Origin of the sequence: Methylomonas sp. Kb3, assembly GCF_002834115.1 — a bacterium.
GTDB classification, from domain to species: Bacteria; Pseudomonadota; Gammaproteobacteria; order Methylococcales; family Methylomonadaceae; genus Methylomonas; species Methylomonas defluvii.
In genome coordinates this window covers 1-54,423 of the sequence record NZ_PIZT01000025.1, presented here as the reverse complement: position 1 = coordinate 54,423, position 54,423 = coordinate 1, and the positions used below count along the sequence as shown (strand labels likewise).

The window sequence follows — 54,423 nt, the reverse complement described above, 5'->3', positions numbered from 1 at the left end:
AGGTCCGCGGTGCGCAATTACGAAATACTATCGCTAACTTACGGAATTAAGCACTAGCGGCGTGTTAGCTATTTCGTTGGGATTTTCATTATTTAACGCCGGAAAATGCTGTTGCAATTGCGTCGTTATAAGGGCAATCCCCTCGATCACGCCTAATTCGAATCGGCCTGCCCTCAACTGCGCTTCCATCTGTTCGCAAATCCGGGCCCAAACCGCTTCGCCAACTCTGGCATGTATACCGCGATCAGCGACAATCTCCACATCACGATCAGCAAACAGCAAATAAATCAGCACGCCGGTATTGTGTTCCGTATCCCAGATTCGGCATTGTGAAAATACCTCAAGCGCGCGTTGTCTCGGCGTAACACCCTGCAATAACTCGCCTATCTCCAGCGCACTTTCCACCACAAAACGAATTTCACCCAAGTGCGATGCTTCGCTATCAGCAATCGCCGCTTCGATGGCTTGCAAGCTGCGCTTGGAAAACGCCAGACGCACACGCCAAGGACCACTAAAAATATGCTTTAGAAATCTGATCACTTGCATGGTCTACCATCTCCCCGACGCACCGCCGCCGCCAAAACCGCCGCCTCCGCCGGAGAATCCGCCTCCCGACCCGCCGCCAAAATCGTCATCGTCGTAAAAATTGTCGTTTTGCCGGCCGCGAAACGCACGTCTGCCATTGCTAAGCGAAACCATGAACGCAAACAATGCCGCAAGGCATACAACCAGCCAACCCGCGTTCAATAGCCAAGCGATAATACCAACCACGCTGCCGTTGATTATCCCGCCGAGAAAGCTTCCAAACAGAGTCCGTAAAATCCAAGCGCCGGCCACCGCTAGAAACACCAAGAGGGGCAGTAAACGTTGCACCCGCCCATCGACAAACGATGCTTGAGGGGCAGGCAGAGGCACACCATCAAATATTCCGATCAGGCTATCCACGCCGGCATTAATACCTTCCGCATAGTCGCCCTGCCGAAAATACGGAATCATGATTTCGTCAATAATCCGCTTAGCCAATACGTCCGGCACCACGCCTTCCAAGCCGTAACCCACTTCGATGCGCGTGACGCGGTCGTCCTTGGCCAGCAACATCAATATGCCGTCATCGACACCCTTGCGGCCCAGACGCCATTGTTCGACCACGCGAATAGCATATTGCGCAATGTCTTCCGGCTGGGTAGTGGCAACGATCAATACCGCAATCTGGCTGCCTTTTTGTTGTTCAAACGCCTGTAAGCGTTGTTCCAGCTCGGTTCTTTGCTGTGCGGAGAAGGTGCCGGTCATATCGGTGACACGCTGTTCAAGATTGGGCACTACTTGCTCGGCATTTACGGCCGCCGCAAACAGACAAACCGCCAGGAATCGGGCGACCCAAAACCCTGAAAAGCCAGCTGTCTTCCGCATCTTATTTACCAAAATCAACCACTGGTGCAGTCGAAATGGCTTTCTCATTTTCAACGGTAAACGATGGCTTGGTTTTGTAGCCAAACAGCATCGCAGTCAGATTGCTGGGAAACGAGCGCACGGTGATGTTGTACTCCTTGATCGCGGCGATATAACGATTGCGTGCCACGGTGATACGGTTTTCGGTACCTTCCAATTGCGCTTGCAGATCGCGGAAATTGGCGTCAGCCTTCAGTTGCGGGTAATTTTCCGACACCACCATCAACCGCGACAAAGCCGAACTCAGTTCGCCCTGCGCCGCTTGAAACTTGGCAAAAGCCTGTTCGTCGTTCACCAATTCCGGCGTCACTTGCATGCTGCCGACTTTGGCGCGCGATGCTGTCACCGCTTCCAATACGTCCTTTTCATGTCCGGCGTAGCCTTTCACCGTATTCACCAGATTCGGTACCAAATCCGCGCGGCGCTGATATTGATTCAACACTTCCGCCCAACCGGCATTGATTTGTTCGTCTTGCGTTTGAAAGGTGTTGTAACCGCAACCGGGCAGCATCAATGTCGCGATTAGAAGAAAAACCTTTACTATGTTTTGCATCGTCCACTCCGTGAATAGAAAAATTTTTAATTGTTCACAGCAGCATAACACGTAGCCACTTAGCTCAGGCCAAGGGTCAGACTGTGGTCCTTATGCCCGCTTCCGCAACACCAATAGCCGGTTATTGGCCGGCATGGCGTGGTCGGCCTGTAAGGTCAAACCGATGTGTTCGGCCAAGGCCATGATCGCCTCGAAATCCTTGATACCGCTGCGCACGTCCCGTTCTTTCAGCCATAGGTCGAAACGGGCGTTGCTTTCGCTGGTATATGCACCGGCATAATTAAACGGGCCGTAGATACACATCGTCGCTTCGGCACCCAAATAGATCGCCAACCGCGCGAATAAGAGCCTCACTTCATCGCTGCTCATGATGTGCAAAGTATTCGCGGTAAATACCGCATCGATTTGTGCGCACGGCCATTGCAAATCCGCCACGTCCAAACTAAGCGGCGGCAGTAGATTTACCAGCTGTGCCTCGTCCCGCCATAACTGGATCCCCGGCAGATTCTCCGGCCTATCGGTAGGCTGCCATGTCAGATGCGGCAGGTTCTCGGCAAAATGACAGGCATGCTGGCCTGTGCCGCTGCCGATTTCCCAGACTGTCATGGGTTGGTCAAAGACCGTTTTGAGAATCTGTAAAATAGGTTCCTTGTTGTTCTCGCAGGCTTGAGAAAACGGCTTCTCTGTCGTCATGGGCAATGATTTGATGGTATGTTGGGGCTTTAACTCTACTAACATTAAAAATGGAAGTAAAACAAATCGCCAGCATGGCGCAAATCGAAGCCACGGCATGGAATCGACTGTGCGGACCCGACTATCCTTTTTTACGCCACGAATTTTTAGCCGCACTGGAACAAAGCGCCGCCGTTTGCCCGCAGACCGGCTGGGAAACCGCGCATTTATTGGTTTTCGACAATAAAAAATTGTTGGCAGCATTGCCGCTGTATTTAAAAACCCATTCCTGGGGCGAGTATGTGTTCGATCAGCAATGGGCTCAAGCTTACCAGCAGCATGGTCTGGCCTATTACCCGAAATTAATCAGCGCGATCCCGTTTACCCCTTGCCAGGGACAGCGACTGCTATTCGCACCGGATGCGGACCAAACGGCAATCTGCGCTTTGTTATTCAGTTTTATCCAACAACTTGCCGAACGACAGGGTATTTCCTCGTGGCATTGTTTATTTCCCGAACCTTCCCAGCTTGAGCTGCTGAGATCTTTAGGTTTAAGCGTCCGCGAGGGCGTGCAGTTTCAGTGGTTTAATCGTGGCTACGCGACTTTTACGGACTTTTTACAAACCCTAAGCGCCGACAAACGCAAGATGATTAAGCGTGAACGACGCCGGGTAGCGGAACAAGGTATTGAGCTATTGCGTGTTCCGGGGACGGAGGTTGCCGAGACCCAATGGCAGGTGTTTTTCCGCTTTTACGCACTGACCTACTTAAAACGCAGTTCCGAACCTTATCTCAATCTGGCGTTTTTCAAACAAATTGCGCGAACAATGCCTGAGCAATTATTGCTGGTTCTGGCAATGAAAGACGATGTGTACGTCGGCGCGGCCTTGAGTTTTATCGGCGCGGATACCTTGTACGGCCGATATTGGGGATGCGATGCGGAGTACAACGCGCTGCATTTCGAAGCCTGCTATTACCAGGGCTTGGACTACTGTATAGAACACGGCTTGGCGCGTTTTGATTCCGGCGCGCAAGGCGAGCACAAAATCTCCCGCGGCTTCGAGCCGGTCACTACCTACTCCACGCATTGGTTAAAGGATGCCGGTTTTGCCAAGGCCGTGGCGCAATTTGTAGCCCGGGAAAAACAGGCGATTGCGCATTACAAGCAAGACGCGGCGAATTACCTGCCGTTTAAACGAGCCCAATAAAACAGTACTGCGTCAGCTTTTTTCCAGCTCGGTTTGACAAGGCAAACAATACTGGCAGGCAATCGCCTGACGCCGTGCTTCCGGAATCGGCTCCCCACATTCCTGGCAATGGCTGGCCGATTCGCCCGTATAGATAGCTTTACGTGTCTCGGCAACGAACAGCTCGGTCATCTTGTCCATTCTTTCCAGAATAGCGTCGGTACCACCCGCCCAGGCTGTGGACATTATTGGGGCTCCTGAATCTGCATAGTTTTGTGTTTAACGATGGGCTTCCACCCACGCACCAAAAGCCTCAAACGGCATCGGCTTGCTGAACAAGTAACCCTGCGCCAAGTCGCACCGGTAAGTGCTGAGTTTTTCGATGATTTCCTGAGTTTCCACACCTTCGGCAGTCACCTGCAATCCTAAGTTGTGCGCCAAGTTGATGGTGGCTTTAACGATGACTGCATCGTTTTCGCTGTGCAACAAATCGACGACAAAGGATTTATCGATTTTTAATTCCGTTAACGGCATGCGTTTTAAGTAAGCCAGTGACGAATAACCCGTACCAAAGTCGTCGATAGACAATTTGTAGCCCATTTCATTCAGGCGCTGAATCACTTCCATGGCCCGCTCCGGATCGGTCATGATGGAACTCTCGGTAATCTCCAACATCATCCAGCCGGGTTTGATATTGGCCGCCGCCGCCACACCGGCCATCACATCCGGCAGCTCAGGATCGTGTAAATCCTTGGCGGACAGATTGACGGAGATAATCAGTTCCCAGCCGCGCTTGCGCCATTCCGCACAGTGTTTGAACGATTGTTTCAGCATCCAGGCAGTCAAATGCTTGATCACCCGGGTTCTTTCGGCCATGGGTATAAATTCATCCGGCGCGATAAAACCATGCTTAGGGTGTTGCCAACGTACTAAAGCCTCCGCACCGTAAACCTGCCCGGTTTGCACCGACACCTTGGGTTGGTAATAAACATGTAATTGCTCTTTTTCGATAGCCTGGCGCAGCTCGCTCATCAGCGTTAAACGGCGCGGGCTGTGATCGTCGTAAGACGGCGCGTAAGTGGTGTAGCCTTCGTGCGATTGGCCGGCTACGAATAATGCCACGCCGGCTTTTTGCACCAAGGTATCGACATCGTCGCCATGCTCGGGGAAATTGACGATGCCGATATTACTGTGAATCACCAAACTCAGACGCTCGACTTTAAAAGCCGGATCCAGGGCCGCCTGGATATTTTTGGCCAATGTCAGGCCGGCAGTTTCGTTATCCACCGCCGACAACAACACGCTGAAAATATTGCCGTCGATACGGGCGACACTATCAGTACCCAACACCACGCTTTGCAGGCGCGTGGCTATCTGTTTCAAAATCAAGTCGCTGCTGTTACGACCCAGTGTGTCGTAAACTTCCTTAAAATTGGCGACTTCCACCAACAAGATAGACAGCATTTTGTTTTGATTGCCGGCGGCTAACATCGCTTGCTCCACCCGGTCGTAGAACAATACCCGGTTAGGTAGGTCCGTTACCGAGTCGTGGGTGGTGGAATAACTGACTTGTTTTTCCAATGATTCGGCGCGAGAGCGCAGTTCCTGGGTCTGGTCCAAAATCATCGCCCCGGCTTGATAAGCGATGACCGAGCTGGAATATTGGCCCCAAAATCCAAAAATGAACGGTAGCGCTTCAAGCATCCACAGACCGTAATTTTCGGTTTGGGCTTTAATGATGCCGTTTAAGGAAATTTCGCCGACGTAGTAATAACTCAACGCCAACAGCGCACTGAGAATGCTGGCAATGGCGATAGCCACGCCTTGATATGTGGTTTTAGATACCTCGCTTTTCAGCACGCGAACATTTTCGTTCAGTATGTTTTTGGCGGGTATCATCTGTTTCTCGGCGTCTGTTTCATGAATTTGCTATCGTCGTTTAGCTTCTGCCGACCAAGCTTTGCAAGCTGGGGACCTCGACAAAATTCACTAAATATAGTTAGCCAAAACGTTAATTACAAACCTAAGCCTCTTAAACCACCATCTCGGCTTGCAGCAATTTAATCTGATCCCTGATCCGCGCGGCATCTTCAAATTCCAGATTTTTGGCGTGCTGATACATTTTTTCTTCCAGTTGTTTTAACGCCTTCGCAGCCTGTTTGGGTGTCATGGCCTTGTAATTACCGGCCGGTTCGGCGACTTTCGCCCTGGCGTTGGAAATGGAACCGCCGGAACCGGGTATCGATAACTCCAAAATATCGGTAACCGATTTGAATATGGTTTTCGGCTGGATATTGTGCTGTTTATTAAACGCTTCCTGCTTATCGCGGCGGCGCTCGGTTTCTTCAATAGCCAGTTGCATCGAACGAGTAATCTTGTCCCCGTAAAGGATTACCTTGCCATTGGCATTGCGCGCGGCACGGCCTATGGTTTGGATTAACGAGGTCAGCGAACGCAGGAAACCTTCCTTATCCGCATCCAAAATCGCTACCAGCGAGACTTCCGGTATATCCAAACCTTCCCGTAACAAGTTGATCCCGACTAGCACATCGAACACACCCAGCCGCAAGTCGCGGATGATTTCCACCCGCTCCACCGTTTCGATGTCCGAATGCAGATAACGCACCTTGACGCCATGTTCCATCAAATAATCGGTCAAATCCTCCGACATGCGTTTGGTCAGGGTGGTAACCAACACCCTTTCCTGCACCGCAGTACGTTTGGTGATTTCTGACAACAAATCGTCCACCTGACTGGTCGCCGGCCGCACTTCGACGATGGGGTCGACTAAGCCGGTCGGGCGCACCACCTGCTCGACCACCGCGCCGGAGTGTTCTTTTTCGTAAGTACTCGGCGTGGCAGACACATAGATACGCTGGCCGCAGATTTGTTCGAACTCTTCGAAGCGCAAAGGCCGGTTATCCAGGGCTGAAGGCAAGCGAAAGCCATACTCCACCAAGGTTTCCTTACGCGACCGGTCGCCCTTATACATCGCACCGATCTGCGGCACGGTGACATGGCTTTCGTCGATGATCACCAAGGCATCCTTGGGTAAATAATCGAACATCGTCGGCGGTGACTCACCGTCTGCGCGATTGGACAGATGCCGGGAATAGTTCACGATGCCGGAGCAGTAGCCCACCTCCATAATCATTTCAATGTCGAACAGCGTGCGCTGCTCCAGTCGTTGCGCTTCCACCAGTTTATGGTTGTCGCGCAATTGCTCCAAACGTTCGGCCAGTTCGATTTTGATTTTTTCCACAGCGGTCAGCAACTGATCGCGCGGCGTCACGTAATGGCTTTTCGGATAAAGCGTAAAGCGGGCCAGACGCTGCGTCACTTCGCCGGTCATCGGGTCGAACATCGACAACCTTTCGATCTCGTCGTCAAACAACTCGATACGCAGGGCTTGTTCTTCCGACTCGGCTGGAAACACGTCGATCACCTCGCCGCGCACCCGATATGTCGCCCGGCGCAATTCAGTGTCGTTGCGGGTATATTGCATTTCCGCCAAACGCCGCAATATGTCGCGTTGCTTGATCATATCGCCGCGCACCAAATGCAAGACCATCTGGAAATAAGATTCGGGTTCCCCCAAGCCGTAAATCGCCGATACCGTGGCGACCACGATGGTATCGCGCCGTTCGAGCAAAGCTTTGGTAGCCGACAAGCGCATTTGCTCGATGTGCTCGTTCAGCGAGGCGTCCTTGTCGATGAAGGTATCGGAGGCCGGAATATAGGCCTCGGGTTGGTAGTAGTCGTAATAAGACACAAAATCCTCGACGCTGTTTTCCGGAAAAAACTCCTTCATTTCGCCGTACAGCTGGGCCGCCAAGGTTTTGTTGGGTGCCATGATCATCGCCGGCCGCTGGGTTTGCTGTATCACATTGGCAACGGTAAAGGTCTTGCCGGAGCCGGTCACGCCCAGCAAGGTTTGATGGACCTCACCATCGTTGATACCTTCCACCAGCGCCGCGATGGCGGTGGGCTGATCGCCGGCCGGTTGATAGCGGCTTTGTATTTTGAACGGTTTATGCACCGGCCCCTTTTTTTGCGGCCGCGCTTCTTCCACGCCCAGAACACCCGTGATCGCCGACTGGCTAATCTCCATGCGCCGTTTATCGCTCATGCCCTACCCTCTGAAATTTGGTTCAACACCGGCTTATTTACAAGCCGTTTCCGGCTGGTCGTATCCCAGGGTATCCAGCTCGGTCTTCGGATGCAAAAATCCTTCGACCGGCGCCACGCTAACTAAAGATCGCGGTGCAGCCAATAATACCGGTTGCCGCAATTGACCGTCCCAAGGGCGGAACGACAGGGGCACGCCTTTGTAACCCTGCAACGCAAACGCTTCGGAGAAGACATAATCCTTAATCGCCTGAGTTTGATTGGATTTGCTGCGGACGCTGGCCTCACCTATCGCCCGCACCGCCAGATAAGCCGCGTAATCTTGTTCTTCCATCCAGCGGCCGGCGGTGTCCTTGAAGCGATTTTGCAATTGCACCGCGCCCCATTGTTCATGAGTTCTATGCCAAGCGGTGGCGATCAAACCCTGAGTACCGATCACCGGCCGCGGTTTCCAGGTCCGGTAATCCAGATATTCGCCAAACAAGCCCTGTTCGTCGGCAACAACCAACACATCGTAATCGTCCACTTGCGTGAACACCGGCACGTCGGATTGCGCGCTACGGCGGGCGTCGTAATCGTTGGTCCAGGCTTTTTCCGCGACCAGTTTGATACCAAACTTCTTGGCCGCGCGTTTAATGGCCGCTGCGTATAACTTGTCTTCCGGCGTGGGACCTATCACCAAAAACCAGTTTTGCCAGCGCTTCTTTAACATGTATTGCGCCAGCGCATCGGCGCGCATGGCCCGGCTGGGCAATATGTGCAAAACCTGATGGCGGCAATCCGTGTTGCGCAACTCGTCGTCGCTGGTAGAAGCATCGAACAGCAATTTGTTTTTCGCCGCCGGCAAATCGGCGAGCTTGTTTAATTGGTCTGGCTGCACGTTCAACACCACCAAACCAACATCCTCGCCTAATTGATTGAAGGCCTGCTGCAAATCGCCGCCCACCGGCACCAGAACCTGCTTTAACTCGTAGTGCTGGCCGGTAAATTGCCCGGTGGTATTGTTATCGGCAACCGCCAATTCGGCGCCGATCTGGCCTTTGTTCTGGATAAACGGATCAAGATTGGATAAGGCAGCCGGGGCGGCTCTTTCCTGACTAAAATAGCCGATTTTGACTATCTGCTTGGCAGGCTCGGCGGGTTTGCTGATCTGCGGTTTGGCGGGTGCGGCTTTCTTGGCAGGCGCGGCAACTGCGCTGCTGATAGGCAACGCGGCGAGCCAACAATAACAAAATGAAACAATCGCTATTTTTTTCATAATCCGGTTCGGAACGATATAAAAGCCATATTTTAACGGATTCGTTTTGGCTGGGCTTGGTCAATAATCGTCACGCTCTATTGAATTTTAACGGTTTAACATCAATACTTAGCCACCTTTACATTTGCCGCGCTTGCCATGTCTGAGCCAGATTTCTCTTTAGATTTTCTCGATCAAGAGGTCACGATTGATAGCTCATGGTCTAACAAGCGCAGTGCGGTTCGTTATCGACGCAACGACATCCGTGCTGCCGTCAAAGTCAAAAGTATCTGGTTTCCACGCCTGTTTCCGGTCGTGTTGCGGGATGTGAGTAGCCGCGGCGCGGCGATATTCAGCGAAAAAAAACTCGGCAAGAATCAGCGGATATTCCTGTATTTATTGTTCGCCGACGGCAAGCGTTTCGATATACCCGCGCTTGTTGTACATTGCGACCGGGAAAACGGCCGTTACGGCATCAAGTTCGACAACATTGAAAAACATTTGGCAGAGCATTTACTGCACACCCAAACCGATCTGCTATTCAGCTAAGCGCAAAACAATATGCCAATACTCAGTGAAATTTATATATACCCAGTCAAATCGCTGGCCGGCATTCGCGTAGAACACTGGCCGGTCGACCACAAAGGCTTGCTGTACGACCGAAAATGGATGCTGATAGACGGCGATAGACAGTTCCTCAGCCAACGCCGTTTACCAAAAATGGCCTTGATTCAAACCCGCATTGCAGATCAACAGTTAATTTTGTCGGCGCCCAATCAAGCGGACCTAACACTGCCTTTGCAATCCGAAGACGGCGACGACATTGAAGTGGTAGTCTGGCACGACGTTTGTGTCGCCAAAACCTGTGGCGCTGTTGCCGATGCCTGGCTGAGCGATTTTTTACAAACCGAGTGCCGGCTGGTCTACCAAAGTGATGACGATATTCGTCAGGTCGATCCTAACTATGCTTTAGAAAGCGATCAAACGTCGTTTTCCGACGGCTTTCCGTTTTTGATTGTGTCGGAAAATTCATTAAACGCTCTCAACCAAGCCATGCCGTTGGCAATTGACATGATTCGCTTTCGGCCAAATCTGGTCGTCAGCGATTGCGACAGCTACGCCGAAGACACTTGGCGACGACTTAGCATCAACGATATTGGTTTTAGATTGCCCAAACCCTGCTCGCGCTGCTCGGTGCCCACCATAGACCCGCTCACCGCCGAAACCGGCAAAGAACCGTTGACGACGCTGAATCGTCTGCGCAAATGGCAAAACAAAGTCTATTTTGGGCAAAACGCCTTGCACGATAAACCCGGCAGCTTGGCAGTCGGTCAGACCGTGCTGATCCATGAAATCGGCGAACCGCAGCCTCCGCTATCCCCAACTTAGAAAATCCCGCACTTTCATTACTCCTCGTTCGGCGATTGCCGGTTCGCGAGTCACGCCATCAATGGTGGTATCCGCGCATTTGGGTGCTTCCCATGTAGATGCTTTGTTTACCTGTTTGTTGAAGCTGTTCGCCTGGCTAATCGGGGCTTTTGCAGTTTCACATCAGTTTGACAAAGCCTTCCTCTGCTTATTTAGTAATGGGTATTTCCAAGCTAAAAAGCCTACTTTCAATTACCCGCTCTATCGAGCCAAGCAATAAATCAAACCCCGCCCCGACATAGAAACGATATTTCGTACTTCATGCGACATATCGTGCCAAAACGCTTCCACACCAATTTTGCATGCTGCCCCCTCCTGCCAAGCACAGCCATAAATTATCTTTAAAAACATAAAGATAAATTATTTTCCCGCACAAAATTAATAACTGGCATAAGAATTGGCTATTAATTCCCGTAATACAATTTTTTTGAATAAAACAGAAACCAGTTAATTCAATTTATATGGCAATTTAGCAGTATGAGAAATTATTTTAAGCAACTGCATTTAAATACTTACTAGACGTCTGTATTTTGCACGCAACCAGTCATTAATATAAATATATTACCGCCAAATCTAATCAAATATAGAGGTATCAAGATGGAATCAATTAAATTTAAAAAGAGCATCGGTAGCGATTTTAAGAAGCTACCTACAAACCACGGTTGCCGGATTCGCAATGTCGCATTGGCTATCACATTGCTGCTCGGCGCCCATTCCGGATCGGTATCGGCTGCGGCTTTTGACAGCAATATTGTAATCCGCGGTTCGGCCGAGTTTGATAGCCTCGGTTCCCCGGCTGAGCCGATAAACGCCATCCAGACAGGCTCGCTGACCAGCATTATCGCCGGCTCTACTTCCACCACCACGCTGGTGGGGTCCACGGTCACAGGTCCTGACCCCTTGTCAGGCACCTTAAGCCAGATCGGCGATGGTTTTGGTATCAATTTAAACGCTAGCGGCACTGGCGGCGCCGAGCCCTCAAGCATCAGCCCGCTGTTCGGCGACTATACCTTTTCGATTGAGAACAAGTCTGCCGTGGATAGTTTTGTGGTGAACTTGCAATTCCAATACAGCCATCAAGTCGAAGCCACCGACACACCGCCACTAAACAATGACGGCGAATTCGCACAGTCCATAATTGGCTTTTACAAAGCCGATGGCAAGGAACTGGCGTTTTCTAAAATTATTTCGGATCCCGTTCGCGGTAACGAAAAATTCATACCCAGTAATCCGAATACCAATATCGCTACCGGTAAAGGCGGCCTGGTATCCGACGTCGGCACTCTGCTGCTGTCGTTTCTATTAAACCCTGGCGACTTAATCAACTTTGGCGATAGCAACCCCGATCTATTCATATTCGGCGGCGCGGACTCCGGCAGATTTTCGATAAATGCGTCCAGCCTGATTACAGTCGATTCGGTCACCAAGCAAACCAACAACACGGTACCGGAGCCGGAAACCCTGTGGTTGCTGGCTATCGGCTTGATCTCAGTCCTTACCAGCAAACGCCGTCACTACGCTTTCAATTAATTTCAACTCAATTTAAAGGTACTCAACATGTCAAAAGCATTCAATAAACCACTCTTGAAACTCGCCATGATCGCTATCACCGGCTTACCAGTATCAGCCTCGGCTTGCGGTTCCGACCCCTTTCTCGGCGAGATTTGCACATTTAGCTTTAACTTTTGCCCGCGCGGTTATCTGGAGGCCGCCGGACAGACGCTGAGCATTGCGCAAAACACAGCCTTGTTTTCATTATTGGGTACGCAGTATGGCGGTGATGGACAAACAACATTTATGCTACCGGATCTGCGCGGCCGTTCGCCAATCGGGGTCGGACAAGGTCCGGGGCTATCGCCAATATCGATTGGCCAAGAAATCGGCATAGACTTTGTAACCCTACAACCAAGCCAAATGCCTTTACACTCCCATGGTGCGCAAACTTTTTTAGATAACGTTTCCGCTACGATTGACGCAGTAAGTACAGCCGGCAATAAGAGTACGCCCTCCGGCAATGTATTGGCGGCCTCGACATCGAGAGATAATATCTATTCAAGCGATGCCCCCAACGCTTCCCTAAAGGCAAACATCATAAAATTTACGGGTAGGCCAACCACTTCCGTTCAGCCTGCGGGACAAAGCCTGCCTTTTGATAACCGTTCACCTGCTTTGGGTATCACTTACTGTGTAGCCACACAAGGTATTTTTCCTGGCCGAAATTAACGGCTGGAATCTTATAAATCTGCCCTGTTAATCGCAAATAGTCTGAAGTGATATTCACGACACATAGTGCCCACGCAAAAAAGTGGGCACTATGTAGCTAGGCAAAACACGCTGCTGACTGAGCCACATGATCAACCCTTAGCCGGGTAAGCAAAAACCGGTTTACCCGAGTTTAAATCCCACAAAAAAACCGCCTGCACCGCTAACACCCCGGCTGGTAAACACCGCCAGCCGATCCAGCAAGAAACTGCCGGATTCCTTGGCAGCCTCTGCGGCTGAGCTAGCCGCATTTTCCAACGCCATATTGTTGATGTTGATAAGATCGTAATATTCGGCAACGAACAATATCGACACAATCGCCCCACCGACAAACAAGGCCGTGCGCAGCATTTTTTTGGCGAAATAGCCAATCGCCATTCCCAAAATAAACGGTGCGCCTAAATTACCCAGCAAAAAGGCTTCGGAAAAAATATCGTTGGATGCGTGTGTTTCAATGGCGTTATTCATAAAATCCAGTCGTAAAATGTTTAAAAATTTTCGACGATTTTATAACGAATCCGGCAACATAGAGCATTTACTGCGCAGCAACATCTAAGCCGCCTGCGACGCATAACACGGGCCGGCAAGCGCATCTGCCGCTATGGCTTGTAAGTCAATCACCCTATCCACCGAGGCGATAGTCTCCGGGCGATGGGCGATGATGATGCGGGTCAATTTCAGTTGCTGCACCGCACCGTTCACCAGTTTTTCGCGGGCCACATCCAAGTGGCTGGTGGCTTCGTCCAACACCAGAATTTTTGGGCGTTTGTATAAAGCGCGGGCCAGCAGCACCCGTTGTTTTTGGCCGCCGGACAACACCGTGCCCATATCACCGATCAGTGTGTTGTAAGCCATCGGCATGGTCATCACATCCTGATGCACCGCCGCCAGTTGCGCGCAGGTTTCGATCCAGGCTTGATCCGGCTCCGGGTCAAAAAAACAGATGTTGTCGGCAATAGAGCCGGCAAACAATTGATCTTCCTGCATCACCGCCGCCACCATATTGCGGTAATCGTGGCTGTCGATGCGGTTTAGGCGCACACCGCCGATCAGGATTTCGCCGGCACTGGGCTGCAATAAACCCAAGATTAATTTGGCCAGCGTGGTTTTGCCGTAACCGGACGGACCAATGATCGCCACCGACTCGCCTTCGGCAAAATCCAGATTCAGGTTCTTCAGCACCGGCGGCTCGGACGGCGCATAACTGAAATCCAGATTGCGGATTTGGATCGATGCCGCCAGTTGCTCGTGACGGGCACCACTAACATGCTCATCTTCGGCTTCCGCCAACGCAATATCGGCGACCCGTTCGGTGTGTAAGCCCAGCATTTTGAATTCGATGCCTTTTTCGATGAAGCTGCCCACCCGATGAGTGAACTGGTCTTTAAAGGACATAAACGCAAACAGCATCCCCACCGAAAAGCCGCCGTCCAGAATAAACAAGGCGCCTAGCCAGATCACCGCGATGTTTTCCACCCCAAACAACAAGCTGTTCAGGGCGCGGTAAATGATATTGAGCTTTTGCACGCGGATGCCGGCGTTGAAATGATCGACCATCAAATTTTGATACCCGTGCCGGCGTTGCAACTGGCGATTAAATAACTTCACGCTTTGCATGCCACGCACAGTTTCCAGCAGATTGGTTTGCTGCTTGGCGGCGCGCAGGATTTGCTCTTCGCTGGCTGCGCGTAATGGGGCGAACGACAACAAGCGCAATACTCCGTAAAGCAGCGCGGCCAAGCTGACGATAGCCGCAAGCTTCCAGCTGTACACCAGCATCATACCCAGTGTCACCAACGCCATCACGCCGTCAATAATCGCTTCCAGAAAGCTGGTGGTCAGGGTGCGTTGAATCACGTTTAAGGATTCGAAGCGCGAGACGATGTCGCCCAGATGCCGCTTCTCGAAGAAATTCATCGGCAGCTGCAATAAGTGTCCGAACAGATTGCTCATCATCTGCAAACTCACCGACGTACTGAGTACCAGCACCACCCACGAACGCAGCGCGGTAATGCCTATCTGAATCAAGGCCAGCAATAGAAATCCCAATCCCAATACCGTCAATAAATTGGTATCCCGGGCCACCACCGCGTTATCCACCACCAGTTGCATAAAAAAAGGCGCTACGATTGCAAACACTTCGATGGCTGCCGCCAATAAAATGATTTGCAAGGTAGCGCTGGAGGCACCGTTCAATCGGCCGATGAGGCGGGAAAGTTTGATTTGTTGACGTTCGGTTTTGGCGGTAAAAGCTTGGGTGGGCTGCAACTCCAAAGCAATACCGGTGAAATGTTTGGAGACCTCGGTATAGGGCAAATGCACGGTACCTTTGGCCGGATCGTGTATCGTCGCCACGCCGCGTTTGACCTGGGTCAAAACTACGAAATGATTGAAATCCCAATGCAAAATAGCCGGCAGGCTTAGTCTGCTCAGTTCGTTCAAATCCACCCGTACCGGCCGCGAACCCAGATGCAATTGGTTGGCGATCTGGATCAGATGATTCAAGGTCGAGCCTTTCAAAGACAGGGAAAACTTTTGTCTTAAACTGGCCAGATCCACCCGGTGCCCATGAAAATTGGCCACCATCGCCAGGCAAGCCAGACCGCATTCGGCTGCTTCGGTTTGCAGGATCAGCGGGGTCTTCCTGCGGCCGGAAAAGTCGAGGATATGTTGCATAGTCATGATTAAACCCGTCCTAGAATGCTGTAAAGAGGATCGAACACCCATTCGATCAGGCGGCGATGATCCAACCAAATATCCGCATCCAGCAGCATGCCGGATTGCAGCGGAATATCCTGGCGATAGGCTTGCACCGCTTGTTTATCGATCTCGACAGTGACCCGGTACACCGGCTCTTGCAAAGCCACCGGCAAATCGGCTTCCTTGGGGGTAATCAAGGTTTTGGCGATTTCGACGATAACGGCCTTGATGACTACCGAAGCGTTGATAGGGAAAGGCTTGATAACGCACCGACACGGTCTGCCCCTGCTCGACAAAGCCCACCGCGCTGGACGGTACCAATAACTGGGCTTGCAATTTGGCACCTTGCGGCAGGATGGACAGCAAGGGATTGGCGGTCGTGGCATTTTGTCCCTGCTCCGCCAGGATGGTGGTGACGGTGCCGTCGTGCGGCGCGGTGATTACAATATTGCGGCGCGATTCGGATTCGGTGATGTTTTGCGCCAAACTCGAAATATTGCGTTCGATGGCCGCGCGCTGGTTTTTAAATTTCATTTGGCTACTGTCCGCTTCCAACTGCGCGGAGCGGATGTCGCGTTGTAAGGTCATCTGTACCCGTTGCAGGGCTTGCAGCTTGGCTTGGTGATCCAACCATTCATCTTGTTTTTGTTGGGCTTGCACGGCCGAAACGAATTTTGTGCTTAGCAACTGCTGATAGCGTTGCGAAGTTGCCGCGGCACCGGCCAAACGCTGTTGCTGGGTGTCTATTTCATTATTGACTTGTTGCAATTCGCGTTGCATGCCATGCAGTCTATCCAACACCGAACGGTATTGAATCTGATCGATTTGCTCTTGCTTCACCAGTTCGGTCTCCAGACTTTCCCGGCGTTGTTTCAGTTGTTCAATCGCCGCGGCCTGAGCTTGCGGGGTTTCCCGTGAACTACTTTCGGTGGATAACACGAACAACGTATCGCCGGCTTTCACGGCTTGCCCCTCACGCACGTGTTTTTCGATCAAGGTGCCGGCCTGCGGCGCATACACTTTGATTAATCCCATGCTCGGCGACAAATAACCATTCACATGCGATTTGCGGGTGTACTCGCCCCAAAAGGCAAAGGCGACCAGCAGCAAAGCGCTGCTGACGGCTAAAGCGGTGAGAAAGGCAAACGACAAGGATTCCACGTGAATAACCTCCCCTAAGGGCTTGTCTTTTTTAAAGTCCAAGGCTTGTTGTCGAAATAACTCATGTTTCATAGCGCCGTTTCCTTCTCACCCTTTTTGACATTGCGACCAAAACCCTCAGAGAACGCCGTAGTCGGCTGCCCGCCGCATGTCTTCGGTCGGCTTGAGGTTATTGGTCACCACTTGCGGACATCTAAAACACGCCGAGCGGCCTTCCTGTAGCCACCAACGACAGTCGGCACGAATCGCGCACACCGGCAATTGCTCGGTGACCGTCGGCGTAAAACGCACGACTTTTTCAGCCAGCCGGCATTTGGACTCCGCTTCCGCGTAGTGACCGCAACCGGTGCAGGCGCACGGCGCGGAAAAGCGGAACACTTCCGCCGGACTGACCGGGCCCGCCAATTCGAGCAATTGCTCGGTCACCGGTTGCGGGGCTTGCAGATAAGCCATTTCCGGCTGATCCGCAGTGCCAGTCATCACCCCGATGACCTGGGCACCTTCCCATTCCGGCTGCGCGCTGGGACATAACACTGGGTTCTCCGAGGTCATGGCCTTATCAACCCAGCTGGGTTGCTCCTTGCAGGCCGCCCGCTAAGCCACCGGCCAAACCGCCGGCACCCTGATTGGTAATCACATTATTTAATCCTCTAAACTGATCGAACCAGGGGCCGCCGGCGATAATGCCTTTATTCAGCACCAAGCTTAACGAGGCGCCGCCGCTAACTTGATCCAGTTGCGCCTGATTCAATTCCACGCCGGCAGCCTCGCGGGCTTGCAAAGCGCGTTCTATACCTTGCGCGGCAAAGGCGGATAATTCATCGGCAGAAATTCGAGTGGTTTTGTTTGACATGACAGCTCTCCAAAAAATAAAAGATGACTTCAGGGAAGTGATTTAGCGCACAACCAAGCCAGCATTGGCTTTAATCACGAACGACCCTGGATTGATGACCGGCCAGAATTTACGGGGAAACTGACTTAAATCAGTGCCGACATCGACTAAACCGCCGGAAACTTGGCTGATTTCCTCAGGTTGCAACACCTTCAGAGCTTGATCTAATTTGGATTTTTGAGACATTGTCTTTCTCCTTAAAAAAGTGATGAGGCCGGCTCATAGCTGGCCCAACGACTGCGATACCGGCAGCATTGCTTACCGAACCACATCCCCATCTACCGGTTTGTGAACTTGAGCGGGTATTGATACTTTAGGTGTTCGCCACCCTGGAAAGCTGTGAAAAATTCCACTGCGAATGGCGGTAGTTTTTCATTCGACAAGGATTCGTGCCGCTATGGCGGCTACGCTAAAAGCGGAGCTTGGCTGGATGCGTAATTTGCGAAACTTTTTTACCGGCTAAATTTAAAGATCGTCTTCAGCATCTACAATTATTATCGCGGCCCTAAAATACCGCTGGCCTAAATGCCTTTGGGGTAAAGGCTCTATCGAAGGCTTAAACCGTTTCAGGCTTCGACGAATGCAGCCCAAACGGGGCAGCAGCGATAAATTGGGCCGATTTGCATGACAATGTCTTTGATACAAATGACGGCATTTATAGAATTTGGCGATTTTCGAGAACCAAACTGATCGGGAGCTGCCGCTTACGCAATTGCCCGAACTCGACACGATTCCAGCTTTGCAGCGTACTGCCCAAGATGCGCTAACAAGATCACTTCACAGCGATAGCCATTGACCAAACAACCATGAATAACGCGCCTTCACCCGCGAAACAGACAACGTTATCCGAAACAGTTGCTCCTTCATTTACCCGAGTTTTAATTTCCAATATCGTGGGTTTGGTGATGTTGCTTGGTCTGGCGCTGTTAATAGGCATGACTTGGCAAAGCGTCGCCAGCACCGAAGAAACCACCCGGCGGGAGGTGAAAGAAACCCTGGACCGCGCGACCGAGCGCCTGCAGATTTTGATTCGCGCGGCGGAGATGACAGCCGAATCCGCTGAACGTGCCGCGATAGCCCCGGAGGTAACGGGCGCCACTTTACAATCGACACTGGAATATTCGCTGGCGGCATTCGAACAACGCCCGGAATTAAGTTATCTGGGCATTTCCTTGGCAGCTTCAGGCGAATACGGCGCGTTGGAACGAACTGCAAATGGCGAGATTTTACTTTGGCTATTTCCGGGTGACCGCACGGAAGGCCCGCCTGCGCGAAAGTTCATATTGACCGAGCAGGGATTCGTGCTCCATCAACAGCTGTTTAACCAACACTACGATCCCCGCAGCGATGCGTTCTACGCAGCCGCTTTGCGCAGCCCGAGCGGCGACACCTGGGTTCCGGCTTACCGCTGGGCGGCGCCATTTACAGGCAACGAGCCTTTGTGGGGCTTCAGCTACGGCAAAGTGCTGAAAGATGCGGGCGGACGTTTGATCGGCGTTCTGGATGCTGACTTCGACATCCCGGCATTGAATAGCTTTCTAAGCGCCATAGGTACGGAATATCACTCCCGGTTTCAGGTCCTGGAGTTGGGAGCCGCTCCCCGCCTAATCGGCGATCCGTTGCAAGTAGGCCGAGCGCCGTTGCCCTTGCCTGCCGATTTGAGCCCTTTGCTGAATTTCACCGGCGAATTATTCCTAGACCGCATGCTATTGGAAGGCGAGCAACGCTGGGTTGCCGCCCGCCGCATGCCGCTGAAAGGCGGCATGTCTTGGTTGGTCATTACTTCGCGAAAAGTATCGTTTATCGAAGACATGCTGCGTCGCCAGTTGTATCAGGTGGGCGGTATGGGCGTGGCAATTACCGCAGGACTGGTGCTGGTCTCAATGCGCATGGCCCGGCGCTTCGGCAAACCGCTGGCGGCGCTGGAGCGCCGGGTCGCCGGCATCGGTCATACCGAACTGGAACCCCCGGCGGCCGCCACTTTCGCCACGAACGAGTTCCGGGAAACCCAAATTCTGGGGGAAGCCCTCGACCACATGGCCGTGGCCGTTAAACAACTGCTGGAAGCCAAGGAACAGCAAGCCGCTTCTCTGGCCTTAAAAGGCGCAATTTTCGACTCCACTCACACCGCAATCTTTAGCCTGGATCACCAATTGACCGTTATAGAATGGAACGCCGCCGCAGAACGTTTGTTTGGCCTGGCGCGTGAATTCATTCTGGGTAAGGCCATCACCGATGCTGTGCTTGCGCCCGACGGCCACGCTGATTGGGCCGAGATTCTCAGCACCACCGATTCCGGCGCGTTTCAATTTGTCGGCACCCAAGGCGTGTTCGACGCGGAATTGCGAGTGGCGGCTTTTACACGCAACGGTTTGGAAGTCCGCACGCTGTTTCTAAACGACATCTCGGAACGACAACGCGCGGATGCCGCATTGCGGGAAAGCTTGGCCCGCTTCCACGCCGCCACCCGTGCGACCGGCGATGTCGTGTGGGACTGGGACTTCGCCAGCAACAACATCTGGTGGAGCGAGAACTTTCAAATTGTGTTCGGCTACACCACTGACGAAATTTTGCCTTCATTCGACTTCTGGGCCCGCCGCATCCACCCCGACGACCGCGACCGCGTGGTTGCACACCTTCAAGCCACCGTAGCCGGCAGCGAGAACACCTGGTCCGAGGAATACCGTTTTCGACGCAAGGACGGCAGCTATGCCGACTTGTTTGATCGCGGCCAATTGCTCTGTGACGACACGGGACGCGGCGTGCGGATGATAGGTGCCATTCAGGACATCACCGCGCGCAAACAGGCCGAGCTGCAGATTCGCTATCTGGCCACCTACGACGGCCTCACCGGCCTGCCCAACCGCGACCTGATCCAGGACCGCATTGCCCAAGCCATCGCCCACGCGCGCCGCGCCGGCAATCAGCTGGCACTGCTCTATCTCGATCTGGATCGCTTCAAGATAGTCAACGACGGCTACGGCCATCCATTCGGCGACGCGGTGCTGAAGGTCGCCGCCGAGCGGCTAGGCAGCCTGGTCAGGGACGGTGATACCGTGTCTCGCCTGGGTGGTGACGAATTTCTAATTTTGCTGACTGATTTAAATAAAGATAGCGATGCCTATTTCCTCGCCCAAAAAGTGGTCAGGCATCTTGATTGTCCGCTTCTGGTTCAGGGGCGTAATATCCATTTGTCCGTGAGCATTGGCGTCAGCGTATTCCCGCAGGACGGCGAAACCGCCGAGGCGCTGATCGACAACGCTGACGTGGCGATGTACCGCGCCAAGGACCTAGGCCGCAACACCTGTCAATTCTTCACCCGCGAGATGAGCGAGGAAACCCTGCGCCGCGTCAATATAGAGACGCGCTTGCGGGAAGCGTTGGCATTGGGACAGTTTCAGCTGGCCTATCAACCCAAGGTCAACTTGAAAAACGGCCAAATTTCCGGCTGCGAAGCCTTATTGCGCTGGCAACATCCCGAGATGGGTGCGGTATCTCCCGCTCAGTTCATTCCAATTGCCGAGGACTCCGGGCTTATCGTGCCCATTGGCGATTGGGTGCTGCGCGCAGCTTGCGCTCAGGCAAAAGCCTGGACAGACGCCGGTTTGCCGCCGGTCTGTGTGGCGGTGAACATATCCGCGCGCCAGTTTCTACAGCAGGATGTGATCAGTTGGGTGATGAATACGCTCGAAGACACCGGTCTACCGGCCGCTCAACTCGAACTGGAACTGACCGAGAGTTTGATCGCTCAGGATGTGGAGAAGGTCATCGCCACTTTTAGTCAGCTCCGGACCGCCGGGGTGAAGCTGTCCATAGACGATTTCGGTACCGGCTATTCCAGCCTCAGCTACTTGAAACGATTTCGCGTAGATACCCTGAAAATTGATCAATCCTTCGTGCGCGACATGCTCACCGATCCGGAAGATGCCACTATTGTATTGGCGGTGATTGCACTGGCGCACAACCTGGCGTTCAAGGTGATCGCCGAAGGCGTGGAAACCGAACAACACTGCCAGTTTCTGCGCGAACACCAGTGTGACGAGATACAGGGCTATTACTTCAGCAAGCCATTACCGGCATCAGCATTCGAGGTCTTGCTGCGTACCGGCAAAAGCTGGGTATAAACGGCTGGCGCTTGGCGGGATAGCTTTTGCAAAGTTGAAGTTCGCCAATGCGCCGAGCTCTATTCCCGCTGCCGCCGTAAAAGGGGTATGTCTGTGATTTAATTGGCCGACAATCTGTGAAATACTTCACTATCATGACGCAAACTTAGTAAGCTAGGCGTCACATACAAACCAGACCGTTATCAAAAGCGGCACTCTACTAAACCAAGCGGTTATAGCCTCATCATGCAAGCAGAAGTCATCGCCAGTCTGAACCACATCCCCTTTCTCGCCGATCTGCCCGAGGAGGCTTTGGAAGCTTTGGCATCCAGGGCCAAGGTCATTAAATTTCCGAAAAAGGCCATGATCATCGCCGAGGGCGACCAGACCAGTTCGCTGTACATTATTTTGTCCGGCAAGGTGCGGGTGTTTGGCAGTAACGACAAAGACAAGGAGGTCACCTTATTGATTCAGGAGGCCGGCTCTTATTTCGGCGAACTGGCCTTGCTTAGCGACGAACCGCGTTCCGCCGCGGTGGAAGCCCAGGAAAAAACCGTGTGCGCGGTCATCGCCAAAACCGATTTCATCCACTGGTTGAAACTACACCCCGATGCGGCGATTGCCTTACTTAAAGTATTGTCGGAAAAAGTCAGATTCCTCACCGAGAAAGTCAAACAAATGGCCTTGTCGAATGTTTACGAACGTACCATTAAGGTGCTGCAAGACATGGCGGAAAAGGACGGCGATGTCTATGTCATTCATAACCGCCCGACCCAGCAAGAGCTGGCGACGATGGTAGGTTCGTCTCGGGAAATGATTAACAAAGTAATGAAAGAACTGACCAAAGGCGGTTACATCAGCGTCGACGAAAAAACCCTCAGAATCGAAACCACCCCACCAGCCTCATGGTGAGCTGAGTATAGCGATTATCGACAATGCATTCTCGCAACTGCACATTGGGCCAATTGACAAAAATAGAAAAATCCAGGGCAAAGTTAATTATTACCTTGATCAGTTAGGGTTTCAGACTTTATCATCCGAAAAAAAAACATCTTTCGGAGAAAAAATGCGCTGCCTTGTGATTTGCTTCATGGTTTTATTTGCGCCAATGTGTTTGGCGGAAACCGATGCGACCGCGACAAGCTGTAGCGTGGAAAAAGCCGCCAAACTGGTTTCGCTGCAAGGCACCTTGTTTTACGATGCCGGCGCCAAGGGACAATGGCAACCGGCGCAACTCGAGCAAAGCCTTTGCGAAGGCAGCCGGGTTCGAGTCGAAGCCTACAGCCGCGCATCCTTATTGCTACCCAATGGCATTACCCTCCGTCTTGCCGAGGGCACTGTACTGACTTTAAACGGCATCGCCCCCAACCAAGCCACCTTAGTGGATTTGCTGAAAGGCTTTGTCCATTTCATCAGCCGCACACCTAAGCAGTTACAAATCACCACTCCGATTGCTAACGCCGGCCCGGAAGGTACCGAGTTTGCGTTACGCGCCGACGATAGCAGTGCCGAATTATGGGTTTACGAAGGCGCCGTGCGCTTTTTCAATACCTACGGCGACATTCACCTAAAGGCCGGAGAAGCCGGGCAAACCTTATTGGGCCAGGCCCCACGTGCGCAAATCGACCTCAAACCCGCCGATGCGGTGAACTGGGCCTTGTATTACCCGCCACTATTGCCTTATTCCGCGTCGGATCCCGCTATAGCCCCTGCTCTACGCGCCGCGATACAGAATTATCGGCAAGGCCGGATCGATTTGGCGCTAACAACTCTGGACCGGACACCGCCGGCTGAACAGTCTTCAGAGTTTTTGAAAACCCGCGCGGCAATCAGACTAACAGCCGGGCAAAGCCAGTTGGCGATACAGGACATTCAAGCCTTACGCGCCGGCAATACGAATGACGCGGACGCTTTAGCACTGGAAAGCATTCTGGCGCTGACCCAAAACCGCAAAGCCGACGCACTGAATCTGGCCGAGCGCGCGGTGACGGCAAATCCGCAATCGGCTACTGCTTATTCAGCTTTATCGTATAGCCAACAAGCCGGATTCGAACTGGAAAAAGCCTTAGTAGCGGCACAGCATGCCAGTCAGCTAGCAGCTAACGATGCGATGACTTGGGCGCGACTGTCCGAACTGCAATTGGCCGTGGGCTTACGCTCGGAAAGTGCAGAATCGGCAACCAAGGCATTTATGCTAGACCCCAATCTGGAAAGAACTCAAACCGTGCAGGGCTTTTCGCAATTATTCAGAGTGGATACTGCCCTAGCCTTACGGCATTTCGAAGCAGCCGTGCAGCTGGATTCTACCGCGCCACTACCGAGACTGGGTTTGGGTCTAACGAAAATCCGCAGCGGCGACCTGGAAGCCGGACGCCGCGACCTGGAAATTGCCGCTATTCTCGACCCGAATAATTCCTTGCTGCGTAGTTATTTGGGCAAAGCCTATTACGAAGAAAAACGCCCGGCGCTGGCCGGCGATCAATTCGACCTGGCGAAACAACAAGATCCGAAAGACCCCACACCTTATTTTTACGATGCACTGCGCAAGCAATCCTTAAATCGCCCGGTCGAAGCGCTGCGCGACATGCAGCAGTCCATAGAACTGAACGAAAATCGTGGCGTATACCGTTCGAAACTGCTGCTGGACGAAGACGCCGCGGCCCGCACCGCCAATCTGGCACGTATATATAACGATCTGGGTTTTGGCCGGGTGGCGTTAAAAGAAGCCTGGAAGTCCTTGGGTCACGATGCCACCGACCCGTCGGCGCATCGTTTTCTCTCTGATGCTTACGTCGGTCAACCGCGCTACCGCGTTGCCCGCGCCAGCGAACTGTTGCAGGCGCAGTTGCTACAACCGATTAATATCACCCCGGTGCAACCACAGCTAACCGGGGAAAATATCGGCATTCTGAATAATACCGGGCCGGGCAGCTTATCGGTCAACGAGTACGATTCCTTGTACACCGGCAACGGCGCGCATATGGTTCTGAACGGCGCCTACGGCAGCAATAACACCAAAACCGATAACGCCATAGTCTCCGGCGTGTACGACAAACTATCGATGAGTCTGGGCCAGTTCCATTACCGAACCGACGGCTTTCGGCAAAACGACGATTATCAGCAAAATATCTACGACGCCTTTGCACAATACGCCTTCACGCCGGATTTTAGCCTGCAAGTCGAGTTGAAATCGGAAAACGTCAGAGCTGGCGACGTCCCGATGCGTTTGAACGGATTTCACGATGAAACGCTTAGACAGACTATCAAGCAAGACACGGCAAGAATTGGCGGCCACTATAAAATCGATCCTGAACAGGATGTGATCGGTTCATTTTTTTATACCAGGAGAAAGGAACTCACCCATAATAACTTCCTACATGCCTTCGCCGACGATCCTGACTTCGACAACCTTGACGATACATCCAGGTTAAACAAAAACGAAGGCTATCAAACAGAAATACAATATCTTTACCGCCCGCACTCCTTTGAATTAATAACCGGGTTGGGCCATCTGGAGTTAAGGAACGATATAAACTTTGATAATACAAATGTCTTTATCAATGGCGACCCAGACCCCCTCACGGATACGTCAAAAACAGCCAGCCAAACGCACCATTTCAATGGCTATATATACTCGAAACAATATTTACCGAAAAACCTAACGACAACCTTGGGACTCAGCTTTGATTATTTGGACAATGAATTAATCGATGTGAATTCAGCGACCCTTTATTCGGATGGTTCATCCACCGTCTCCACACAGAATCCAGACCTTATTAAACGGCAACAACTTAACCCTAAGTTTGGTATTACTTGGAATCCGATAGAGAATTTAACTTTGAGAGGAGCTGCATTTAAAACGTTGAATCGACGCCTAGCCGCAAATCAAACAATTGAGCCAACGCAAATAGCCGGATTTAACCAGTTTTTTGATGATAATAACAATGCTAGAGCTTGGCGATATGGCGTGGGACTCGATTACCATCCATTAAAAACCGTATTCGTCGGCGGCGAACTTAGCTGGCGAGATAGCCGACACCCCTTTACCAGCAACGGCGTATTGACACATCAAGATCGTAACGAATTGTCGCATTTAGCTTATATTTACTGGGCGCCTAAAGAATGGCTAGCTTTCAAAACGGAGTATCAATTTGATAAACAAGATAGAGCCTATAGGGCGGGCAACGGCGCCCTCAATCTCCCACAAAGCATCGCAACTCATCAAATACCCGTTTCTGTCAACTTCTTTCATCCGGTCGGCTTTTTTGCAAGAGTAAGTGGCACCTATGTTAATCAACACGTTGCAACTGCGACTGACTTTATCGCCAATCCGTTAGAATACCAAAGCGAAGGCTTTTGGACGTTTGATACTGCTGCCGGCTACCGTTTGCCAAAAAGACTCGGCTCGATTAATTTTGAAGTTAGGAATTTATTTGACAATAAATTCAACTATCAAAGTAATTTCGATGCTAGCGGCCCGCAAATCAGCCCATTTACCCCTGAACGGCAATTATTTGTAAAACTCAGCTTGTTTTATTAATTTGTTATAAGGGCTTTTTAAAAAATCAGGAGAAGTATAATGAAAAAAGTTATCGGTCAAACCCCTATTCTAATAGTACTTAGCAGTTTTTCTATTTTTGGATGCGGATCGAATGAAAGTATTGAAACACTAGTTGATCAAAGGGTCGCCTTAGCAAGTGGCGTCAATTTTGACACTGCAAAAATAGCAGTACTAGATCCGGAGACAGGTCAGGAACTATCGGCTTGTATTCAAAATAAATCCGATCCTCGTCGCAACGCCGAAAAAGTACAGTCGTCCACCAAAGACGCAGCCGAAAACTGTAAAGCCACTTTGCTTATTGACGATAATCCGGCACTTAAAGCAGCATTGGAACTCAGCAAGCAAACCATACAAGGTGAAATAAAAAAAGACGGCGAAGTGAAGCCTGCCCGGATTGTTATTTCAATTACCACCCTTTATAAAGGCTCGCATTGCAACGTCCTTTCATCCGGCGGCGACCAATACGAGAATTGCGGCAGGCAACGTTAAATTTACTATAAAAAACAGGGATCAGTGGCAAAGCAACTTACGCGGCAAATTAGCTAGTTACTCTACCGAAAACAACATAATGCTCCCGCGCAAGTGGGAGCCGTAAAAACTAATTTATAAAATTATCTTTATAAGCATTGTATTCAACTTTATTTCATAAAATTTATTGAAAAATACTTGACAAACAGGTAGCACACCCTTAGAGTTGACTCAGCTTATTTACTAGACAACTTCAATTACCGCTAAGCAGCATTCTGAGTTTGCGCAATAAGCTTATTACTTATCCAATAACCTATATCCGGACTACCGACATGAAAAATAACACATATTATGTTACTTCGATGTTTATTAGCGCCTTGCTGTCAATATATAGCCAAAACTCACAAAGTAATACCAACCAAACCGAAAATACCTTCATACCCCCGGCAACAACTGATTTAAGAACTATAAGCCACAAAGAAGCACAGGGCTGCATTCAATCACAAGGTAACTCAGCTATTTATAATACCCGCACATTAAGCCCGACAGACGGCAATCCTCAAAACGGAAAACTTTGCTCTCCCTCAATGGTTAAATATGACATTTCAAAGACCGATACTGCCCAAACCATATCGGCNCGTGTACTCCGGCGGAGATCAGTACGAAAATTGTATCGACAATGAGCGTTGAGTTTGCGCAATAAGCTAATTACTTTTTCAATAACCCATACCCGGACTACCGACATGAAAAATAACACACATTATATTACGTCTATGTTTATTAGCGTCTTGCTGTCAATATATAGCCAAAACTCACAAAGTAATACCAACCAAACCGAAAATACCTTCATACCCCCGGCAACAACTGATTTAAGAACTATAAGCCACAAAGAAGCACAGGGCTGCATTCAATCACAAGGTAAATCAGCTATTTATAATACCCGCACATTAAGCCCGGCAGACGGCAATCCTCAAAACGAAAAACTTTGCTCTCCCTCAATGGTTAAATTTAATATTTCAAAGATCGATAATGCCCAAACCATATCGGAGCAGGCAGCACCGGCGCCACTCTATTTAGCTTCTGATTGCAACGTCGTGTACTCCGGCGGAAATCAGTACGAAAATTGTATCGACAATGAGCGTTGAGTTTGCGCAATAAGCTTATTACTTATCCAATAACCTATACCAGGACTACTGACATGAAAAATAACACATATTATGTTACTTCGATGTGTATTAGCGCCTTGCTGTCAATCTATAGCCAAAATTCACAAAGTAATACCGACCAAACAGAACGTACCTTAATAAGCCCGGCAACAACTGATTTAAGTACTATAAGCCATAAAGAAGCACAGGGCTGCATTCAATCACAAGGTAACTCAGCCATTTATAATACCGGCACATTAAGCCTAGCAGACGGCACGCCTCAAAATGGAAAACTTTGCTCTCCCTCAATGGTTAAATATGATATTCCATCGCAAAACTCATTAAATGATATGGATGAACCAGTATTTTCTCAGTTATCTAATTCATCACCAGCTCAACAAATAGCAGAATACTGCACTACTATTTATGCTAACGGTTATGAATTTCAACAATGCATAAGTGATGAAGAACTCGCCGCCCTTTTAGAGTAATCGAATCTTACACAAAGGCTTCCGAGCTTCCTGGAGCCTTTGTGTGCTTTTATTAATCTAAGTTTACTGAATAAGTGTATCTCTGCCTTCTTTTTCTTTATATTCAAGTTAATATAGGCGGATTCAAATTTATTCATAAAATTTATCGAAAAACACTTGACAAGCAGGTAGGGCGCCCCTAAAGTTAACTCATCTTATCTGCTAGACAAATTCAAACCGTATCTCAATATTGGCATGCTGATTTTGTGCAATAATCTGATTACTTATCCAATAACATATACCCGGACTACCGACATAAAAAATAACACATCTTATATTACGTCTATGTTTATTAGCGCCTTGCTGTCAATCTATAGCCAAAATTCGCAAAGTAATACCAACCAAACTGAAAACACCTTAATAACCCCGGCAACAACTGATTTAAGTACTATTAGCCATAAAATAGTTAAACCTGACGTTCAAAAGATCGATGCGACTCAGGCAACGCCGACGCCACTTTATTTAGCTTCTGATTGCAACGTCGTGTTGGTCGGAGGAAACCAATACGAGTATTGCTTCGACTATGAGCGCTGAGTTTACGCAATAAGCTTATTACTTATCTAATAACCTATACCAGGACTACCGACATGAAAAATAACACATATTATGTTACTTCGATGTGTATTAGCGCCTTGCTGTCAATCTATAGCCAAAATTCACAAAGTAATACCGACCAAACAGAACGTACCTTAATAAGCCCGGCAACAACTGATTTAAGTACTATAAGCCATAAAGAAGCACAGGGCTGCATTCAATCACAAGGTAACTCAGCCATTTATAATACCGGCACATTAAGCCTAGCAGACGGCACGCCTCAAAATGGAAAACTTTGCTCTCCCTCAATGGTTAAATATGATATTCCATCGCAAAACTCATTAAATGATATGGATGAACCAGTATTTTCTCAATTATCGAATTCATCACCCGCTCAACAAATAGCAGCATACTGCTATACTTTTTTCTTGAATGGAGAGCAATACGAAACCTGTTACACACAAGAAGAAATCGACGGAGCGCTCGAGTAATATGAGTTTTTTAGCAGAAACTTGCGCCCCCATAATATAGGAGTTAACAATTAGAAATTTACTAAGGTATTAGACAAAATAGCTCTTAATACGGCTTATTTGCTAGAAAATTTTAAATAATTTCCGGTATTCAGTATTCTGAGTTGTTGCGACAAGCTTGTTATTTAACTATTACCACCCTACCTGGACTAACAAAATGAATAATAAAACAAGTTATATTATTTCTATCTTTATTAGCACATTGCTGTCAATATATAGTCAAAATTCACAAAGCAATACCAATCAAACAGAAAACACCTTAAGAACACAGGCGATAACCGATTTACGTGATATAAACCACAAAGAAGAACAGAGATGCAATCAATCACAAAGTAACTCAGCTATTTATAATGCCGGGCCATTAAACTCGACAATTTCCCCTTCTGAAAACGGAAAACTTTGCTCTCCCTCAATAGTTAAATATAATATTCCATCGCAAAACTCATTAAGCGTTATGGATGAACCAGTATTTTCTCAGCCATCAAACTCATCACCCAGTCAACAAATAGCATCATATTGCAATACTTATTACTTAAATGGCGACCAATATGAAATCTGTTATACACAAGAAGAAATAGACGAAGCATTCAATTAATTTCTGTATATAAGCCTCTAAATTGATGACGGTGGATCGCGCGTGCAGTCCGCCGTCATATCTATTGTCCAGACTGGCATTCCTTATGCCCCGTTCGTTACGCATCACCGTTCTCGGGTTTTTGCTAAGCACGCTGGTAGATTTAGCTTTCGATACGGAAAGCAGACTGGGTTTGGACACCTTATTCAAAATCCGCGGCCCGCAAGCAACACCCGATCAAGTGGTAATTGTCGCGATGGACGAAGCGTCCGAGACTCGCTTGGGCGTGGGTCAAGACTTGACCCGCTGGCGAGAGTTTCATGCAAAACTGCTTGACCAATTGCACCACCAAGGCGCGGGTTTGATCGTGTTCGATCTACAATTTATCGCCGCTAACCCCAGCGTAGACCCTACGCTAGCTAATGCAATGCGCGCTGCCGGCAAGATCTTGATCAATGAGTGCGTGCAAAAATTTCGCCGAGGCGTCGAGGACTTTTATGGGCGGGAAGAATGTTCGGACCGTAATAAAATGCCCGCCATTGCCCGCGAAGGCGAACCAGAGACAACCTTATCCGAGCAGATGATAGTCATGCGCAAACTGTCACCAACCCCGGTGATTGCTCAGGCGGCGCTAGATAGTGCGCCGTTTTATCTAATAAACGACTCGGAAAATGCCAACATCCGCGAGTCCTGGACCTTTTACGATGCACTCGCCGAAGCACCCAGCCTCCCGGTTTTGGCCTGGTTTTATTACCAACAAGCGAGCAGCGACTATCCGAATGAACAACCCTTGTCGGCTTGGTTGACTGCGCAGCGCCGAGCGTGTGCAAACTCACCTAATCTGGACCACCGCGCCAAGCAATTGATCTGTGCAGGCGACAGCCGCTATCTCAATTACTACGGCCCGCCGCGCACGCTCAGAATGGAATCCTACGCCGATGTTTACGAAGGTAAGGTTGAAGACTTACAAGGTAAAGTGATATTCGTCGGCCGCGCCAATCGCCAATTTTCGCCCGGCAAATCCGACTTTTTCCCAACCCCTTATTCCGATTCGCGCACCGGCAAAATGGCCGGCGTGGAGATCATGGCCACGCAATTCGCCAACTTGCTGGAAGATCGTTTTATAGAAATACCTGCGCCGGGTTGGCTAATTTCGAGCTTGTTCGGCTTACTTATCGCCCTGTTGCTGGTCGGATTAGCCGGCTGGCCCGGCATCGTCCTCAGCCTGGTGTTTGCCTTGGCTTACGCCGGCTCAGCTGTCTGGTTGTTCGGCCAACGCTATTGGTGGTTGCCTGTCGCCGGGCCGTTGTTAATTCAATTGCCGCTATCTTGGCTGCTGAGCTTGGCCTGGTCGCGCTACGACTTAATGCGCGAACGCGGGCGGATACTTGAATTCGTCAGTAGAGTGTTTCCGCAATGGGTCGGCGTGTTGCCTGCGGCGCCGGGACAATGGACCGAAAGCGCTAACGCCGGCATCGCTAAAAGCGAAAAAGATGTTTCCGGTTTGTGTCTAGCCACCGACATCGAAGACTACACCGCCATCGCCGCCCAACATTCACCCCGGGAAATGTGGACGCTGTTGAATACCTATTACCAGGTGTTGGGGCATCCGGTAGTGTCCCACGACGGTGTCATAGCCGATGTGACCGGCGACGCGATGATGGCGGTGTGGTTCGATGCGCCGGCAACGCAACAACGCCGCAGCGCCTGCTTGGCCGCGCTGGAAATGGCCACGGCGGTGGCGTCTTTCAACCTCTCCTCCAGCCAGGAACCACTCGCCACCCGCATCGGCTTGCATGAAGGGGATCTAACGCTGGGCAGCCTGGACGCCGGCAGCTCCAGTCATTACCGGGCTATTGGTGATACGGTCAACATTGCGTCGCGGATTCAGGGGGTGAACAAGTATTTAGGTACGCGGATTCTGGCAGCGCAGAGCATCGCAACCGACTTAGAGGGCATCGTTACCCGACCGGTAGGTACGTTTCGCGTCGTCGGCCGTGCGGAGCCATTGAATCTAGTGGAAGTCGTCGGAAAAATCAGCGGCGATCCCCCATCGAACAAAATGCACGCTCTGTTTGCCGACGGTTTGGCCGCATTCCAGGAAGGCCGGTGGCCGGAGGCCACTCGCCTATTCCAAGCAGCACTCGTTGTCGACGCCAACGACGGACCCAGCCGTTTTTATCTGCAAAAAACTTTACACTATAGTGAAATGCCGCCTTTGGCATGGGACAGAATCGTGGTGTTGGATGGCAAATAAGCCGTAGCAGCGACACCTAAAAATGGCGTTCCAGCAGAACGATCAGATGATCTTAGCCGCTTTCAACGGTGGAGAATTGAGCCCAGTCCGGCAATTTCATGAGCCAATTCAATACTAAAGCGAGTCAAGCAACGGCTTTGCGCAGCGACACTGGCTTCAGCGCCCTTACCTGCCGCTTCGCTGCATTCGAAGCGTTTTCCAAGCACGACTTGTTCGGCTTTTTTTAACTGCCATTGCACGGAGAAGCGGCTTTGGCCGCTGGCGGTTTGATGTAACTCGAGAATATCAAAGCTGATTTGGTAATCGATAGCCTGACGCGGTGTCCAGGGATAGCGAACCACTTGGTCTATGCCCAGTTGTTTGGCTAAAGAAAGCCGCAAAACCCGGGCAATATTGTCATCCAGACGTTCAGCCCAGCGATGTTGGTCGTCCAATTCATATTGATGCTCGCTCAGCGCAGTGACTAGCTGCGGCCTGTCCAAATACGCCGGCAAATGAATCGGGCCTAAGCCCAACACCGTATCGGCCGGTAACACGGCGGCAACAGACGGCGTGTCGGTTTCGGCGCTCAACATGTAAAACTGCACCGGCTGACTACTGCAAGCGGTCAACAACAGCGCTGAAAGTAGCATTGGCAAATAAATTATGTGTTTCATATTCATCCGGTTAAATCTATTAACAACCCAATCTATTTGCCGTATATCAACGACTCCGGCCGCCTTTCCAGCGACTCTGTTAAATCCTTCAAGGACCGGGCGGCATTGCGCATTTCCACCAAGGCTTGCCCCAGTTGCGCATCCGGCGCGGCCAAGGTTTCGACAGCGGTCAAAGCGTTTTGCGAGCCTTCCATCACCTTGGTAGCGGCGTTCAGACTTTGTTCGGCGGCTTTCAACACCGGCAACAATTCCTTGTTAAAGTCCTGCAAGGTGGTGCGGGTATCGCTCAAAGCGCCATTGGCGTTGCTCATCAACGGTCCGATCTGATTGTTTAACGTCGCCATCAAACGCTGAGTTTCCTGCAAGGATTTAGCTAAAGCAGCCAACGATTGCTTGGTGTCGTCGGATTGCAGCAAACTACGCATTTCGCTGAGGGTATCCGCCAAATTCTTCATCATCTCCTCGACCGGCAGCTGACGCGCGCGATTGAGAATTTCATCGGCGGTATTGCGGATTTCGTCAACGGTAGTCGGCACGCTGGGCAGCTCGGGTAGGTTTTTGTAATCCAGCTTAATCAGATTGACCGGTTTATCGCTATAAAAATTAAGATCGACATAGAGTAAGCCTGTCAGCAAGCTCTGCGTCTCCAGCCGCCCCTTCAAGCCCGCGTCTATCAGACGTTGCGCGTCCTGCATACGCTGTTTTTTGCTGTGGCCGCCGGATTGCTGTACTGACAAATCTTGCAGCAAGGCGGGGTCGATTTCGATGACCACCGGCTTGAAAATCCGGCCGGTTGCAGAATCCATCACCAAGGAAATTTCGTTGACGTTACCGATCTGCACACCCTGCAATTTAACCGGCGCGCCGACATTCAAACCGTTCAAAGCCGAGTCGAAAAAAATCACGAAGCGTTTTTTATCCTTAAAAAAATCACTGCCGCCAAAGATCATCACGCCCGCCGTCAGCAGAATCAACGCGCCGACCAAAAACGCGCCGATGGCGAGTGGATTGGCTTGTTTGCTCACGCAGGACTCCTCATGTGTCGATGATTGCTATTTTGCTCGGTTTGGTCGCCGCGATTTAAAAATCGAATCACGTTGGGGTGTTTGGATTCGTGCAGCAGTTTTTGCGGGGAACCACCGTCAATATTGGTACGGGTTTCGGCATCCAGAAACACCGAATTGTTGCCAATCGCGAAAATACTGTCTAGATCGTGGGTAACCACGACGATGGTGGCCGACAAAGCGCTACTCAGGCTCAGAATCAGATCGTCCAGTAATTTGGCGGTGATAGGGTCCAAGCCGGCCGACGGTTCGTCGAAGAACAAAATTTCCGGGTCCAGGGCCATGGCCCGTGCCAGACCAGCGCGCTTTTGCATGCCGCCGCTGAGTTCGGAGGGATAATAATCTTCAAATCCCGCCAAGCCGACCAACGCCAGTTTATAGGAGACAATCTCCCGCACCTTTTTAGCTGGCAACTGCGTAGCTTCGGTAATCGGCAGCGCCACATTTTCCGCTAAGGTCATCGAACTGAGCAGAGCACCGCTTTGAAACAACACGCCGGTGCGTGCCAAAATTTGCTGGCGGGCTTTGGGATTGGCTTGCCAGAGGCCTTGATCGCCATAACAGACATCGCCTTTTGCCGGGGACTTTAGGCCTATCATGTGCCGCAACAAGGTGGTTTTGCCGCAGCCATTGCCGCCCATGATAATAAACACGTCGCCACGATTGATCGTAAAATTCAGATCGCGCTGAATCACGAAATCGCCGTAAGTCATGGTTAGATTTTTTACTGTAATGCAGGCCTCGGCCATCGTTAAATCCCCAGCCGGTTGCAGATGATGGTCATTACCGAGTCGGCAACGACGATAAACACGATGGCGGTTACCACCGCCGAGGTGCCGGCATCGCCGACCGCCGAGGCACTGCGGCCGCATTGCATGCCGCGCATGCAACCCGATAGCGCAATCAAAATCCCGAACACCGAGCACTTCACGAAGCCGATAATAAAATCCTTCATCTTCACGGCATGGGCGGTGCGGTCCAGATACTCGGTCAGCGACACGTCAAAAAAATTCACCGTTACAAAGCCGCCGCCGATGATGCCCATCAAATCGGCATAAAGACATAAAAGCGGCATGATGATGATCAAGGCCAACATGCGCGGCAACACCAGAAACGCCATCGGGTCCAGGTTCATGGTTTTTAACGCATCGATTTCGCTGTTGACGTGCATCGTACCAATCTGCGCGGCATACGCGGCGCCGGTGCGGCCGGACATAATAATCGCCGTCATCAAACCGCCCATTTCCCGGGTCATGCCCAGACTAACCAAGTTGGCAATGTAAATTTGCGCGCCGAACAACGACAGCTGCACCGCGCCGACGAAAGCCAGAATCAACCCCACCAACAAGCTGATCAAGGTGACGATAGGCAACGCCGACGGCCCGCACTCTTGAATATACAGCCATAAATCCTGGCGGCGAAAGTGGGCTTGTCCGCGCAGCGTGGCGAAGATGCTGATCATCATTTCCCCGACAAAAATCAACATCTCCTTGCCATGCTGAATGGCTTTTCCGGTGCTGACCGCCAAAGCCTGCGACCACGACCTCTGGGTTTGCTCGCGGTGCGCATCGACGCGCTCCGGCACGGCGGCAACCAGAGCCAACAAGCCTTGAATCGATGCCGGCAAGCTGGCCTTATCCACGCCCACCTGTTTTTGCTCGGCGTAATCAATTAGCTTAATTAATTCCGTCACCAACATGCTGTCCCAACGGCCAAGCGCCGCCGTAGACACGACGATTTTTTCGATAACCTGGGTTTCAATCTGCGCGAGTATGGGTTCCAAAGCGGGTAATTGCGCATCCAGCACCCAGTCTCCGGACAGCGAGATTTCCAAAGTCTTTGCCTGGCGAATCGCGCTGATGGCGCAGCTTGGAGCACTATTGATGGCTGGCGGTAGGATTTTTGACGTTTTCATCCCTGTTGATACTGATAAAACTTAGCCGCAAGTATGCGCAGAACACCGACGCATGGCAATAGCCGACCGAGAAGTATTTTTCCTAAAAATTGCCGGAAGCAACTGCTCTGACTGGATAGCCCTGCATCTTCAAAATCGTCATGTCGGCAGCAAAAAGCTTATCAGTACCTATCAAGTTTTCGCCAATTCGCGAATTTCCCAGTCGGCCTTGATTTGCAAAATTTGCGGTTGAATATCCAGAAAACAGGTCACCATCGCCGGATCGAAATGCTGCCCGGCGCCTTCGCGGATAGTCGCGACCGCCTTATCGACCGACCATGCTTCTTTATAAGGCCGGCGCATGGTTAGCGCGTCGAACACGTCGGCCACCCCGACGATACGCACCGATTCGGGAATATTGAGGTTAGCCAGCCCATTCGGGTAGCCGGTGCCGTCCCATTTTTCGTGATGCGACAAGGCCACTTCGGCCGCCAGTTTAAAAATCGGTGCATCGCTTTTTGACAGAATATCGTAACCAATCTGGCAATGCCGGCGCATGATGCGCCATTCGTCTTCATCCAGCGCACCCGGTTTACTCAGTACCGCATCGGGCACGCCGATTTTGCCGGTATCATGCATCGTCGCGGCAAACTCCAGCAATTCGGCATCGGCACACGTCCAGCCGACGTTTAAGGCCAAGGCTTTAGCATAAGCGGCCATCCGCCAAATATGTACCCCGGTATCGTTGTCGTTATAGTGGCCGGCTTCGCCCAACATATAGATGGCGTCGCGGTGGCTTTTTTCCAACTGCGTCGCTCTTACCAATGATAAATGGGTTTTTACTCGCGCCCGCACCAGACTGGGTACAACAGGCTTACTCAAGTAATCCACACAACCCACCGCAAACCCTTGCTCTTCATCGCCCAAGTCGGACAAAGCCGTGACGAATATGACCGGGATGGTTTCGGTGACCGGATCGGCTTTCAAAGCCCGACAAACTTGGTAGCCGTTCATATCCGGCATCTGAATATCTAGCAAAATTAAACTTGGCCGGTGTTTGGCAACTGCCAGCAGGGTTTCCTCACCGTTACGCGCAAACACCAAACGATAGGTAGGCTCCAGAATTTCACGAAGTATCGCCAAATTCGCGGGTTCGTCATCCACGATCAAAATCGGATTATTAGGCATGGGTATCTTACTGTTTTGGTATATCGAGCTGGCTTATTAACGCCAGAACTAAGCTTTCAGCTTGCCGAAAATTATAGTCGCGAATTTGTGTCGCGAGCGGCACCAATAAATCGGCATCCACCAAGCCCGCCAATTTCAGCAATAGGCGCTCGGCATGACCGGGGTTATCTTCATCCAGCGCCGTTAACAATTCGCTTAACAAGGGTTTGATACTATCGTGCACCTCGCGTTGAGCACTGTGATCAAGCGGTGACAGGGTGTTTGCGCTTAAGTTACCGATGCTGATGATCACCACGTCAAGCGCCTGTTGCAGCGCTGCAGCAGGCGCAGCCAACGGCTGACTGTGATGCAAGGCCGTTTCCAGTTCGACGCTGCGTTTGGCTACCTCGGTCAGAGCCAAACCGTAAGCCGCGCCTTTTAACTTGTGCGTCAGGGTGGCAAGCTCGGCAAGTTGTCCTTGCTCGGCAGCGACACTAATGTCTCGTCCGGCTGTGCGATACTGTTCGACAAAGCGTGCCAGATAGGCCTGGTAAAGATCGCGCTTATGCCACATTTTTAGGCCGGCGTTAACATCGATTCCCGGCCAATCGTCTGGGTCTGGAGTTGTCGGCACAATGAGTGGGGCGGATTGGCCGCGGGGAATCAACCCGTCATCCGGATCGCCGGATGCCAGCCCCGTCACTCCGAGCGGCGAATTGTTTCCGGTCCAACGCCTGATCAAAGCCAGCATTTGCGGTACGTTAAAGGGCTTGGCGATAAAATCGTTCATACCGGCTTCCAGCGCTGCTTCCTGCAAGTTTTTAAAGGCGCCGGCCGTGAGTGCCAGGATGGGTAAATCAGACCACGCCGGATTTTTGCGTATCCGCCGCGTGGCGGCATAACCGTCCATGCGCGGCATTTGCACATCCATCAATACCAAATCCACAGCACCAGGGTTTTTAAACAACCAATCCACCGCGTCTTGGCCGTCGCACGCCAAGCTGACTTGCGCGCCCTCCGACTCCAAAATGCGCCTGGCCACTTCGCGATTGATGTCGCTATCGTCCACCACCAATATCCGCAGACCTTGCATACGAGTGCCTGCCAAATTGGACGACTTATCCGGCAAAACTGGTAGCGGCGGGGATTTCGACAATACAGCCGCGACGGCGTTATACAATGCGGAAGGGGTTACCGGTTTGCTCAATATCCCCTCGACATACTTCATGTCGGCATCAACCGCCAGCAGTTCCCGGGAATAGGATGAGCTGATCATCAAGATAATGGCTATACGCGGCTGATCTGCGTTAACCGCCGCCAATGAAGCGCGGATAGCTTCGGCTATACTCGTACCGTCGACATCCGCCATGGGCCAATCCAGCAACAGCACGTCATATGGCTCGGCGCGTTCCAGACTGGCGAGCAGTTCGACGATTGCCGCCTCACCCGAGTCGACGGCGTTGGCATACCAATCAAGACTTCGCGCCGAGGTATTGACGGCTTCGCGCGTAGTCTCACAATCATCGACCACCAGCAATTTCAAATGGTGCAAATGCGGGAGAGACTGCGCCGGATTGCAGTCAAGATGCCGCTGCAACCGCAGGACAAACCAAAATTCGCTGCCTTGGCCGGCTACGCTGTTTACCCGCAACTCGCCCCCCATCAAATTCACCAGCTGGCGACAAATTGCCAAGCCAAGGCCGGAGCCGCCAAAGCGGCGGCTGATTGTATTATCTGCCTGGGTAAAGGCGGCAAACACATCGTCCAATTGCGGTTCGGAAATACCGATACCGGTATCGCTGACGGCAAAGCGCACCGCCACCGTATCGCCGCTTTGCCAATCATCGACAGTCACGCGCAACACGACTTCGCCTTTTTCGGTAAATTTAATCGCATTGCCGAGTAAATTAATCAAGACTTGTTGAATGCGCTGGCCATCGCCGACCAGAGCATCGACACCGGCCGGCGGGATAATAATCAATTCCAGATTTTTGTGGTCGGCTGCCGCCGCCATCAAGGCCGCAAGGTGATCGAACATATCGCTGAGCCGGAACGGCAGGTTTTCGATCTCCAGGCGTCCGGCCTCGATTTTGGAAAAATCCAGAATATCGTTAATGATCGCCAACAAAGAACGCCCGGCATCACGAATTTTCCGCACCAAACTGCGTTCTTCTTCGTTCAGCGCGTGTTGTTCCAGCAAATAACAAAACCCCAGCACCGCGTTCATCGGCGTGCGGATTTCGTGGCTCATATTCGCCACAAAACTGCTTTTTACCTGCGTCAAATGCTCTGCGCGTTGCAAGGCTTGGTTGAGCTGTTCCGTCCGTTGTTCGACCAGGTTCTGCAAATGATCCCGATATTGCAGCAATTCCATTTCCTGTTTTTTCCGCACGCTGATGTCCTGTACCGTGGCCACCCGATACATCACCTTTTGCTCGGCATTTTTGACGCTGACCAAATCCACCGCCACGTCAAACTTAGAACCATCCTGGCGCCGATAAACCGATTCGTAACGTATTTTGCCGAATTGGTCGGCTTCATGCAGACGCTGTGCGGCCGATTCGACGTATTCCGGCGCGTACAGGGACAGAATGAGTTGGCCTTCAAACTGATCGGCGTTGTCGTAACCCAGCATCTCGGCAAACGCCGGATTGCAGGTTACCAGGCGGCCGGTCTCGGGGTTGCCTATGGCTATGCCGTGCCCGCAATAGCGGAATGCATCGATCCAACGCTGTTTTTCCGCGGCCGCAAGCTTGGCTTCGGTGATGTCTTGCACGGTCCCAATCAAGCGCCAGGGTTGACCATCGGCCGTGGTCTCCAGTTTGGCTTTGGACAACACCCAACGCTGCTGTCCTTGCGGGGTACAAATACGGTATTCCAAACCGTTACCGCTGTTACCCGCCAAACAGTCCTGATGCCAGGCGCGCCTGGCGGCACGGTCATCGGGATGCACCGTTTCCAACAACTGCTCCATGGATAAGGCTTGATCGGTTTCGGGTGATAGGCCAAATACCCGAAAGGTTTCTTCGCTCCACATCGCTTGGCCGCCAGGTAGGTAGCGAACCCAAGAACCAATATGAGCCACGGCCTGAGAATCTGCCAGCAGCCGTTCTTTTTCTATCAGGCTTTGCTCGATTTGCCGGCGTTCGGTGATGTCTAAGACAATACCTCGATAGAGTAGAGGCCGACCTTTCTCATCCAACTCTGGTTGACCACGCGACATCAGCCAACGCTCCCGGCCGTCGACTAGTGCGGCAAGCCGCCATTCCACGTTCAACTCGATATTTTGCTGTACCGCTTGGTGAATTGCCGCTTGCGCGATGGCGCGATCATCCGGATGCACAGTGGACAGCCAGACGTCGTAGCTTGCTTGGCAAGCAAACGGCTCCAAGCCATACAGGCGCCACAAACCTTCATCCCATTGATTTTCGTTGGTCTGTAAATTCCACTCCCAAATACCGGCGTTGGCAGCGCGAAGTGCTTGGTTCAAACGCCGGTGGTTAACCTCCGATTCCAAACTGGCAATGCGCTGCAACTCGGCTTTGGAGCGGCGCAATTGTTCGAAGGCCAGATTAAACGACAGCCCCATCAAGGCAAAAATCGCCGTGGAATAGTAATAACGCACATCCGCGACATTGAAACTTCCCTCAGGCGGGATAAAAAAATAGATACCCATTGAAACGGCCATTGCGGTAGCAAGCAGGCCGCTAAGCACTCCTCCCAAGTAGGCACTTAAAAATACCGCCGGATAAAACAAACTCCAGGTCAGGGGCGACAGCGCGGACCATAGCGACCATTGCAGTAAACCTGCGGCCATTGGTATCGCCACAGACACAATTGAAGTCAAGTGGATGGGAATTCGTTGGAAGCGGATCTGCAGAAAACGCTCAGCACGCCGATTTCGCTGCTGGTTAACCCTGAGCGGGTCGAAGAATTTAATCAGCGTGTCCTTAATCACCGCGATAAACCCTGCAACATTCAGCGGTTGCGCAACGCATAAAAATGCAAAAGTTATCCATGCAAAACAATGCCGGACGCCACTTTATTAGCAATCCTGCAGCAATTCAGGTGTGTAGCTTCCAGTCTAAAAACAACTAACGAACGTACTGAATCGGTGACAGTCGCTGCGTCAGAACCGGTGTATTGCCAACGCTGCTCGGCAAGTATCAACCGGCACGTTTTGTCAGCCGCTATGAAAATGTTACGCAAACCGAAAAACATATGCCCCCCGTGCTTTAGGTAGCCCTCTATAACGCTAGCTTACCAGATGAGTTTATTGCGGCAAATATCGAGGGGCTCTAGCATCTATAGACAGCGGATAATATGTAAAGTGGCGTTTTAGACGGCGCAGAACAAACAGATTTCGCACGCTATAAAAAAGCCCCTGAGTAGGGGCTTTTTGCTTGTTCTAAGGTAAGTCTCAGAACGGAATATCGTCGTCGAAATCGTCATAGGAAGCCGGCGCAGCTTGTGGGCCTGAAGGTCCGGAAGAGCGATTGTCATAGCTACTGGCCGGCGGAGTATTATTGTCCGAGTAGCTGGCAGTGCCGCCGCTTTTACTGTCCAGCATATGCATATTGTCGGCAACGATTTCGGTGGTGTACCTATCTTGACCGTCCTGACCTTGCCATTTTTGGGTACGAATACGGCCTTCGACATAACATTGGCTGCCTTTTTTTAAGTACTCGCCGGCGATTTTTGCCAAACCGCTAAAAAACACTACCCGATGCCATTCGGTTTCTTCCTTCCGCTCGTTGGTATTGCGGTCTTTCCAACGACGGCTAGTTGCCAGGCGGATGGTGGTAATAGCATCGCCGCTCGGCATATAGCGCACTTCCGGATCGGCCCCGAGGCGGCCGATCAGCATAACTTTATTCAGCATGGTGTTCTCCGTGTAAAAATTGCGAGTAACAGCGGCTTACTGCCACTGCTTCAAAAAAAGCCCTAATTGGTTTTTGTCTAGCTGCTGGTTGTCGACTTTCAAATACGCTGCACTTTCTTCGAAATGCAGCCGTACTTCCTCGATGCCGTTAATCGCTAACAACTGCTTAGAAAATTCCTCTCCGCGTTCGGGTTTGACCGCTTGCAAGGACAACAGCAAGTTGGCCCAATAGCGCGGGGGCGACATGAACAGCGCGATCACTATCCAGCTGGCGGCGATGCCCGCCGAAAACATAAATACTGCCGCCGCGCCAAATTCGCCGTACAACCAACCGCCGGCGCCACCACCCAAGAACGCACCAAGGAATTGGGAGCTGGAATAAATACCCATGGCCGTACCTTTTAAATCGCCGGGCGCGGTTTTGGAAATCAATGAGGGCAAGGTCGCTTCCAACAAATTAAAACCGCAGAAGAAAATCCACAAGCAGGCGATCAAGCCGACCAACTCGCCGTGCAGCAACACAAAACCGATATTGGCAATCACCAAGGTGGCAATCGCGCCGATAAACACTTTCTTCATCTGCCGTTTTTTCTCGGCGATGATCACGAAGGGGATAATCATCGCCATCGAAGTCACCAACACCGGCAGATACACCATCCAGTGATTCCCACCTTGCAAACCAGCATCGCGCATTAACAAGGGTACGACCACGAAACTGGCCATCAGAATCAAATGCAGCGCAAAAATACCATAGTTCAGGCGCAGCAAATCGGCATTTTTGATGACCGAACCCAGCTCCGAAGGGATGTACTCGGCATCGCGGTGGGTGGTAATTTTTTCAGGGCTAGGCACGACGAACAGAATCACCAAAATGGCCAGCGCCGCCAATACCGCAATCATCCAGAAGATGCCGGCAATGCCGAAATGATGGGCAATGATAGGTCCCAGGGTGATAGCCACCCCGAACGACACGCCGATGCTGGCACCAATGGTCGCCATGGCTTTGGTGCGGTGTACTTCCTGGGTCAAGTCGGCCAGCAAGGCCATGACCGCAGCGGAAATCGCCCCGCAGCCTTGCAGCGCGCGGCCGATCAGCACGCCGTAAATATCGGTTGCCAGCGCCGCCCAGACGCTGCCGGCCACGAATAGAATCAGTCCGATCACAATCACGGTCTTACGGCTAAAACGGTCCGACAACAAACCGAACGGAATTTGCAGGATAGCCTGGGTCAGGCCATAGATACCCATCGTCAAACCCACCAGCTTGGGCGTCGACCCGGGCATTTGTTCGGTAAACAGCGACAATACCGGCAGCAGCATGAACAAACCCAGCATTCTGAGCGCATAGATACTGGCCAGCGACACGGTAGCCCGCTTCTCCATGGCCGTCATCGGACTGGTAATATCCTGAACCTGTGTCAAACCCAACTCCCCTTTGCCTTGCATCGTTAAAGGTGGCTATAGTACCAGTTTATCAAGGCGAGACTCCAGCGCCGGTATGAAGCCTGAAGAGTATTTGCCAAGGATTTTCGCGTGTTAGAATGCAGCAAAAAATCTCCATCTAGGAAACCAAAATGACTGCGATCATGTTCGACACCCATGAATTTGTGAAAGAACTGAAAGGAGCGGGATTTAGCGAAGAGCAAGCGGAAATCATCACCAAGTTGCAAAAAACCGCCATTTCCGCAACCTTGGAACAAGCGAAACACGATTACGATTTGGATGATTTATCGACCAAGCGCGACTTAAAGGAACTGGAAACCGGCCTTAAGCGCGACATCAAGGAGCTGGAGCTGAAGCAAGACGCCAAATTGGCCGAAACCAAAAGCGAATTGATCCGCTGGATAGTCAGCGTGGGCTTGTTGCAAACTGCCTTGATTTCGGCGTTGTTGCTTAAGTTGAGTGCATTGGCATAAGTCTCACAAAAGCATGAAAAAACATCTTATCTTACCTACGTTAGCAATTGCCGCCTTAATATCATTAGTTAGCTTGGGGATCACTAAAATAGCCTTTTTGTTTTTTGCTATTTGCACCGGAGCCATTTTGGTTTCCTACTATTTCAGTTCTCGGGAAACTGGAACTCCAACAGCAGCCGAAAAAATTGCGGCAACTGGATGGTTATTCATTAGGCGTGTCGTATGTTTTACTGCGGCAATTCCTTTTGCTGGTGTTACTATCGAAATAATGCGCTCTTCCGGAACTATCTCTGAAAAATTCTGGGGTATTGGTCTGTCACTTATGATGTCCGTTTTTTTTGTTTGGGTCGGCATATTCGGCCAAGGTTGGCAACGCCTTTATCTAAAAGACGATGCTGCTTTACATAAGAAAAACAAAGATCGATACAAATGGCGTTGGTAATTAGTCCCACACTTCGTCAAAACATAATCATCAGTCAATCCCCCTTTGCCCAAGCCCCACTATTCCCCGTATAGTATCCAGCTATACAAAATTCCAGGAACACAACAGTGGATACCATCAGCATACGCGGCGCCCGCACTCATAATTTAAAAAACATCGATCTGGACTTGCCGCGCGACAAGCTGATAGTCATCACCGGCCTGTCCGGTTCCGGCAAGTCGTCGTTGGCGTTCGACACCATTTATGCGGAAGGCCAGCGCCGTTACGTGGAATCCTTGTCGGCCTACGCCCGCCAGTTCCTGTCGATGATGGAAAAGCCGGATGTCGATCATATCGAAGGCCTGTCGCCGGCGATTTCCATCGAGCAAAAATCCACCTCGCACAATCCGCGTTCCACAGTCGGCACCATTACCGAGATTTACGACTATCTGCGATTACTGTATGCCAGGGTGGGCATTCCGCGCTGTCCGGAGCACGGCGTGTCGTTGGAGGCGCAAACCGTCAGCCAAATGGTCGACCAGGTTCTGGCGCAACCGGAAGGCGAGCGCTGGATGCTGCTGGCGCCGGTGATCAATGACCGCAAGGGCGAACATGTGCTGTTGCTGGAAGATTTAAAAGCCCAGGGCTTTTTACGGGCCCGCATCGACGGCGAAGTCTACGAGTTGGACGAGCCGCCTGCCCTGGATTTAAAGAAAAAACACACCATCGAAGTGATCGTCGACCGTTTCAAAATTAGGGACGACATCCAGTTGCGCTTGGCCGAATCCTTCGAAACCGCGCTACGTTTGTCGGAAGGCTTGGCAATTGCCGCGTCGATGGAAAACGATCAGCAACTGTTGTTCTCCGAGCGTTATGCCTGCCCGCACTGCGGCTACAGTCTCAGCGAACTGGAACCGCGTATTTTCTCGTTTAACAACCCGAAAGGCGCCTGTCCCAGTTGCGACGGTCTGGGCGTGCGCCAACACTTCGATCCGCAATTGGTGGTGCATAATCCCGAGATCAGCCTGGCCGGCGGCGCGGTGCGCGGCTGGGACCGGCGCAACGCCTATTACTACCAAATCATCTGCGCATTGGCGGAGCATTACAATTTCGACCCGGAAGCGCCGTTTTCGCACATTTCCAAGGATATTCAAGCGGCAATTCTGTATGGCAGCGGCGAGGAAAAAATCAGCTTTACCTTCCAAATGGGTAACGGCAAACCTAAAACCAGCCGCCATTCTTTCGAAGGCATCATTCCCAATATGCAGCGCCGCTATCATGAAAGCGATTCGCAAATGGTCCGCGATGAATTGTCCAAATATTTGGCTCAACAAACCTGTTCTGTGTGTGACGGCGCGCGTTTGAATCTGGGCGCGCGCAATGTGTTTGTCGAGGAGCAACCCTTACATCACGTCACCCGCTTGCCGATTAAACAAACTCTGAGTTTTTTTCAGCAACTGAATATTCCCGGCCACCGTGGCGAAATCGCCGCCAAGATCAATAAGGAAATTCAGGAAAGGCTGGAGTTTTTGGTTAACGTGGGATTGGATTATCTGACGCTGGACCGTAGCGCCGATACGCTGTCCGGCGGCGAGGCGCAGCGCATTCGTTTGGCCAGCCAGATCGGCGCCGGCCTGGTGGGAGTGATGTACGTGCTGGACGAACCGTCGATAGGTTTGCACCAACGCGACAACGAACGCCTACTGAACACGCTGTTTCGATTGCGCGACTTGGGCAACACCGTGATTGTGGTCGAACACGACGAAGACGCCATCCGCGCCGCCGACCATCTGGTCGACATTGGCCCTGGTGCCGGCGTCCACGGCGGGCAGATTGTGTCACAAGGCACACCGGCGCAAATTCTGGCCGATACCCATTCGTTGACCGGCCGCTATTTATCCGGTGCGGAAATCATTGCCGTGCCGAAGAAAACCACGCCCAATGATCCGGCCCGGCAATTGACGATTAAGGGTGCATTCGGCAATAACCTAAAAAATGTCACGGCCAGTTTCCCGGTCGGTTTGCTGACCTGCGTCACTGGCGTGTCCGGTTCCGGCAAATCGACCTTGATTAACGACACGCTTTACAGCCATGCCGCCCGCGTCATCAACGGCGCCAGTTGTATTCCGGCGCCGTGCGCGGCCATCGAAGGCCTGGAGCAGTTCGACAAAGTGGTCGATATCGACCAAAGTCCCATCGGCCGCACGCCAAGATCGAATCCAGCCACCTACACCGGCATCTTCACGCCGATCCGCGAATTATTCTCGGCTGTGCCGGAAGCGCGTTCGCGCGGTTACACGCCAGGCCGATTCAGCTTCAACGTCAAGGGCGGCCGTTGCGAAGCCTGCGCCGGCGACGGCGTGATCAAAGTGGAAATGCACTTTCTGCCCGACATCTTCGTACCCTGCGACATTTGCCACGGTAAACGCTATAACCGCGAGACCCTGGAAATCCGCTACAAAGGCAAGACCATCCACGAAGTGCTGGAAATGACCGTGGAAGACGCCACCCAATTCTTCTCGGCCATCCCCAGCCTGGCCCGCAAGCTGCAAACCTTAATTGATGTGGGCTTAAGCTACATCACCCTCGGCCAAAACGCTGTGACCCTGTCCGGCGGCGAGGCGCAACGGGTGAAACTAGCGAAAGAGCTATCGAAACGCGACACCGGCACCACCTTGTACATTCTCGACGAACCGACCACCGGATTGCATTTTCATGACATCAAACAATTGCTGACCGTGTTGCACACCCTGCGCGACCACGGCAACACCGTGATCATCATCGAGCACAACCTGGACGTGATCAAAACCGCCGACTGGATTGTGGACATGGGCCCGGAAGGCGGTAGCGGCGGTGGCATGCTGGTGGCGGAAGGTACGCCTAAGCAAATCGCGAAGCATAAAAGTTCGCATACCGGAACGTATCTGAAACGGTTTTTCGAATAGTACCGCTTGCCGCTAAATGGCGGACTGATTAGGATGAATGACTAACAGACAACTGATAGGAGAACAGTAATGGGTTTAGCCTTAAAAGATCGGCAACAACACACTTACGGCGATTATTTGCAGTGGCCTGACGACTTGCGCTACGAATTGATCGACGGCGATGCCTATCTGATGCCGCCGACACCCGATTTGGCCCATCAAGACGTTGCCGGCGAAATTTATTGTCAAGCCACCAACGTCTTACAAGGCAAACCCTGCCGAATCTTCATCGGGCCGGTGGACGTGCGCCTGCCAAAGCGTGACGAAGCCGATGAACTGATAGCCAGCGTCGTTCAACCCGATGTATTAGTCGTTTGCGACCCCACCAAACTGGACAAACGCGGCGTACGCGGCGCGCCGGACTGGGTAGTGGAAGTATTGTCGCCGTCTACAGCCAGCCACGACCAAATCAAAAAGCGCGACCTGTACCAACGCGCCGGCGTCCGCGAATATTGGTTGGTCCACCCCATCGACCGTATGCTGACCATCTACGCCTGCAAAACGGCGAATACGGTAAGCCGGAGCTTTATCGATTGGAAAGTGAAACCCAAGTCGGCATTCTGCCGGATATTGTGATTAGTTGGGACGAGTTGGTGGCGCGGCTGCCTAAGGATTATTGAAAATTTACCAGCCCACCGCGATTGTCTGAAGACCAAGCTCCAGTTTTCTCAAACAAAAGGGAAAGCAGTAACTTCCGAGAAGTTGTATCCAAACTTGGGCTTGGATACTAAACAAAAGCCTAAGCAACTAGGCTGGTTGCTGGATTCCACGTACGAGACATGATTCCACTTACTGGGTGCCGCTGAGTATCCGCGTAAATCAGGGAGATAGCCCTTCTCGCATCCACCTTACGGATTTGGAGGCACATTAATCACGCCAAAACCATATTGACGCTTTTGTTAAAATCACTTACCCAAACGAACCGACAAACAGACTAGCAACAACACATGACGGACAATCAAGTCATCGACTACATACAACAGGGCGTTGAAAAAGGCTTGATCAAGCTGTCCGACGAGAACAAACGCATCGAATATCTCGAACAAAAGAAAAGCCGACTATTCACTAACCCGGAAGAACAAGTTCAAGCCGAAACCTATTGCCGTTTGATTCTCCAATACGGCTATCTCAAGCACCGGGTACAAAACTTCGTGTCGGTCAAAATGGGTTCCGACAAAAAGGAAGCCGACATCGTCGTTTACAACGACGACGAATGCCTGGAGCCGCATATCCTGGTCGAATGCAAGAAACAAGACGTGTCCGACGCCGAATTCGCCCAAGCCATCGATCAAGCCTATTCCTACGCCTTCGCGCTGCCCAATAACGTCAAATGGGTCTGGGTCACATCCAAGATCAAAAACGAATTTTTCCAGGTCGATAAGCGTAAGAACACCCGCAAATCCGAGTCCGACATTCCGCCCTACGGCGTCGATAAACTGGCACCCTACAAATTCGTCAAGGGCGCCGACAAGCTCAAACACAAGACCGGCGAACAAAAGTTTTTCGAGCTGCAAGTAGTTGCGGAGGACGAACTGACCCGCCGTTTCAAACTGGCCCATAACGCCCTGTGGGCCGGCGGACAACTCAACCCGTCGGAAGCCTTCGATGAACTGGACAAACTGATCTTCTGCAAAATCTGGGACGAGCGCAAGGCTCGCAAGGCTGGCGAACCTTACGACTTTCAAGTCATCCAGGAAGACGGCAAGGGTGCCAACGAAGACGAAAAGCAGCTCGACGCCAAACAAAAAACCAACGCCGCGTTGTTTGCCCGCATTAACGCCCTCTATGAAGAAGGTCGCAAAAAAGACCCGGAAGTGTTCCGCGACAACATCCGCCTGACCCACGAACGGGCGCGTACCATCGTCGAATACCTGCAAGACATCAACCTCAACAAAACCGACCTCGACAGCAAGGGCCGCGCCTTCGAAACCTTCATGGACTCGTTCTTTCGCGGCAGCTTCGGCCAATATTTCACCCCGCGGCCTATCGTGAAATTCATCGTCGATGTGTTGCCGATCACTCACGAATCGCTGGTATTGGATACTTCTTGCGGCAGCGGCGGTTTTCTGTTGCATGCCCTGGAAAAAGTCCGCCGCGAAGCGAACGAATTCTACAACCCGGACAGCAAGGAACACTGGCAACATTGGCACGACTTTGCCGAAAAGCGTCTGTACGGCATCGAAATCAACGAGCAAATCAGCCGCGCCGCCAAGATGAACATGATCATCCACGACGACGGCCACACCAACGTCATCACCGCCGACGGTTTGCTGAAAGACGCCAAGTTGCAGGAAATCAGCAAAAACCACGGCTTCGAATACGGCCGCTTCGACTTCATCATCACCAATCCGCCGTTTGGTAGCGCGGTCAAACTCACCGAAAAAGCCTATCTCGATACCTACGCCTTCGGCCAGAAAGACACCTCCTGGTTGGACCTAAAAAACAGCGGCGTCAAGAACCGCGACAGCCAAAGCACCGAAGTGTTGTTCATCGAGCAATGCCACCAGTTCTTGAACGCCGGCGGTTACTTGGCCATCGTCATCCCCGACGGCGTACTGACCAACAGCAGCCTGCAATACGTCCGCGACCAAATCGAGGAGTGGTATCGCATCGTCGCCGTGGTCAGCCTGCCGCAAACCGCATTCACCGCCAACGGCGCCGGCGTGAAAAGCAGCGTCTTGTTTTTGCGCAAATACAGCGCCGAAGTCAGCGAGGAAATCCGCCAGCTTAAACTCAACGTCCAAGCCGCGCTATTGAGCGAGCACAGCTATAAGACCGAAGTCGAAGGCATCGAAAAGACCAAGAAAGACGTGCTGAACAACGCCAGCGGCGCGGAATATGACGGCGAATTGAATGAATTCAAGAAAACCGAAGCCTATAAAACCTGGAAAGCCGAAAAAAGCACCGAATTTACCGAGCAAATCAACGAATTGAAGGAAAAGCTGGAAGAGGCATATTTGCTGCAAAAACAAAGCGCCCTGCCCGATTACCCGATATTCATGGCGATTGCCGAGGATATTGGCTACGACGCCACCGGCAAGCAGACCGGCAAGAATGAGCTGGATATAATTGGCGCGGAATTGGCAAGGTTTATTTTGGAGCAGGTTGAGAATGAGCCCTTTTAGTTTCAATCCAAACGTTGGTATCCACAAAGTTTTTTTGGTTAGTTATTCTCAGCTGGCAGGTCGATTCGACCCTCAATTTCATTTGGAGCTACCCGATCTAACTGACTTTATCAAACTATCCTCCATCGCAAATGTAAATGGCGGCAAACGAATCCCTTTGGGCTACGACTATTCACAAGATGAAACAGAATACCTTTATTTACGGGTAACTGACTTTAATGACGAAGGAGAAATTGATTTTCAAAAACTTCGACACATTGATTCTGATGTATTTGCTTTTTTGGAGCGCTATGAGATACGCAATAATCAAATAGCCATATCAATCGCTGGCACCATTGGCAGAGTGACTTTAATTAAAAATATCCCTTTGAATAAAAGAGTCATTCTGACTGAGAACTGCGCAAAAATTACCCTCAAGACGGATTCCGTTTTGGAAGCTTATTTTAATCTGCTTTTAAACTTGCCAATCGTTCAAAAACAGATCGAATTAAATTATATTCAGACAACCATCCCTAAGCTTGGTTTAGATCGTATTAAAAACTTATTTTTTCCTAAAATTCCAACAATAGAAAAACAGGAAAAAATCGTTCAAGCGTATTCGAATGTTTCTGCGTCGGCAAAACAAAAAGAACAACAATCCCAAGAGCTTTTGGCGGGAATTGATGGCTATTTATTATCAGAATTAGGTATTACTGTTCCTAATAAAAACAAAACTATTGAAAAAAGGATATTCAAGGTTAGTTTTAATCAAATATCCGGTTGGCGCTTTGATGCGCCGGTACATCAAAGCGAGTTTTCCTTGAAATCGGCAAAATTCTCAATGATACGCCTGACAAGAGCTTTCGAGTTTAATCCAAAAACGGTGATAAACGTTGAATCATGTTCTTTTGTGCCAATGGAGAAAATTTCCGATCAAACCGGATCGATTACATCGACGGAGGAAACCATCCACTTATCAAACTCATCTGGCTACACTCCATTTTGCGAGGATGATCTAATTTGGGCAAGAATCACGCCTTGCATGCAAAATGGTAAGTCAGCTGTAGCAAGAAATCTCGTGAATGGCTTTGGACTTGGATCAACTGAATATTTTGTATTTAGAGCCACCGAAGGAAATAACATCGATTATTTGCATGCTCTACTACGACTAAATTATCTGCGCGAAGAAGCCATGCTGTTTTTTGGTGGCGCTACTGGACATCAAAGAGTATCACCAGACTTTTTCAGACGTTTGTATATACCGTTTCCTCCAATAGGTAAACAAAATGAAATAGCACAACATATTGCAGATATTAAAACCCAAGCCCAACAACTCCAAACCGAAGCCGCGCAAATCCTGGCCGACGCCAAGGCCGAGGTGGAACGGATGATTTTGGGCGACAGCGGAGGCGAGCCATGCCCACCTGCTGGATAATCGCCGGCCCCAACGGCGCGGGTAAAACCACCTTCGCGTTGGAATACCTGCCTTCGGTGGCGGGCTGCCGGCGTTTCATCAACGCCGATTTAATTGCCGCGGGCCTGTCGCCGCTGGCACCCGAACAACACTTGGCGGCCGCCAGCCGTTTGTTTCTGCACGAGATCGAGGATTGCATCGCAGCGCGCCAAGATTTTGCATTTGAAACCACGCTGGCCGGGCGCGGTTATTTGAAATTGATAGACCGTTTGCAAGCGACTGACTGGCGGGTGGAATTGATTTATCTGGCCCTGCCCAGCGCCGAAATGTCGCGTCTGCGGGTGGCGGAACGGGTTGCTCACGGAGGCCATCACATTGCCGATACCGATGTCGCCAGGCGTTTTCCGCGTAGTCTTTATAATTTGTTAAACATTTTCGCAGCCAAGACTCGTCAAACTCGCTGCTTTATGAACAGCGGCGGTGTCCCGGAACTGGTTTTCCAGCAATGTGGCATGAACCGCGAAGTAATCAATCCCGAATTTTTTGCCTTGTTGCAAAAGCAGGCCCAATCATGATCGAACCATCCAAACCTATTCTTAACTCCGACACGCAGGCGATGTTGGACTGCCTGCAACTTGCCGTCAACAAAACCCTGGAACGCAAGCGGCGTCTCGGTCAATATGTGGTGCAATGGGAAGGCAAGGAGCCGTTTGCGATTGGCGACGATGCGCCAGAGCACTTGAAGCAAGTACCGAGCAGCTCAACACCGTCTAGTCGAACCGATGGATAAAAACACCACAATCGGGATGACTCCGTTTTGATTCAACCTCATCCAAATCATCTTCTTTGTGTCCCACCGTCTCGCCATCATCTCAGACGCCCACGGCTTGCTCCGCCCCGAGGCGCTGGCGGCGTTGCAGGGTTGCGCGCGGATTATCCACGCCGGCGACATCGGCAAACAGGAGGTGTTGCAGCGGCTGAACGAGTTGGCGCCGGTTACGGCGGTACGTGGTAACAACGATAAAGGCGCTTGGGCTGATGAATTGCCGCTTAGTGCCAGTGTGACGGTTGAGCAAGCGTGCCTTTATGTGATCCATGACTTGGCCGAGTTGCCCATCGATCCGGTCGCGGCCGGGATTCGTGTCGTTATCTCCGGCCATTCGCATAAACCATCGATTCAAGAACGTGATGGCGTGCTGTATCTCAACCCCGGCAGCGCTGGTCCACGCCGATTTAAATTGCCGATAGCCGTTGCCGAACTTGTCATCAGGGATACGGCAATCGAGGCGCGAATCGTTGAGTTGGCGGTTTGAAACCGATTGCAAGAATTTGTTATCGTTGTCACCTGCAGGATCATGCCGGCGCACGATTCGTTTCCGTTTAACCGCTTTTTTACTCTACAAGATTACCTCATGAGTTTTGATTTTAACGCTTACCTAAACCGCATCGGCATAGCCAAACCGGAGGCCAGCCTCGCCGGGCTCAGCCAATTGCAACAGGCGCAACTCGGCGCTATTCCATTCGAAAACATCAATCCGCTATTGGGCTTGCTGCCCGAGTTGGAAACGGCGGCGTTGATGGAAAAGATCGTCGCCAATCGACGCGGCGGCTATTGTTTCGAATTGAACGGGTTGTTTGGACAGGCGCTGGACGAGTTGGGATTTGCGTATCAGCCGATTATGGCTAGAGTGCGAATGGGCCGCAACGAAGGCGGACCGCGCCTGCATTTGGCATTTATCGTGGAGGCTGAAGGCGACTCCTGGCTGGTCGATGCCGGCTTCGGCGGCCCCAGCCACTATCGACCGCTGCGCCTGAATACCGAGCAAACGCAAAGCCAGGATCATAACCAGTTTCGGTTGCGCGAGGAGGCGGAATCTGGAGAAACGGTGCTGGAGCGGCTACAGGACGGCGAGTGGTTTGCCTTGTATAGTTTCGACCGCTCAACAGTGCAACGCTGCGACCTGGACGCGGCCAACTTGGTATGCACAATCTGGGACCAATCGCTGCTGTCGCAAAATTTATTGATTTGCCGGAATACCGACGAAGGCTGGGTACAATTGTTCAATACCCATTTTTCAAGATGCCGCGCGGATGAGAAAATTAGCCATTCAATTGACAGCCAGGCGCAATTAAATGACTTGCTGGACGAGCAGTTTGATATAGCGCTCAACAGTGAGCAGTTGCGCCGCCTCGCCGAGCGTTTGGCATTAAACCGGGATAACTAAGCATTTGTCCGGCGGGTTTTATCGGCATTGCAGCGCCCTGTCTGAGCAGGTACTCGGCAAATTTGCCTATTTGTTCAAGCAAACTTGACGATTTATCCATCGCTCAAGATGTCTGGAACGGCTTTTGCTTGGAAATGGTGACACAACTGGCTAATACAAAGGTCACGTGCTATCAGCAAGGCAAACCGGGTGTTAAAAAAATGATTTTGGTATTCTCATACGTATGATGTAGCAGGGGAAATTTATTTCCAAACTCGGCGAGCACTTTAACAGGCTGTTGAAATTTACCGATATACCTTCGGTTTCGGCGCCATTTCTCGAAGCG

General features: G+C 51.3%; 50 protein-coding genes. 27 read left to right on the top strand and 23 right to left on the bottom strand.

Annotated features, from left to right (window positions below; genetic code table 11):
- Positions 1-33: 33 nt before the first annotated feature.
- From CWO84_RS14085 to CWO84_RS14070, 4 genes are all read right to left on the bottom strand, one after another.
- Positions 34-546, bottom strand: a complete 513-nt coding sequence (locus CWO84_RS14085) for a TPM domain-containing protein (protein ID WP_101053337.1) — start codon at positions 544-546, stop codon at positions 34-36.
- A 3-nt stretch (positions 547-549) separates the two neighbouring features.
- Positions 550-1,410, bottom strand: a complete 861-nt coding sequence (locus CWO84_RS14080; protein ID WP_101053335.1) for a YgcG family protein — start codon at positions 1,408-1,410, stop codon at positions 550-552.
- Between the two features lies 1 nt (position 1,411).
- Entirely contained in the window at positions 1,412-2,002 is a 591-nt protein-coding gene (locus CWO84_RS14075; protein ID WP_101053333.1) for a LemA family protein, read from the bottom strand.
- Positions 2,003-2,092: 90 nt separating this feature from the next.
- Positions 2,093-2,695, bottom strand: coding sequence for a DUF938 domain-containing protein (locus CWO84_RS14070; RefSeq protein WP_033158815.1), 603 nt, complete (start codon positions 2,693-2,695; stop codon positions 2,093-2,095).
- Between the two features lie 50 nt (positions 2,696-2,745).
- On the opposite strand from CWO84_RS14070, the gene CWO84_RS14065 reads away from it, so the two are divergent.
- Complete coding sequence (locus CWO84_RS14065; RefSeq protein ID WP_033158782.1) at positions 2,746-3,882, top strand: GNAT family N-acetyltransferase; 1,137 nt, start codon at positions 2,746-2,748, stop codon at positions 3,880-3,882.
- A gap of 12 nt (positions 3,883-3,894) precedes the next feature.
- Here the strand turns inward: CWO84_RS14065 and CWO84_RS14060 are convergent, their stop codons facing one another.
- From CWO84_RS14060 to CWO84_RS14045, 4 genes are all read right to left on the bottom strand, one after another.
- Entirely contained in the window at positions 3,895-4,107 is a 213-nt protein-coding gene (locus tag CWO84_RS14060) for a TraR/DksA C4-type zinc finger protein (RefSeq protein WP_033158783.1), read from the bottom strand.
- 33 nt (positions 4,108-4,140) lie between these two features.
- Positions 4,141-5,760 (bottom strand): bifunctional diguanylate cyclase/phosphodiesterase, encoded by a 1,620-nt coding sequence (locus tag CWO84_RS14055; protein ID WP_101053331.1) that lies wholly within the window; start codon positions 5,758-5,760, stop codon positions 4,141-4,143.
- A 133-nt stretch (positions 5,761-5,893) separates the two neighbouring features.
- Positions 5,894-7,900, bottom strand: coding sequence for an excinuclease ABC subunit UvrB (gene uvrB, locus CWO84_RS14050; RefSeq protein ID WP_101053343.1), 2,007 nt, complete (start codon positions 7,898-7,900; stop codon positions 5,894-5,896).
- A 123-nt stretch (positions 7,901-8,023) separates the two neighbouring features.
- Positions 8,024-9,247, bottom strand: a complete 1,224-nt coding sequence (locus CWO84_RS14045; RefSeq protein WP_101053329.1) for an ABC transporter substrate-binding protein — start codon at positions 9,245-9,247, stop codon at positions 8,024-8,026.
- Positions 9,248-9,385: 138 nt separating this feature from the next.
- On the opposite strand from CWO84_RS14045, the gene CWO84_RS14040 reads away from it, so the two are divergent.
- From CWO84_RS14040 to CWO84_RS14020, 5 genes are all read left to right on the top strand, one after another.
- Positions 9,386-9,775 carry a PilZ domain-containing protein gene (locus tag CWO84_RS14040; protein WP_101053327.1) on the top strand — a complete coding sequence of 130 codons (390 nt, stop codon included), beginning with the start codon at positions 9,386-9,388 and terminating at the stop codon, positions 9,773-9,775.
- A gap of 12 nt (positions 9,776-9,787) precedes the next feature.
- On the top strand, positions 9,788-10,615 hold the full coding sequence (locus CWO84_RS14035) for an MOSC N-terminal beta barrel domain-containing protein (RefSeq protein ID WP_101053325.1): 828 nt from the start codon (positions 9,788-9,790) through the stop codon (positions 10,613-10,615).
- Positions 10,575-10,874 (top strand): hypothetical protein, encoded by a 300-nt coding sequence (locus tag CWO84_RS14030; RefSeq protein ID WP_133120687.1) that lies wholly within the window; start codon positions 10,575-10,577, stop codon positions 10,872-10,874. The genes CWO84_RS14035 and CWO84_RS14030 overlap by 41 nt, the downstream gene beginning before the upstream one ends.
- A gap of 377 nt (positions 10,875-11,251) precedes the next feature.
- Positions 11,252-12,184 (top strand): PEP-CTERM sorting domain-containing protein, encoded by a 933-nt coding sequence (locus tag CWO84_RS14025; protein WP_101053321.1) that lies wholly within the window; start codon positions 11,252-11,254, stop codon positions 12,182-12,184.
- A 27-nt stretch (positions 12,185-12,211) separates the two neighbouring features.
- The gene (locus CWO84_RS14020; RefSeq protein ID WP_205454198.1) at positions 12,212-12,877 is read left to right on the top strand and encodes a tail fiber protein; all 666 of its coding nucleotides are present in this window, start codon (positions 12,212-12,214) and stop codon (positions 12,875-12,877) included.
- A gap of 162 nt (positions 12,878-13,039) precedes the next feature.
- Here the strand turns inward: CWO84_RS14020 and CWO84_RS14015 are convergent, their stop codons facing one another.
- From CWO84_RS14015 to CWO84_RS13990, 7 genes are all read right to left on the bottom strand, one after another.
- The gene (locus CWO84_RS14015; RefSeq protein ID WP_033158788.1) at positions 13,040-13,384 is read right to left on the bottom strand and encodes an FUN14 domain-containing protein; all 345 of its coding nucleotides are present in this window, start codon (positions 13,382-13,384) and stop codon (positions 13,040-13,042) included.
- An 84-nt stretch (positions 13,385-13,468) separates the two neighbouring features.
- Entirely contained in the window at positions 13,469-15,598 is a 2,130-nt protein-coding gene (locus CWO84_RS14010; protein ID WP_240618056.1) for a peptidase domain-containing ABC transporter, read from the bottom strand.
- 2 nt (positions 15,599-15,600) lie between these two features.
- A complete protein-coding gene (locus CWO84_RS24420) occupies positions 15,601-15,765 on the bottom strand; it encodes a hypothetical protein (RefSeq protein WP_165786326.1) in 165 nt (54 codons plus the stop codon).
- Entirely contained in the window at positions 15,737-16,849 is a 1,113-nt protein-coding gene (locus tag CWO84_RS14005; protein ID WP_101053317.1) for an HlyD family efflux transporter periplasmic adaptor subunit, read from the bottom strand. The genes CWO84_RS24420 and CWO84_RS14005 overlap by 29 nt, the downstream gene beginning before the upstream one ends.
- A 45-nt stretch (positions 16,850-16,894) precedes the next feature.
- Complete coding sequence (locus CWO84_RS14000; RefSeq protein WP_240618055.1) at positions 16,895-17,311, bottom strand: nitrogen fixation protein; 417 nt, start codon at positions 17,309-17,311, stop codon at positions 16,895-16,897.
- A gap of 25 nt (positions 17,312-17,336) precedes the next feature.
- The gene (locus tag CWO84_RS13995) at positions 17,337-17,630 is read right to left on the bottom strand and encodes a hypothetical protein (protein ID WP_033158791.1); all 294 of its coding nucleotides are present in this window, start codon (positions 17,628-17,630) and stop codon (positions 17,337-17,339) included.
- Between the two features lie 42 nt (positions 17,631-17,672).
- Entirely contained in the window at positions 17,673-17,855 is a 183-nt protein-coding gene (locus CWO84_RS13990; protein ID WP_033158792.1) for a hypothetical protein, read from the bottom strand.
- 620 nt (positions 17,856-18,475) lie between these two features.
- Between CWO84_RS13990 and CWO84_RS13985 the strand changes: the two genes are divergently transcribed.
- The 10 genes from CWO84_RS13985 (at position 18,476) to CWO84_RS13965 (ending at position 32,371) form a co-directional block, all read left to right on the top strand.
- Positions 18,476-21,793: an EAL domain-containing protein gene (locus tag CWO84_RS13985; protein ID WP_101053316.1), complete on the top strand. Its 3,318-nt coding sequence runs from the start codon at positions 18,476-18,478 to the stop codon at positions 21,791-21,793.
- A 225-nt stretch (positions 21,794-22,018) separates the two neighbouring features.
- Complete coding sequence (locus CWO84_RS13980) at positions 22,019-22,684, top strand: Crp/Fnr family transcriptional regulator (RefSeq protein WP_101053314.1); 666 nt, start codon at positions 22,019-22,021, stop codon at positions 22,682-22,684.
- Between the two features lie 154 nt (positions 22,685-22,838).
- Entirely contained in the window at positions 22,839-26,312 is a 3,474-nt protein-coding gene (locus CWO84_RS13975; protein WP_101053312.1) for a FecR domain-containing protein, read from the top strand.
- 39 nt (positions 26,313-26,351) lie between these two features.
- A complete protein-coding gene (locus tag CWO84_RS13970) occupies positions 26,352-26,822 on the top strand; it encodes a hypothetical protein (protein ID WP_101053309.1) in 471 nt (156 codons plus the stop codon).
- Positions 26,823-27,544: 722 nt separating this feature from the next.
- Entirely contained in the window at positions 27,545-27,946 is a 402-nt protein-coding gene (locus CWO84_RS24210) for a hypothetical protein (RefSeq protein ID WP_133120686.1), read from the top strand.
- 53 nt (positions 27,947-27,999) lie between these two features.
- Positions 28,000-28,437: a hypothetical protein gene (locus CWO84_RS24205; RefSeq protein WP_133120685.1), complete on the top strand. Its 438-nt coding sequence runs from the start codon at positions 28,000-28,002 to the stop codon at positions 28,435-28,437.
- Between the two features lie 324 nt (positions 28,438-28,761).
- Positions 28,762-29,010 (top strand): hypothetical protein, encoded by a 249-nt coding sequence (locus CWO84_RS24200; RefSeq protein ID WP_133120684.1) that lies wholly within the window; start codon positions 28,762-28,764, stop codon positions 29,008-29,010.
- Between the two features lie 53 nt (positions 29,011-29,063).
- Positions 29,064-29,501 (top strand): hypothetical protein, encoded by a 438-nt coding sequence (locus tag CWO84_RS24195; RefSeq protein ID WP_133120683.1) that lies wholly within the window; start codon positions 29,064-29,066, stop codon positions 29,499-29,501.
- Between the two features lie 196 nt (positions 29,502-29,697).
- A complete protein-coding gene (locus tag CWO84_RS24190) occupies positions 29,698-30,135 on the top strand; it encodes a hypothetical protein (protein WP_133120682.1) in 438 nt (145 codons plus the stop codon).
- An 85-nt stretch (positions 30,136-30,220) separates the two neighbouring features.
- Entirely contained in the window at positions 30,221-32,371 is a 2,151-nt protein-coding gene (locus CWO84_RS13965) for an adenylate/guanylate cyclase domain-containing protein (protein ID WP_101053307.1), read from the top strand.
- A gap of 62 nt (positions 32,372-32,433) precedes the next feature.
- Here the strand turns inward: CWO84_RS13965 and CWO84_RS13960 are convergent, their stop codons facing one another.
- The 6 genes from CWO84_RS13960 to CWO84_RS13935 form a co-directional block, all read right to left on the bottom strand.
- Positions 32,434-33,027: a PqiC family protein gene (locus CWO84_RS13960; protein WP_165786325.1), complete on the bottom strand. Its 594-nt coding sequence runs from the start codon at positions 33,025-33,027 to the stop codon at positions 32,434-32,436.
- A gap of 32 nt (positions 33,028-33,059) precedes the next feature.
- Complete coding sequence (locus CWO84_RS13955; protein ID WP_101053303.1) at positions 33,060-34,052, bottom strand: MlaD family protein; 993 nt, start codon at positions 34,050-34,052, stop codon at positions 33,060-33,062.
- Positions 34,049-34,840, bottom strand: coding sequence for an ATP-binding cassette domain-containing protein (locus tag CWO84_RS13950; RefSeq protein ID WP_033158798.1), 792 nt, complete (start codon positions 34,838-34,840; stop codon positions 34,049-34,051). Before CWO84_RS13950 ends, CWO84_RS13955 begins: the two co-directional genes overlap by 4 nt.
- 2 nt (positions 34,841-34,842) lie before the next feature.
- On the bottom strand, positions 34,843-36,006 hold the full coding sequence (locus CWO84_RS13945) for an ABC transporter permease (RefSeq protein ID WP_101053301.1): 1,164 nt from the start codon (positions 36,004-36,006) through the stop codon (positions 34,843-34,845).
- 171 nt (positions 36,007-36,177) lie between these two features.
- The gene (locus tag CWO84_RS13940) at positions 36,178-37,173 is read right to left on the bottom strand and encodes an HD domain-containing phosphohydrolase (protein WP_101053299.1); all 996 of its coding nucleotides are present in this window, start codon (positions 37,171-37,173) and stop codon (positions 36,178-36,180) included.
- Between the two features lie 7 nt (positions 37,174-37,180).
- Complete coding sequence (locus CWO84_RS13935) at positions 37,181-40,981, bottom strand: response regulator (RefSeq protein ID WP_276308158.1); 3,801 nt, start codon at positions 40,979-40,981, stop codon at positions 37,181-37,183.
- Positions 40,982-41,014: 33 nt separating this feature from the next.
- On the opposite strand from CWO84_RS13935, the gene CWO84_RS24415 reads away from it, so the two are divergent.
- Positions 41,015-41,152 (top strand): hypothetical protein, encoded by a 138-nt coding sequence (locus CWO84_RS24415; RefSeq protein WP_165786324.1) that lies wholly within the window; start codon positions 41,015-41,017, stop codon positions 41,150-41,152.
- A 420-nt stretch (positions 41,153-41,572) separates the two neighbouring features.
- Here the strand turns inward: CWO84_RS24415 and CWO84_RS13930 are convergent, their stop codons facing one another.
- Both CWO84_RS13930 and CWO84_RS13925 read right to left on the bottom strand, forming a co-directional pair.
- Positions 41,573-42,034, bottom strand: coding sequence for a single-stranded DNA-binding protein (locus tag CWO84_RS13930; RefSeq protein WP_101053295.1), 462 nt, complete (start codon positions 42,032-42,034; stop codon positions 41,573-41,575).
- Positions 42,035-42,070: 36 nt separating this feature from the next.
- Positions 42,071-43,480, bottom strand: coding sequence for an MFS transporter (locus tag CWO84_RS13925; protein WP_101053293.1), 1,410 nt, complete (start codon positions 43,478-43,480; stop codon positions 42,071-42,073).
- Between the two features lie 128 nt (positions 43,481-43,608).
- On the opposite strand from CWO84_RS13925, the gene CWO84_RS13920 reads away from it, so the two are divergent.
- The 10 genes from CWO84_RS13920 (at position 43,609) to CWO84_RS13875 (ending at position 54,098) form a co-directional block, all read left to right on the top strand.
- On the top strand, positions 43,609-43,950 hold the full coding sequence (locus CWO84_RS13920; protein WP_033158802.1) for a coiled-coil domain-containing protein: 342 nt from the start codon (positions 43,609-43,611) through the stop codon (positions 43,948-43,950).
- A 13-nt stretch (positions 43,951-43,963) separates the two neighbouring features.
- Entirely contained in the window at positions 43,964-44,392 is a 429-nt protein-coding gene (locus CWO84_RS13915; protein ID WP_033158803.1) for a hypothetical protein, read from the top strand.
- A gap of 107 nt (positions 44,393-44,499) precedes the next feature.
- Positions 44,500-47,316: an excinuclease ABC subunit UvrA gene (uvrA, locus tag CWO84_RS13910; RefSeq protein WP_033158804.1), complete on the top strand. Its 2,817-nt coding sequence runs from the start codon at positions 44,500-44,502 to the stop codon at positions 47,314-47,316.
- Between the two features lie 69 nt (positions 47,317-47,385).
- Positions 47,386-47,931, top strand: coding sequence for a Uma2 family endonuclease (locus CWO84_RS13905; RefSeq protein ID WP_225892858.1), 546 nt, complete (start codon positions 47,386-47,388; stop codon positions 47,929-47,931).
- Positions 47,932-48,302: 371 nt separating this feature from the next.
- Complete coding sequence (locus CWO84_RS13900; protein ID WP_033158805.1) at positions 48,303-50,480, top strand: N-6 DNA methylase; 2,178 nt, start codon at positions 48,303-48,305, stop codon at positions 50,478-50,480.
- The gene (locus CWO84_RS13895; RefSeq protein ID WP_051670403.1) at positions 50,467-51,894 is read left to right on the top strand and encodes a restriction endonuclease subunit S; all 1,428 of its coding nucleotides are present in this window, start codon (positions 50,467-50,469) and stop codon (positions 51,892-51,894) included. The genes CWO84_RS13900 and CWO84_RS13895 overlap by 14 nt, the downstream gene beginning before the upstream one ends.
- Positions 51,876-52,448: a zeta toxin family protein gene (locus tag CWO84_RS13890; RefSeq protein ID WP_033158806.1), complete on the top strand. Its 573-nt coding sequence runs from the start codon at positions 51,876-51,878 to the stop codon at positions 52,446-52,448. Before CWO84_RS13895 ends, CWO84_RS13890 begins: the two co-directional genes overlap by 19 nt.
- The gene (locus CWO84_RS13885) at positions 52,445-52,663 is read left to right on the top strand and encodes a hypothetical protein (protein ID WP_033158807.1); all 219 of its coding nucleotides are present in this window, start codon (positions 52,445-52,447) and stop codon (positions 52,661-52,663) included. The genes CWO84_RS13890 and CWO84_RS13885 overlap by 4 nt, the downstream gene beginning before the upstream one ends.
- A gap of 58 nt (positions 52,664-52,721) precedes the next feature.
- A complete protein-coding gene (locus CWO84_RS13880; protein ID WP_101053291.1) occupies positions 52,722-53,186 on the top strand; it encodes a metallophosphoesterase family protein in 465 nt (154 codons plus the stop codon).
- Positions 53,187-53,285: 99 nt separating this feature from the next.
- Entirely contained in the window at positions 53,286-54,098 is an 813-nt protein-coding gene (locus CWO84_RS13875) for an arylamine N-acetyltransferase (RefSeq protein ID WP_033158823.1), read from the top strand.
- Positions 54,099-54,423 lie beyond the last annotated feature (325 nt).

Bases quoted from the DNA above. Each gene is read 5' to 3' on its own strand.
- CWO84_RS14085 (WP_101053337.1), bottom strand. From the start codon at position 546: ATGCAAGTGATCAGATTTCTAAAGCATATTTTTAGTGGTCCTTGGCGT.
- CWO84_RS14065 (WP_033158782.1), top strand. From the start codon at position 2,746: ATGGAAGTAAAACAAATCGCCAGCATGGCGCAAATCGAAGCCACGGCA.
- CWO84_RS14010 (WP_240618056.1), bottom strand. From the start codon at position 15,598: ATGACTATGCAACATATCCTCGACTTTTCCGGCCGCAGGAAGACCCCG.
- CWO84_RS14030 (WP_133120687.1), top strand. From the start codon at position 10,575: ATGAAATCGGCGAACCGCAGCCTCCGCTATCCCCAACTTAGAAAATCC.
- CWO84_RS13970 (WP_101053309.1), top strand. From the start codon at position 26,352: ATGAAAAAAGTTATCGGTCAAACCCCTATTCTAATAGTACTTAGCAGT.
- CWO84_RS13900 (WP_033158805.1), top strand. From the start codon at position 48,303: ATGACGGACAATCAAGTCATCGACTACATACAACAGGGCGTTGAAAAA.
- CWO84_RS13965 (WP_101053307.1), top strand. From the start codon at position 30,221: ATGCCCCGTTCGTTACGCATCACCGTTCTCGGGTTTTTGCTAAGCACG.
- CWO84_RS24205 (WP_133120685.1), top strand. From the start codon at position 28,000: ATGAAAAATAACACATATTATGTTACTTCGATGTGTATTAGCGCCTTG.
- CWO84_RS14045 (WP_101053329.1), bottom strand. From the start codon at position 9,247: ATGAAAAAAATAGCGATTGTTTCATTTTGTTATTGTTGGCTCGCCGCG.
- CWO84_RS24200 (WP_133120684.1), top strand. From the start codon at position 28,762: ATGTTTATTAGCGCCTTGCTGTCAATCTATAGCCAAAATTCGCAAAGT.
- CWO84_RS13945 (WP_101053301.1), bottom strand. From the start codon at position 36,006: ATGAAAACGTCAAAAATCCTACCGCCAGCCATCAATAGTGCTCCAAGC.
- CWO84_RS14060 (WP_033158783.1), bottom strand. From the start codon at position 4,107: ATGTCCACAGCCTGGGCGGGTGGTACCGACGCTATTCTGGAAAGAATG.
- CWO84_RS14005 (WP_101053317.1), bottom strand. From the start codon at position 16,849: ATGAAACATGAGTTATTTCGACAACAAGCCTTGGACTTTAAAAAAGAC.
- CWO84_RS13990 (WP_033158792.1), bottom strand. From the start codon at position 17,855: ATGTCTCAAAAATCCAAATTAGATCAAGCTCTGAAGGTGTTGCAACCT.
- CWO84_RS24190 (WP_133120682.1), top strand. From the start codon at position 29,698: ATGAATAATAAAACAAGTTATATTATTTCTATCTTTATTAGCACATTG.
- CWO84_RS24195 (WP_133120683.1), top strand. From the start codon at position 29,064: ATGAAAAATAACACATATTATGTTACTTCGATGTGTATTAGCGCCTTG.
- CWO84_RS13995 (WP_033158791.1), bottom strand. From the start codon at position 17,630: ATGTCAAACAAAACCACTCGAATTTCTGCCGATGAATTATCCGCCTTT.
- CWO84_RS14035 (WP_101053325.1), top strand. From the start codon at position 9,788: ATGCCAATACTCAGTGAAATTTATATATACCCAGTCAAATCGCTGGCC.
- CWO84_RS13980 (WP_101053314.1), top strand. From the start codon at position 22,019: ATGCAAGCAGAAGTCATCGCCAGTCTGAACCACATCCCCTTTCTCGCC.
- CWO84_RS24210 (WP_133120686.1), top strand. From the start codon at position 27,545: ATGAAAAATAACACACATTATATTACGTCTATGTTTATTAGCGTCTTG.
- CWO84_RS14040 (WP_101053327.1), top strand. From the start codon at position 9,386: ATGTCTGAGCCAGATTTCTCTTTAGATTTTCTCGATCAAGAGGTCACG.
- CWO84_RS14075 (WP_101053333.1), bottom strand. From the start codon at position 2,002: ATGCAAAACATAGTAAAGGTTTTTCTTCTAATCGCGACATTGATGCTG.
- CWO84_RS13925 (WP_101053293.1), bottom strand. From the start codon at position 43,480: ATGCAAGGCAAAGGGGAGTTGGGTTTGACACAGGTTCAGGATATTACC.
- CWO84_RS13895 (WP_051670403.1), top strand. From the start codon at position 50,467: ATGAGCCCTTTTAGTTTCAATCCAAACGTTGGTATCCACAAAGTTTTT.
- CWO84_RS13940 (WP_101053299.1), bottom strand. From the start codon at position 37,173: ATGCCTAATAATCCGATTTTGATCGTGGATGACGAACCCGCGAATTTG.
- CWO84_RS14070 (WP_033158815.1), bottom strand. From the start codon at position 2,695: ATGACGACAGAGAAGCCGTTTTCTCAAGCCTGCGAGAACAACAAGGAA.
- CWO84_RS13875 (WP_033158823.1), top strand. From the start codon at position 53,286: ATGAGTTTTGATTTTAACGCTTACCTAAACCGCATCGGCATAGCCAAA.
- CWO84_RS13985 (WP_101053316.1), top strand. From the start codon at position 18,476: ATGAATAACGCGCCTTCACCCGCGAAACAGACAACGTTATCCGAAACA.
- CWO84_RS14055 (WP_101053331.1), bottom strand. From the start codon at position 5,760: ATGATACCCGCCAAAAACATACTGAACGAAAATGTTCGCGTGCTGAAA.
- CWO84_RS13950 (WP_033158798.1), bottom strand. From the start codon at position 34,840: ATGGCCGAGGCCTGCATTACAGTAAAAAATCTAACCATGACTTACGGC.
- CWO84_RS14025 (WP_101053321.1), top strand. From the start codon at position 11,252: ATGGAATCAATTAAATTTAAAAAGAGCATCGGTAGCGATTTTAAGAAG.
- CWO84_RS13885 (WP_033158807.1), top strand. From the start codon at position 52,445: ATGATCGAACCATCCAAACCTATTCTTAACTCCGACACGCAGGCGATG.
- CWO84_RS13960 (WP_165786325.1), bottom strand. From the start codon at position 33,027: ATGAAACACATAATTTATTTGCCAATGCTACTTTCAGCGCTGTTGTTG.
- CWO84_RS13920 (WP_033158802.1), top strand. From the start codon at position 43,609: ATGACTGCGATCATGTTCGACACCCATGAATTTGTGAAAGAACTGAAA.
- CWO84_RS13930 (WP_101053295.1), bottom strand. From the start codon at position 42,034: ATGCTGAATAAAGTTATGCTGATCGGCCGCCTCGGGGCCGATCCGGAA.
- CWO84_RS13890 (WP_033158806.1), top strand. From the start codon at position 51,876: ATGCCCACCTGCTGGATAATCGCCGGCCCCAACGGCGCGGGTAAAACC.
- CWO84_RS13905 (WP_225892858.1), top strand. From the start codon at position 47,386: ATGGGTTTAGCCTTAAAAGATCGGCAACAACACACTTACGGCGATTAT.
- CWO84_RS14080 (WP_101053335.1), bottom strand. From the start codon at position 1,410: ATGCGGAAGACAGCTGGCTTTTCAGGGTTTTGGGTCGCCCGATTCCTG.
- CWO84_RS14020 (WP_205454198.1), top strand. From the start codon at position 12,212: ATGTCAAAAGCATTCAATAAACCACTCTTGAAACTCGCCATGATCGCT.
- CWO84_RS14015 (WP_033158788.1), bottom strand. From the start codon at position 13,384: ATGAATAACGCCATTGAAACACACGCATCCAACGATATTTTTTCCGAA.
- CWO84_RS13915 (WP_033158803.1), top strand. From the start codon at position 43,964: ATGAAAAAACATCTTATCTTACCTACGTTAGCAATTGCCGCCTTAATA.
- CWO84_RS13975 (WP_101053312.1), top strand. From the start codon at position 22,839: ATGCGCTGCCTTGTGATTTGCTTCATGGTTTTATTTGCGCCAATGTGT.